We start from the raw sequence: 54754 nt of genomic DNA, 5'->3' as shown, positions 1-54754 counted from the left end.
ACGGCGACCACCGAGATCTACACCAGTAGTTGTTCGTCGGCAGCGTCAGATGTGGAGAAGAGACAGCCGTTGCGTCCGCGTGCCCGGCGGCGCCGGCCGGCGCCTGGGCGGCGCGCGCGGCGCGCGGCGGCTCGATGGCGTGGATGGCGCTCAGCGCGGCGTCCAGCTGCGCCGTCAGCGTCAGCTGCAGCTGCGCCAGCTCGGCCGGCAGCGTGGCCGCGCCGGCCCCGCGCTGCGGCGAGCCGCACAATTTTTCAGCCTGCGCCAGCGTGGCCGCCAGCTGCTCCAGTCCCAGGTTGGCGGCCACGCCGCGCACCTTGTGGCAGCAGGCCTGGGCGTCGGCCAGGCGGGTCGCGCTGTCGCTGGCGAACAGCCGCGCCAGCGCGGTGGCGGCGCTGCCGTAGTCGGCGGCGAAGCGGTGCAGCGCCTGGTGGTACGCGGCCTCGTCGCCGGACCAGCGCAGCAGCCCGGTCTTCTGGTTCAGCACGCGGGCCCGGGCCGGCGCCCCGGCCGCGGCCGGCGCGTGCTCCAGCGGCGGCAGCGCCAGCACGCGGGCGATCTCGTGCGACAGCGCGTACCAGTCCACCGGCTTGGCCGCGAAGCCGTTCATGCCGGCCGTGGCCGCCGCCTCGCGGTGCGCCGCCAGCACGCTGGCCGTCATCGCGACGATGGGCACGGCCGGCGCGCCGGCCGCCCGCTCGCGTGCGCGGATCGCGCGCGTCGCCTCCAGCCCGTCCATCACCGGCATCTGCATGTCCATCAGGATCAGGTCGTAGTGCCGCTCGCCCGACAGGCGCAGCGCGGCGGCGCCGTCGCCGGCCCGCTCCAGCGTGTGGCCGCGCTTGGTCAGCAGCAGCGTCAACAGCTCCAGGTTCTGCGGCACGTCGTCGGCCGCCAGCACCCGCAGCGGCGGCAGCGGATAGGGGCTGCGCTCGGCGCTCTGGCTGCTGTCGTTGCGGGCCGGCTCGAGCGGCAGGGTCAGGTGGAAGGTGGTGCCCTGGCCGGGCGTGCTCTCGGCCCACAGCTTGCCGCCCATCAGCGCCACCAGCTGGCGGCTGATGGTGGTGCCCAGGCCGGTGCCGCCGAAGCGCCGCGTCATCGAGGCGTCGGCCTGGGTGAACGGGTCGAAGATCGCCTCCAGCCGCTCGGGCGCGATGCCGATGCCGGTGTCCCGCACCGCGATGGCCAGCTGGCCGTTGGCCGCGCTGGCATGCAGGCTGACGCTGCCGGCCGCGGTGAACTTGATGGCGTTGTCGAGCAGGTTGCCGAGGATCTGGCGCATGCGCAGCTCGTCGCCGTGCAGCCAGGCCGGCAGCGACGGGTCGTACGCGATGTCGATGGACAGCCCCTTGCTGCGGGCGTTGCTGCCGAAGGTCGAGGCCAGCTCGTCGATCAGGCCCAGCAGGCTGTAGTCGTCCGGCTCCAGCTCCACCGCGCCCTTGTCCAGCTTGGCCGTGTCGAGGATTTCGTTGAGCAGGCGCAGCAGCGAGCGGCCCTCCTTGCGCACCGTGTCCAGGTGGCGCCGCTGGCTCTCGTCGAGCTCGGTGTCCAGCAGCACGTCGGTGAAGCCGAGGATGGCGTTCATCGGCGTGCGGATCTCGTGGCTCATGTTGGCCACGAAGCTGGCGCGCGCGGCGGCCGCCTGCTCGGCCGTCTCCTTGGCCTTGCGCAGCTCCTGCTCCATCTGGCGCCGCTCGTCGATGTCGAGGATGACGCCGTCGATCCAGCGCAGTTCGGGGTCGCTCTCGTCCTGGGTGACGGCGCCGTGCTCCCACATCCAGCTGCAGTGGCCGTCCGCGTGGCGCAGCCGGTATTCGACCTGGTAGGCGCTCAGCTCGGCGACCGCGCGGTTGATCTCGGCCTCGACGCCGGGCCGGTCTTCCGCCACGATCAGGCTGCTCAGCGTGCGGCTGCGGCCCTCGCCGACGAAGTCGCTGGCCGGATAGCCGGCCAGGCGCTCGATGCCGTCGCTGACGAACACCGGCGGCGCGTCGAAGCGCATGCTGCTGCGGAAGGAGATGCCGGGGATGTTGCCGATCAGCGAGCGGAACTGCTGCTCGCTGTCGCGCAGCGCCTGCATGATGGCGCGCCGTTCGCTGATGTCGGTGATGAACAGCACGAACAGGTCGCGGTCGGCCAGCCGCGCGTGGCCCAGCGCGCGCCGGATCGGCACCTTGCCGCCGTCCTTGCGCACGGCGATCACCTCGCTGCCCTTGCCGGGGATGGCCGCGTTCTCGGTGCGCAGGTAGGCCAGCAGGCCGTCCTGTTCCGAGCGCCGGGTGTCGTCCATCAGCAGGCGGATGTTGCGGCCGACGATCTCGTCGCGGCGCCAGCCGAAGATGCGCTCGGCCGAGGCGTTGAACTCGAGGATCACGCCCTGGCGGTCGACGGTGACCACGCCGTCCACGGTGGTGGTGAGCAGGGCGCGCATCCAGGCCTCGCTCTCGCTCTTCTGGCGGAACAGTTCGCGGTAGCGCAGCAGGCCGTTGGCCGAGACGATGAAGATGGTGATGGCCACCGTGATCAGGGTGATGGCCAGCGCCAGGAAGGTGCTGTTCTGCTCGGGCGCGGCGCCGGCCTGGGGCTGGCCGGCGAAGCGCGCGGCGGCCATGCCGGTGTAGTGCATGCCGGCGATGGCGCAGCCCATGACGGTGGCGCTGGCCAGGCCCAGCACGTTGGGCGGCAGCGGCCGGCGCAGGCTGCGCAGGCCGAAGCGTATCCACAGCGCCAGCGTGGCCAGCACCACGGCCACTACGATGGACAGGCCGAACATCAGCGGATCGTAGCGCAGCTCAAAGCTCATGCGCAGCGCGGCCATGCCGGTGTAGTGCATGGCGCCGATGCCCGCGCCCACCAGCACGCCGCCGCTCAGCAGCGAGCCGGTGCCGAGCCGGCGGCGGCTGATGATGGACAGGGCGATGGCCGACGCGGCCAGGCTGGGCAGCAGGGACAGCAGGGTGATGCCGTGGTCGTAGTCGACCGCCGTGCACAGGTTGAAGGCCAGCATGCCGATGAAGTGCATGGCCCACACGCCGCAGCCCAGCGCCAGGCTGCCGGTCGACAGCATGATGGCGCGCAGGCCGGGCGTGCGGCTGGACTGGGCCTGGGCCGCCACTTGCAGGCCCATCCAGGAGGAAAAGATGGCGACCAGCACCGACAGCAGCACCAGCGAGGGCGTGTAGCTGCCGTACTGGATCAGGGAGGGATGGGCCGGCGGCGCAAACAGCTGCAGGAGTGATTCGATATTCATAAGGTTTCCGCTGTGGCGAACTGGCACAGCAGAAACCTTATCACATAACGCGGCGCTGCTGGATCAGGACCGGGCGAAGGCCAGGAAGTCGGCGTTGAACTTGTCCTTGTGGGTGTCGGTCAGGCCGTGCGGCGCGCCCGGATAGGTGATCAGCTTGGCGTGCTTGACGATGGCGGCCGAGGCGCGGCCGGCGGCGTCGATCGGCACGATCTGGTCGTCCTCGCCGTGGATGACCAGGGTCGGCTTGTCGAACTTCTTCAGGTCGTCGCGGAAGTCGGTTTCGGAAAACGCCTTGATCGAGTCGTAGGTGTTCTTGTGGCCGGCCTGCATGCCCTGCGCGTACCAGGCGTCGATGATGCCCTGCGACGGCTTGGCGCCCGGACGGTTGTAGTTGTAGAACGGGCCGGAGGCCAGGTCCAGGTACAGCTGCGCGCGGTTGGCGACCGAGGCGGCGCGCAGGCCGTCGAACACCTCCATCGGCAGGCCGCCCGGATTGGTGGCGGTCTTGAGCATCAGCGGCGGCACCGCCGAGATCAGGCCCAGCTTGGCGATGCGCCCGGTGCCGTGGCGGCCGACGTAGCGCGCCACCTCGCCGCCGCCGGTCGAGAAGCCGGCCAGGATGATGTGCTTCAGGTCCAGCGCCTCGATCAGCTGGGCCAGATCGTCGGCGTAGTGGTCCATGTCGTTGCCGTCCCACGGCTGGCTGGAGCGGCCGTGGCCGCGGCGGTCGTGGGTGATCACGCGGAAGCCGTTGTTGGCCAGGTGGAAGGCGGCCGATTCCCAGCTGTCGGCGTTCAATGGCCAGCCGTGGCTCAGGACCACCGGCTGGCCGCCGCGCGGACCCCAGTCCTTGTAGTAGATTTCCACGCCGTCGCGGGTGGTGATGGTGCTGACCGACTTCTGCACCTTGGCGGTGGCGGCGGCCTGGCTGTCGCCGCTGACGGCGGCCAATGGCAGGGCGCCGGCGACCGCTGCGGCTGCTGCGACGGCGCCGCCGACCATGGCCGAACGGCGGGAGGTATCGAGGGTTTTGCTGGACATGATGTGCTTCCTTTTTGAGTGGTGGTGAGCCTCATGGTAGGCAGGTCCGGCCCGCTTGGGAACGCCCATACGTGCAAGATGGGACTGCAACTTTGCACATACCCCGATCTGGTGGCCGGGGCCTCCGCCCTTGGATGGAGGCGGCCAAACCTTGCCATGTTGCATTCCTTGCAAAACGCCATATACTTGGCGGGCTGATCCGCATACCGACGGATCTCACCTATGGGATGTGTAGAGACGATGGCTTTCCTGACCAAGAAGAAAATAGCGCTGGCCGTGGGCCTGCTGGTGATCGGCGGCGCCAGCGCCGCCTGGTATTCCAAGGGCAAGGCCCCGGTGGTGGAGCCGCCGCGCTTCCGCGTGGCCGCCGCCGACACCGGCAACATCACGCAGACGGTGACGGCCACCGGCACCATCAACCCGGTGGCGCTGATCAACATCGGCTCGCAGGTGTCGGGCACGGTGAGCGAGCTGAAGGCGGACTTCAACGACCACGTGCAGAAGGGCCAGGTGCTGCTCAAGCTCGACCCGACAATCTTCAACGCCCAGATCCGCCAGGTGGAGGCGCAACTGGCGTCGGCGCGGGCCAGCCTGCGGCTGGCGCAGGCCACCCACCAGCGCAACCAGACGCTGGTGACGCAGAGCTTCATCTCGCCGCTGGCGCTGGACCAGTCCAAGCGCGAGGTGGAGGTGGCGCAGGCCAACATCCAGCTGGCGCAGGCGCAGCTGGCGCGCGCCCAGGCCGACCTGGACAACAGCGTGATCCGCTCGCCGATCGACGGCGTGGTCATCAAGCGCACCGTGGACCTGGGCCAGACCGTGGCGGCCTCGTTCACCACGCCGACGCTGTTCCAGATCGCCCGCGACCTGACCAAGATGCAGATCGACACCAGCGTCTCCGAGGCCGACGTCGGCGCGCTGAAGGAGGGGCAGGCGGCCCGCTTCGTGGTGGACGCCTATCCCGACAAGGAATTCGAGGCGCGCATGCGCCAGTTCCGGCTGGCCGCCAACGTGGTGCAGAACGTGGTCACCTACAACGTGGTGCTGGACGTGGACAACAAGGAGGAGCTGCTCAAGCCGGGCATGACGGCGCAGGTGCGCCTGCTGGTGGGCAATCGCCAGCAGGTGCTGCGCATCCCCACCGCCGCGCTGCGCTTCCGCCTGAGCGACGAGGAGCTCGAGAAGCAGGCCAAGAAGGACAAGGCGGCCGCCGCCAAGGCCGGCGCCAGCGCCTCGGCCAGCGCGTCCGCCGTGGCCGAGGCGCAGCCGGAGGACGACGCCGCCTTCCGCAGCAAGAGCGAGCTGGCGCGCTCGTTCAAGATCTACACCATGGACGACAAGAACAATCCGGTGGCCAGGGACATCAAGATCGGCCTGTCCAACTTCCGCTACACCGAGGTGGTGGGCGGCGAGCTGAAAAAGGGCGACAAGGTGATCACGCGCGCCATCAACGAAAAGCAGGGGGAGCTGTGACGGCGCCGCAACCGCTGATCGACATCCGCCAGGTCACCAAGAGCTACTTCTCCGGCAACGTCGAGACCCAGGTGCTGTTCGGCATCGACCTGGCCGTGCCGCGCGGCGACTTCCTGGCGGTGATGGGGCAGTCCGGCTCGGGCAAGTCGACGCTGATGAACATCTTCGGCTGCCTGGACCAGGCCAGCGGCGGCAGCTACCACCTCAACGGCGTCGACACGCTGACCCTGTCGCGCGCCGAGCTGGCGACCATCCGCAACCGCACCATCGGCTTCGTGTTCCAGAGCTTTAACCTGATCAAGCGCATGAGCGTGGCCGAGAACGTGGCGCTGCCGCTGATCTACGCCGGCGTGTCGCGCTCGAAGGCGCACGCCAAGGCGCTGGTGGAGCTGGAGCGGGTCGGCCTGAAGGACTACGCCAGGCGCACGCCGAACCAGCTGTCCGGCGGCCAGCAGCAGCGGGTGGCGATCGCCCGCGCGCTGGTGGGCGATCCGCCGCTGATCCTGGCCGACGAGCCGACCGGCAACCTCGACACGCAGACCAGCGTCGAGATCATGCGCTCCTTCCAGCAGCTCAACGAGGAGCGCGGCATCACCATCCTGCTGGTCACGCACGAGCCCGACATCGCGGCCTACAGCAAGCGGCTGATGCGCCTCAAGGACGGCCACGTGCTGTACGACGGCCCGGCCGCCGAGGGCCTGCGCTTGATGTCGCAGAGCCACGAAACCATAACCGTATAAACGATATGAATCCTTTACAGATCGTAGTCGAGGCGTTCCGCTCGATGATGGCGAACCGCCTGCGCACGCTGCTGACCATGCTGGGCATCATCATCGGCATCACCTCGGTGGTGCTGCTGCTGGCGGTGGGCGACAGCATGAAGCGCTTCATCGCCAAGGAGCTCGAACAGCTGGGCACCAACATGCTGTTCGTCTCGCCCGGCGGCGACCGCGCGCAGCAGCAGCGCATGCGCACCGGCGCGGCCCCGGCCCTGACCATGGCCGACGCGGCCGCGCTGAACGCGCTGCCGTCGCTGGCCGGCGCGGCCGGCGTGCTGCAGGGCGGCTTCAACCTGGCGGTCGGCAACGAGAATGCCTCGAAGACGGTGCACGGCGTGACGCCGGCCATGTTCAAGATCCGCGGCTGGAAGATCGACAAGGGCAGCGCCTTCAGCGACGCCGACGTGCGCGCCGCCTCGCGCATGGTGGTGATCGGCAGGAAGATCGCCGACCAGTTCTTCTACAAGGTCGACCCGCTGGGCAAGTACATCCGCATCGAGAACGTCTCGTTCCAGGTGGTGGGCGTGCTGTACGGCGAGGGCAAGCAGGTGGACGGCGGCGACCTGGCCGACTACGTGCTGGTGCCGATCACGGCCTCGGCGGCCAACCTGGTGCGCCTGCCCTTCCCCGGCAACGTGCATTACGTGGTGGCGCAGGGCAAGTCCGGCGGCAACCTGCAGGACGCCATCGCCGACATCAATGAAACGCTGCGCGACCGCCACCACATCAAGTTCGAGCAGCCGGACGACTTCCGCATCGACAATCTGGCCTCGTTCGCCGAGACCGCGCAGAAGATCAGCGCCGGCCTGGCCGCGCTGCTGGGGCTGATCGGCGCGATCTCGCTGGTGGTGGGCGGCATCGGCATCATGAACATCATGCTGGTGTCGGTGACCGAGCGCACCCGCGAGATCGGCATCCGCATGGCGATCGGCGCCAAGCCGCGCGACGTGCTGCTGCAGTTCCTGACCGAGGCGGTGGTGATCTGCCTGGTGGGCGGCGTGTTCGGCATCATGCTGGCGACCGGCGCGGCGGCGGCCATCACGTCCACCGGCAAGTTCGACGTGTTCATCACGCTGCAGGCGGTGGTGGTGGCGTGCGGCTTCTCCAGCCTGGTGGGGGTGTTCTTCGGCTTCTACCCGGCGCGCCGGGCCTCGAAGCTGCTGCCGGTCGACTGCCTGCGCTACGAGTAGCTCAGTAGTCGAACTTGGTGCTGCGGGGGGAGGTCTTGAAGAAGGACGGAGCGGCCTCGCGCTCCTGCTGTTCCTGCTCGCGGCGCTGCCTGGCCTCGAGTTTTTTCTGGGCGATGCGCTCGTTGTGCTCGTCGATGCGGCGCTGCATGTCGCGCCCCTGCTTGCTGTTGCGCAGCAGGCTGAACTTCTGCAACATGGCGGCGGACCAGATCAGGAACACCACCACCAGCGCCAGCAGGTAGCCGGCCTGCCACATGCCGTAGTTCTGGCTGATGATGGGGAACAGCGGGCTGGCGTCCTCCAGCCAGCCCTGGCCCAGCACGCCGCACACGGCCGCCAGCACGCCCAGCACCAGCGTCTTGAGGATCAGCCACCGGCTGGCCTTGACGCGCTGGTCCCAGAATTGCCGCAGTTCTTCGTATTGGTCGGTAGCAGTGGTCATGACGTTGGGGATGCGTGGCGGTAGAGCAGCGAGCATTATGTCATATTTTCCACTGGGAAACTAACCTTCAGATTTGATCCGGCCCAAACAAAGCGGCCCGGTCCCCTGTGCGGGGGCCGGGCCGTTGCTTGCCGTGGGCGGGCTTAGTTCTTCTTGGCGATCTCGTTGCCGACGTAGGCGCCGCCGACCGCGCCGGCGATGGTGGCCGCCGTCTTGCCCTTGCCGCCGCCGACCTGGTTGCCGATCAAGCCGCCGACCACCGCGCCTATGCCCATGCCGAGCGGGCTGTTCTGCGCCACCGGTGCCGGGGCTGGCGCCTGAGGCTGCGGTTGGGCGGCAGGCGCCTGGGCGACGTAGTCGTCATTGTTCACATGGCGCACTTGCGGGGTCACATGGTGCACGGTGCGGTGCTCGACCACGGCGGGACGGCTTTCCGGCATCGGCTGGTTGGCCGCCTGCTGGCCGGCCTGCGGCGCGGCGTTGGCGACCACCGGCGTGGTGTCGGGCGTGGCGTGCGAGCTGGGCAGCAGGCCGGCGATCGATGCGGCGCCGACCAGGCTTACCAGCGTCAGCGATACGGCCGCTACGGCCATCAGAGGGTGGATACGGGTGGTTGGGGTGGTCGTCATTTTATTCTCCTGTGTTGCGCCACGGTGGCGCTTGCTCATATAACGAGCCGGAGGATAAAACCGGTGACGCAGAAAGTGTTTCCAGAGTAAGCAGATGTTACGGCGCGCTCTTGGCGGCGTGGCGCCGTTCCAGCCATTCGTGGCCGCCGCTGGCCAGCGCCTTGGCGATCACGGCCGGCGGCAGGCTGTACACGGTGGCCCAGCTGGCGCGGCCGTCGCCGGTGTTGGACGGGAAGCTGTCGATCTCGACCGGCCAGTGGTATTTGCGCTTGAGCGTCTTGACGATGGCGGCCAGCGAGGTGCGGCCCTGCAGCGGCGGCGCGCCGGTCTGGTCGGTGTTGGACAGCAGGACGGCCAGCACGGCGCCGCGCGCGGTCAGCGGGCCGGGAAATTTGGGAAGTTTGGCGGGAGGCATCGCGCCATTCTAGCGGACTGCGGCGCCGGCCGGGGCCGCAGCCGTCCGCCGGGCCGGCGGACGGTGGCCAAGGCGCTCAGCCAGCCTTGGCTTGACGCTTGCGCGCCAAGCCGACCAGGGCCAGGCCGGCGCCCAGCATCAGGTAGGTGCCCGGTTCCGGCACGGCGGTGATCGACAGGGTGTCGATGCCGATGTAGTTGGAGCGGCTGCCGGCCGGGCCGCCGTCCTCGACCGCGTAGCGGAAGGCGAAGGCGCCGTTGGTGGCGCCGGACAGGCCGCTCAGCGTCACGCTGTACTGGGTCCAGGCTTCCGGATAGCCGGACTTGTCCTGGTTGGGATTGACCGACAGCAGCAGCGTGCTGAACGAGCCGACGCTGTCGGCCGTGTGGCCGACGTCGGCGCCGCCGCCATTGCTGAAGCGCACTTCCAGGCGGTCGGGGAAGATGGATTGGTCGGCGGTGCGGGTGAAGAAGGACAGGGTGTCGCCGTTGCGGTAGGTCGCGGTGGGCAGTATCAGCCAGGTGCTGATGGCGGCCACGTCGGCGCCGCTGTTGTAGTCGGCGCCGAGGTAGGAGCCGGCCGCGCCCTGGTGCGCGCCGAAAGCGGCCGGGCTGCCCTGGAACCACCCTTGCGTGCCCAGCGGGGCGCTGTTGTTGACCACGGTCCAGCCGTGCGGCACGCCGCCGTCGAAGTTCTCGTTGAGCGCGTCGGCCGAGGCGGCGCCGAAGCTTAAGGACAAGGCCAGGAACAGGGTGGACATCACAGCGGGTTTAAACGATACAGCCATCTCTACACCTCCATCTAACTATCTGGGAAATACCGGCGAAGCTCCCGCCACGCCGGGCAATGCAATCCCGCACAGACCAGATTGCAGGAAACGACGATAGCATGTGGATAATAGAACGATGACAATCTGAACAAGCTTGTGCTGATTTACAGGGTTTCCGGCGAGGCAGACGCAAGGCGGGGCAACAGCCGTTGCGCGGGCGCATCGGGCGACTGCGCTGTGCCGGCGTACGAGCGATCGAAAGAGCTGGACGGCCTCGACGCGCCCCTTGATCCCCCGCAAATGCGGACTGCCGCTCGACGGATAAATTTCAGTCCTGCGGCTTTAATGGATACGTCCGAGTGGCACGGAATGGGTGAAGCGCGACGTCAGCGAGAGGCTGGCGTTGGACTTGATTGAGCAAGGAAAGACAGGACCGACCAGCCCAAACCGGCGCGGCTGGTGCTGCCGAACCTGTTGCGCAAGGAAGTGCGCGCGCCGAAGGTCAGCCTGCATTATGGCTCGAAAGATGGCGAGCCGCGCCTGACTGGCTGGGCCGCTGAGCAATGGCTCAAGCGCTTCGACATTGAGGAAGTTGAGCTGATGGCCTACAAAGCCAAGCTGCTGAACGAACCGAAGCTCACCGAGGCTACAACCCTATCCGATCGACTATGTTTCGCCGCGCCTATGTCGACCTCCAGCCGCCGGGCTTGCTGAGCGCGCGCAAAACAAAACACCCGCGTGCGGCGGGTGTTTTGACTTGTGGCCAGGATCTGATCAAGACTGCTTGCGGCGCAACGCGGCGCCCATCAGGCAAAGACCAGCTAACAGCATGGCGTAGTGTTCCGGCTCCGGTACGGGCGCGAGGGGATTGGCCGTCAGCGAGACTTTGTCATAATTCACTTGTACGCCTCCCGTGACGAATTCGATGCCCAGTTCTTGGCCGGCAAACGGATCGTTGATACCCGACGTGTAATTCAGGTTGACCGTACTGAAGGCTCCCTGCGTCAATACCACTGGATCGGTCACGGATGCGACTACGTGTCCGCCGGCCAGCAATTCAATTGTGTAGTCCGCAGCTGGGACGTCGGTGCGACGTCCTACGGCAACGGACAGGGCATAGGCCGTGTTATTGCTCAACTTGGAGGCCAGGGTCTGGGAAATGACGCCACCATTGCTGTACGCGACGTTGACGCCGTCAGGTGCGCCGCCAGGATAGTAGGCCGGGTCCCGGACATTCCACACGCCGCCGGAGCCGGTCACGGTCCAACCGGACAGTATTCCGGGACTCCAGGCGGTGTTGGGCCAATTATTCGTAAAGGTAGTGTCCGCTTCGAACGACGAATTGACGATCGCAACCGGGGTCGGTGCGGCAATGGCCCCTGCGGCACTGAACGCGCAAGCTACAAGGGCCGATTTGATAAGACTGAATTTCATCGAGATATCCTTATTAAACAAATGCGGAAATTGAGCATTTCGGGTTCGCTTTTTGACCAAATGGTTGCCCAAAAGGCAATTTCAATATTGTAGCATTGGTCAACCGAAAAATTTAACTTGTTAAATAAATATTTAAAGTCTCTTTTGGGGGAAATAAGCGGAATCTGCCCGAGTTAGCCCTGCGATGGGATGATGTTGGCTGAGATTGCATCAGGCAACAAAAAACCCGCGAAGCTTGTAGGCATGCGGGTTTTGAGATTTTATGAGACGGAGTAATACATGTTCATGGTGCCTCGGGCCGGAATCGAACCGGCACGCCTTGCGGCGGGGGATTTTGAGTCCCCTGCGTCTACCAATTTCACCACCGAGGCAGGTGTGTCGTCGCCAACTGCAACGCGACCCGCATTATCACTGATTTGCCTGCATGCCGCAACCCATGATGCGGAATTTATATGCCGGTCGCGCCGCCTCAGATGACGAAGCCGATGCCGTCCCTGGCCAGCACGCGCTGCATGTGGGCCTTCTGGTCGGCGCCGACCGCCTGGCGCAGCGTGTATTCCTCGCCGAAGGTGTTCTCCGCCGTCATGCGCGCCTTTTCCTTGGCCAGGTAGGCGTCCATGCCGCAGATGAACTTGGCCGGGTTGCCGGCGTAGACCGCGTTCGGCTGCACGTCGCGCGTCACCACCGAGCCGGCGCCGATGATGACGTTGTCGCCGATGCGCACGCCCGGCATGACGATGCTGCCGGCGCCGATGAAGACCTTGTTGCCGATCGAGACGTTTTTGATCTTAGTGTAGTTCAGGTGCATCTTGGTGCTGGCGTCGTGCGCCAGCACGTGCACCCGCGGCGCCAGCGTGACGTTGTCGCCGATGTCGATCAGCCAGTAGTGCGAGTCGTCGATGATGCAGCCTTCCAGCATGTGGAAGTTGGCGCCCACCTTCATGCCGTTCTTGCGGAAGTGCTCGATGGGATCGGGCTTGTCCTTGGGCCAGCCGATGGTGGCCTTGAGGCATTTCTTGATCACGCGCTTCAATGTCTGTTTCATGTCCATCCTTGTAGGTATGCGGGGGCGGGCTTGCCTGCTCGGCAACGCCGTCATCTTACACCGCCGCGCCGCCGCCGTTCATCCCGTTTTTTTGCCATTGGCGCACGCGGATTGACCGCCCGTCGCAATCGCCGGATCTTGCGCGCGGTCTTTGCTAATCTGCATCCGTCTACCGCTGATTTGAAAATGCAGCGGTGGCTCCCCGGCAGTTTGCAGCACTCGATAATCTTACGGAGCACACCATGAAAACCACTCTCTTCGGCGTAGTCGCCGCCTTGGCTTTTGCCGCCATCCCCGCCGCCCACGCCGACGATGCCAGCGTGCACATCAAAGGCGGCGTCAGCCGCATCCATCTGTTACAGGGCGACTTCGCCGACTACAGAAATGCGTATCAGTTGACCAACGGCCAGGTCTTGACCTTCAGCCAGCGCATGACCCGCTACTACGCCCAGCTCGACGACAGCCAGCGCGTGGAAATCTTCCCGATCGCCAAGGACAAGTTCGTCACCGCCACCGGCACCCGCTTCGAATTCAGCGACGCCGAGAACGTCGGCGTGGCCAACTTCGCCCGCCTGCCGCAGGCCAAAGCCATCGGCGAGACCATCGTCGTCGCCCGCCGCTAAACCATCCTTCCACCTATCGGAGCAAGACCATGAAAACCACTCTGTTGAGCTTGGCTGTAGCCGCTGCCTTGTCCGTCGCCGCCGTCGCCAGTGCGGCGCCCGATGCCGTCCCCGCCAACGCCGCCGGCGAGAGCGTCAAGATCAGCGCGAACCGTTATCACATGGAGCCGCAGGAATTCCAGGAATACCAATCCTCGTACCATCTCAGCAATGGCGACACCATGCGTTTCACGCGCCAGGTCGGCCGCTTCTACAGCGAGGTCAAGGGCCAGCGGGTGGAGATCTACGCGGTGGGGCCGGCGGAATTCATCACCCGCACCGGCGCGCGCATGAGCTTTGCCGATGACGGCGACACCCTCACCGTCAGCAACTACGAGCGCCTGCCGATGATGGCCAGGCTGCCGGCCAACACCACCGTCATGGCCAAGCGCTGATGGCGCGCGGGGCGCGGCCCCGCAAGCTGTCCACGGCCCCGTCGATCGGGGCCGTTGCTTTTTGCATGGTCAGTCGGCGCGGCGGTACAGGCGGAAGCGCTCGTCGCGGTCGGCCGGGCGGCGGCCTTCCCACAGCAGCTTCCATTGCTGGTCGCGGTAGCGTGACGGGATCTCGCGCTCGTCGCGCAGCTTGATGCTGTCCTGCAGCAGCAGCAGGTCGCACGGGGCGCCTTCGACGCCGGCGAACGGCAGCTGGGCGTAGTAGGCGAACGAGGCGCGCTGGGCCGGGCCGACGTTGGTCTCGATGCAGCGGCTGCCGGCCGGCAGCTTGTCGGCGATCTGGCGCGCGACGATGGCGTAGCTCTTGCTGTAGTTGACGTCCGGCAGGAACAAGGTCATCAGCAGGATCCAGATCAGGATCAGGCCGCCGGACGACAGCACCACGGCGCGCCACAGCACGGCAGGCTGGCGCGAGATGCGCCAGTGGACCAAGGCGAACCAGCCGGCGGTGGCGGCCAGCGCCACCAGCAGGGCGATCCAGCCCAGCTCGGGGTGGAAGCCCGGCACCAGCTTGAGCGCGTTCTTGGCGGCCTTGGGCGGCCAGCCGGTCAGCTTGGCGATCCAGAACACCCAGATCACGGCCGCGCACAAGGTCAGCGCCATCACCGAGAACCAGTCGATGGCGTTGATGGCGCCGCGCTTCATGGTCAGCAGGCCGAAGGCGGCCATGATGGCCAGCGGCGGCAGCAGCACCAGCAGCTGGCCTTGTTCGGGCTGGCCGTTGAACAGCGTCAGCAGCGCGCCCATGGTGACGAAGGCCAGCGGCACCACGATGTGCAGCGCGCGGTGCTGGCGGCGCCAGGCCCACACGGCCCAGCCGGCGAACGGCCACGCCGGCCAGAAGAACCAGACGCCGACGCGGAAGAAGAATTTGAGCGAGAGCATGCTGGCCATGCCGAACTGGCCCCAGTTCCAGTCCAGCCAGGCGTTCAGCGGCAGCTGGTGGTAGGGTTGCAGCGCCTGCGCCGGCAGCAGCCACAGCGCGGCCACGGCGCCGCCCACGGCGATGGTGGCGCCCAGGTCGCGCATCGCGCGGATGGCGGGCTGGTCGAGGAAGCGGGTGCAGGCGAACAGGGCCAGCATCAGGCACACCGGCGTGACCCAGCCGCGCGTCAGGGTCAGCAGGCCGACCGCCAGGCCGCTCAGCGCGGCGTTGCGCAGCGACGGGCCTTCCACGTAGCGCACGGTGCGGTACAGCAGCAGCGCCACCAGCGACACCTGCAGCGCTTCCGAGGTGGTCTCGTGGCTGTGCAGCAGCAGGCCCAGGCAGCCGAGGTAGATCAGCACGGCGGCGTCGGCCAGGGTGCGGCCGAAGTCGTCCGGCTCGGGCTGGCCGCCGAAGGCCAGGCGCAGCGGCTGCGCGTCCTGCCGACGCCCTAAATTAAAGGTGGCGTACCACAGCGACAGCACGCCCAGCAGGAACACGCCGACCGTGCCCACGCGGGCCGCCAGCACGTCGCCCATCAGCCAGCCGAACAGCTTGATGCCGAGCGCGCCCAGCCAGAACGCCAGCGGGCCCTCGTCCGGCATCGACAGGCCGGCGATGTTGGGCCACAGCCAGTCCTGCCAGGTGCCGTGGGCCATGGTCCACATGATGCCGAAGCTGGCGGCGTCGTCGTTCTTCCACGGGTCGCGGCCGATCAGTCCGGGCAGGATGTACAGCAGGCCCAGGGCGAACAGGGCCCAGCGCGGCAATGCCAGGGTAGCGGCGGCGGGAAGACGGACTGGCTTCATCGATCGGTGTGCAAGTGAGAGGTGAACGGGAGTATGAAGGAAAACGGGCAGGGCCAACAAACAAAAAAAGCAGCCAGAGGCTGCTTTTTTGTTCATCGCGGCGAAAATCAGCCTTGTGCGACTTGGGTCTTCGAGCCAACGGCGCCGAACTTCTGGCGGAATTTCTCAACGCGGCCAGCGGTGTCGACGATCTTGTGCTTGCCGGTGTAGAACGGGTGCGATTCAGCCGACACCTCGATCTTGACCAGTGGGTATTCCTTGCCGTTGTGTTCGATCTTTTCACGGGTCTGGATGGTCGAGCGGGTGATGAATTTGAAGTCGCACGACAGGTCGTGGAACACCACTTCGCGGTAATCTGGATGGATTTCTGGTTTCATTTTGAAGCCTTCGGTTAGTTAGGTAGCCAAACAGCACTTCGTCGGTCGGTCCTGCTTCTTGACCCGATTGCCGCTCACTTGCCAGAGTTAAAATTGATGCGATCGGGGATTATACCGGCGTTAACGCAAACAGGCAACCGCATGGGTTGCCTGTTTTTCATGATTGCTAGCCTGACTAATTAGCCGCGGCGGTGGAGCAGGGGTTTCGTGCGGCGCAGCCGCGCGCCTGCGGAACGGCTGGGCCTTGCAAGGCCCAGCTCCCCTGAGGCACTGCGGCTTTAGCCGCCTCGCCTCATCATGTCGAAGAACTCACCGTTGTTCTTGGTGGCCTTCATCTTGTCGAGGATGAACTCCATCGCCTCGATCTCGTCCATCGAGTACAGCAGCTTGCGCAGGATCCAGATCTTCTGCAGCTGGTCCGGCTTGATCAGCAGTTCCTCGCGGCGGGTGCCCGATTTGTTCAGGTTGATCGCCGGGTAGACGCGCTTCTCGGCCAGGCGGCGCTCCAGGTGCACCTCCATGTTGCCGGTGCCCTTGAATTCCTCGTAGATCACGTCGTCCATGCGCGAGCCGGTTTCGATCAGCGCGGTGGCGATGATGGTCAGCGAGCCGCCTTCCTCGATGTTGCGGGCGGCGCCGAAGAAGCGCTTGGGGCGCTGCAGCGCGTTGGCGTCCACACCGCCGGTCAGCACCTTGCCGGAGGCAGGGATCACGGTGTTGTAGGCGCGCGCCAGGCGGGTGATCGAATCCAGCAGGATGATCACGTCCTTCTTCATCTCGACCAGGCGCTTGGCTTTTTCCAGCACCATCTCGGCGACCTGCACGTGGCGGGTGGCCGGTTCGTCGAAGGTCGAGGCGACCACTTCGCCGCGCACCGAACGCTGCATCTCGGTCACTTCCTCGGGACGTTCGTCGATCAGCAGCACGATCAGCGTGCAGTCCGGATGGTTGGCGGTGATCGCGTGCGCGATGTGCTGCAGGATCACCGACTTGCCGGACTTGGGCGATGCCACCAGCAGGCCGCGCTGGCCCTTGCCGATCGGCGCGATCAGGTCGATGATGCGGCCGGTGATGTTCTCGGTGCCGTTGATGTCACGTTCCAGGCGCAGCGGCTCGTTCGGGTGCAGCGGCGTCAGGTTCTCAAACAATATGCGGTGCTTCGACGCCTCCGGCGATTCGCCGTTGACCTTGTCGACCTTGACCAGCGCGAAGTAGCGCTCGCCATCCTTCGGGGTGCGCACTTCGCCCTCGATCGAATCGCCGGTGTGCAGGTTGAAGCGGCGGATCTGCGACGGCGAGATGTAGATGTCGTCGGTGGAGGCCATGTAGCTGGCGTCCGGCGAGCGCAGGAAGCCGAAGCCGTCCGGCAGCACTTCCAGGGCGCCGTCGCCGAAGATTTGTTCACCGGATTTCGCGCGCTTTTTCAGGATCGCGAACATCAGCTCCTGTTTGCGCAGACGCGCCGCGTTGTCGATGTCAAGACCGATGGCCATCTCCAGCAATGCCGAGACGTGTAGGGCCTTTAATTCAGATAGATGCATATGTGTTGAGTGTCCCGTGACGGGAAAGTAAAGGTAGGGGAGGGAACTGCGTGGTTGTCTCTAAGTTATTAAACGGCGCCACGGGCGCGGCGCCGTTTTTTGCAGCGTCATACTATCTTACTTAGATATTGCTGTCGATGAAAGAAGTCAGCTGGCCTTTTGCCATTGCGCCAACCTTTTGCGCGGCTGCCACGCCGTTCTTGAACAGGATCAGGGTCGGGATGCCGCGGATGCCGAACTTGGCAGGCACGGCCTGGTTCGCGTCCACGTCCATCTTGGCGATCAGGATCTTGCCGTCGTATTCCTTGGCCACTTCTTCCAGGATCGGGGCGATGCTCTTGCAGGGGCCGCACCATTCGGCCCAGAAATCGACCAGCACCGGGCGGTCGGATTTCAGCACGTCGGCGTCAAAAGAAGTATCGGTGATGTGTTTGATATTTTCGCTCATATATTCCTCAATCGAGGTCTGTGGGGTCAATAACGCCTGTGACATGCCGTGTTGTTCGCGTGCCTTCAACGTTGCCGGTTACAGGCAGCAGATGGTGGCCAATTGCGCGAATTCAATGTCTTGGAAGGGATGGCAACAAGGTCGGCAGGCGGGGATGGCGTAAATAATAACCCATTTTTTAAAAATGTGCGGCAGATTGTAGAAACCATCTAAACTATTTGCCCGGCCGGCCCGGCGGCGGCCCGGCGGCGGGGCCGGCGGGCGGCCCGCAGCGGGTGGCGGCGCGGGCCATCAGGGCGGCCAGCGTCTCGCTGGCCAGCGGCTTGGAGCAGGCGTCCAGGATGGCCAGCCCCTGCGCCTCGGCCAGCCGGGCGGCGGTGCGCAGCACGGCGCCGTCCACGCCCGACAACAGCACCACGCAGCCGCCGTACTGCTGGGCCGCGGCGGCGCGCAGGAAGTCGATGCCGTCCATGGCCGGCATGCTCAGGTCGCAAATCAGCAACTCGGGCGGGCGCAGGCGCAACTCCACCAGCGCGCGCCGGCCGTCGGTCTCGCGCAGCACCTCGTGCTGGCCGAGCTCGGCGATCATGTCGGCCAGCAGTTCCAGCATGAACTTGTCGTCATCCAGCAGCAGTACCCGCATGGCGTGTCACCTAGTTGTCGTCGGCGAAAGTGGTGTTGGTCATGATTTGTTCGGTGATCTGTTCCAGCAGCACCCACAGCTGCGCCAGGATGGCCGCCGCCGCGCGTTCCGGCATGCCCTCGGCCGGCAGCTGCTCCAGCTGCAGCATCAGCTCGCCCATGCCCAGCGCGCCGACGGTGCGCGCGGGCGACTTCAGGCGGTGGCCCAGCTCGCGCACCCGCACCAGGTCGCCCTTCTGCAGCGCCCGTTCCATCTGGGCCAGGCCGTCCTGGGTGTTGTGCAGGAACTTGAAGGCGAACTTGCGCACCTTGTTCGGATGATAGCCCAACAGCTTGGCCAGGATCGACAAATCGATCACCGCCGGATCGCCGCCCAGCGTGGCCTTGAAGGCCGGGCGGGCCGGCGCGGGCGGCGCCTCGCGCTGGGCCTCGCCGCTGCGCAGCGGCAGCCAGTTGGCGATGGTCTGGTACATCAGCGACGGCTGGATCGGCTTGGAGATGAAGTCGTCCATGCCGGCCTCGATGCAGCGCACCCGGTCCTCGTTGGTGGCGGTGGCGGTCATGGCCAGCACCCGCATGTCGGCCAGGCTGGGGTCGGCGCGGATGCGGCGGGTGGTCTCCAGGCCGTCCATCAGCGGCATCTGCACGTCCATCAGCACGCAGTCGAACACGGTCTGGCGCAGCAGCTCGAGCGCCTCCATGCCGTTGGCGGCCAGGCACACCGAGGAGCCGACCTCCTCCAGCATCTCCAGCGCGATCTGCTGGTTGAAGGTGTTGTCCTCGACCAGCAGGATGCGGGCGTTCTTGAGCGCCGCCATCACCGCCGCGCTGCGCGAGGAGGCCAGCAGCTCGGCGGCGGCGTCCTTGACGCGGTCGATCAGCGCCGGCAGCGTCGCGCTGGAGATGCCCAGGCGCGCGGTGAACCAGAAGGTGCTGCCCTGGCCCGGCCGGCTGCGCACGCCCACCTCGCCGCCCATCAGCTGCGCCAGCTGCTTGCAGATAGCCAGGCCCAGGCCGGTGCCGCCGTATTCGCGCGTGGTCGAGGTGTCGGCCTGCTGGAATGACTGAAACAGCTTGCCGATCTCGCTCTCGGACAGGCCGATGCCGCAGTCGCTGACTTCGAAGCGCAGCAGGCAGCCGTTGGCGTCGCCCACCACCTGGCGCACCCGCACCTCGATGCGGCCCTTCTCGCTGAACTTGATGGCGTTGTTGGTGTAGTTGATCAGCACCTGGCCCAGCCGCAGCGGATCGCCGCGCAGCACCCTGGGCAGGTTGGGGTCGAGGTCGAACACCAGCTCCAGCTCGCGGCCGGCGGCCTTGGGCGCGACCACCGTGGTCAGGGTCTGGATCACGTGGTCGAGCGAGAAGTCGACCTGCTCGATCTCCAGCTTGCCCGCCTCGATCTTGGAGATGTCGAGGATGTCGTCGATGATGCCCAGCAGGTGCTCGCCGGCGAAGCGGATCTTCTCCAGGTAGTCGCGCTGGCGCGGATCGAGGTCGGTCTTGAGCGCCAGGTAGGCCATGCCGATCACGCCGTTCATCGGCGTGCGGATCTCGTGGCTCATGTTGGCCAGGAACTGGCCCTTGGTCTGGCTGGCCTCCTCGGCCAGCATGCGCGCCTGGTTCAGCTCCTCGGTGCGGATCGCCACCCGCTCCTCCAGGTGCTCGTTCAGTTCGCGCAGCTGGTCCTCGCCGCGCTTGCGGTCGGTGATGTCGGTCAGGCTGGCCACCACCAGCGGCACCACGCCACGCTCGTCGGGGATGGGCTCGGCGTTGACCGACAGCCAGTGCACCTCGCCGTTGGCCTGGCGCACGCCCATCACCACGTCGCGCACCGACACGCCGGTGACGATGGCCAGCTGCACCGGATGGCTGGCGGCGTCGAACGGCGTGCCGTCCTCGCGCACGCCGCGCCACAGCATGCCGCCGTCGACCGCCAGCGAGTGCGCCAGCATGCGCGCGGCGGCGGCGTTGCTCTCCAGGATGCGGCCGTCGCCGTCGACCATCACCAGGCCGTTGGTGACGGCGTTGAAGATCGACGCCAGCCGCTGGCTGGAGCTGCGCAGCGCGCTGTCGGCGTGGCGGCGCGCGGTGATGTCGGTGAGCATGGCCAGCGTGCCGGCGTAGTGGCCGGCGTCGGAATTGATGACGGTGGTCGACAGCAGGCACCACACCACGCTGCCGTCGCGCCGGCGGAAGCAGACGTCGCCCTGGCAGGCCTCGCCGGCCAGGCGGCGCTGCAGATGCTGCTTGAGCAGGGCGTGGCCGTCGTCGTCCATGAAGTCGGTCATGGCGCGGCCCATCATCTGCTCGATCTCGTAGTCCAGCATGCGCGCCATGGTGGGGTTGACGAAGCTGGTGCGGTCGTCGGCGCCGGTCATCCAGATGCCCTCGGCGGCGGTCTGCACGATCAGGCGGTAGCGCTCGGAGCTGGCGTGCAGCGCCTCCTCGGCGCGCTGGCGCTGGGTCATGTCGCGCAGCGCCATCACCACCAGCTCCTGCCCGGCCAGCATCACCGGGGCGATGTGCACCATGGCCGGGAAGCTGCCGCCGTCGGCGCGGATCGCGCTCAGCACCCGGCCCGGCAGGTTGGGGCGCGAGAACAGCTCGCGCGTGCGGCCGTTGCTGCGCATCGCCTCCGGCGCCAGCTGCTCGACCGAGCATCCGGCCATCGTGCCCTCGTAGCCGAAGCTGCGCGCGCAGGCCGGATTGGCGTAGCGTACCCGCCCGCTCTTGTCGGCGATCAGCATGGCGCCCGGCGTGGCGTCGATGATGGCGCACATGCGCGCCTCCTCGGCGGCGGCGCGCTCGCTGATGTCGGCCATGGTGCCGGTGGCGCGCAGCGGCCGGCCGGCGGCGTCGCGCTCGACGATCATGCCGCGCGCCAGCACCCAGATCCAGCCGCCGTCCCGGGTGCGCATGCGGTGCTCGCTGAAGATCTGGTTGTTCAGGTCCGAGGCGCTGGCCTGGTGCTCCTGGATGCTGCGCTCGACGCGCGCCTGGTCGTCCGGATGCACGTGCGACAGCCACTGTTCCAGCGTCGGCGCGAACTCGCCGGCGTCGTAGCCCAGCAGCGCGCCGTAGCGCGGCGACAGCGTCAGCGTGCCGGTGTCGAGGCGCCATTCCCACATGCCCTCGCCGGTGCTCTCCAGCGCGAAGCTGGCGAGGCGCTCGGCGTCGCCCAGTTCCGCGCGCGCCGCCCGCAGCGCGGCCGCCTGCCGCCGCAGGCGCCACAGGCCGGCCGCCGTCAGCAGCAGCACCAGCGCGGCCGCCAGCGCGCCGGCGTAGCGCAGCAGGCGGTCGCTGGCCTGCGGCTGGTACAGGAAGCCGTCCAGCTTGAAATCGGCCGGCAGCATGCCCTGCTCGATGTAGGTGCGGGCGATGGCCTGCCAGCGTTCGGGATTGCTGTAACCGAGTTCGATCAGGCCCTGCTCCAGCAGCGGCGCGATGTGCTGGGCCTCGTACATCAGGTGCTCGCGGCTGTGGCGCTCGGGATAGCGGGCCCGTATCAGGTCGGCGATCTCGCCCGGATGCGCCATCGCGTAGCGCCAGCCGCGCAGCGTGGCCTCGCGCAGCGCCTGCGCGCGCATCGGATGTTCGCGCAGCTCGCTCTCGGTGGTGTACAGCGTGTCGCCGTAAAAATCGTCGCCCAGCATGCGCGCCGACAGCAGCTCGTAGCCGACGTTGCCGCGTTCGAGCAGGTAGGGCGCCTCGGTCAGGTAGACCGACATGGCGTCGACCCGGCCCTCGACCAGGTCGTCGGTGTTGTAGCTGTGCGGGATCTGCGTCAGGCTGTCGGGCCGCACGCCATACTTCTTGAGCAGGATGAGCAGCTCCTCGTTGTTCGGCGCCAGCATCACGCGCGAGCCGGCCCAGGGGCGGGCCTTGCCGCCGGCGTCGTGGCGCACCAGCAGCGCGCTGGCCGAGTGCTGGAAGATCGAGGCCAGCGCCACCACCGGCTGGCCGCGTCCGCGCGCCACCAGCAGCGAGGTGTTGCCGACGCCGTACTGGGCGCGGCCCTCCAGCACCGACAGGGTGGGATCGACGCCGGGGCGCGCCTCGATCAGCGTGACGTCGAGGCCGACGTCGCGGTAATAGCCCTGGTCCTGGGCCGCGTAGTAGCCGGCGAACTGGAACTGGTGCATCCACTTGAGCTGGATGCTGACCTTCTCGGCCGCCAGCGCGCCGCCGCACGCCAGCACGAGCGCAGCCGCCGTCAGGCTGCGGGGCAGACGGCGCCAGAAGAGGGTCCGGCCGGACCTGGGGCGGCGGTGCAACAAGAGCTTCCCTTTCAATCCGCAAGGCATTGCTGGTATTTATGCTGTGGCCGGGCAACTATAGCATCGAAGGTTGGGCCCCGGTCGGGAAAGTTGTAAGAACTGTACCGCAGCCCCGTGCCCTACTGCGCGAAGCTGCCGGCGAACTGGTAGCGGTGGCCGGGATGCCACATGGTGGCGATGGAGGCGACCTGGCCGTTGGAGCGGGTCTGGCGCTTGAGCACCAGGCAGGCCTGTTTGGTGTCGATGGCCAGCATCTCGGCGATGTCGCGCGGCGCGGCCAGCGCCTCGATGCTGTAGGTGGCGCCCTGCAGCGGCGCGGCCTTCATCAGGTATTCGTTGGGGGTGATGGCGGCGTAGTCCTGCTCCATGTAGTCCGGCGCGCACAGCGGATTGGCCCAGCGGTCCTCGACCTGGATCGGCACGCCGTTCTCGAAGTGCACGATCACCGAGTGGAACAGCGGATGGCCGGCCGGCAGGTCGAACTGCTTGGCCATCAACTCGCTGGCCTTGACGCGCTCGAGCTGCTGCAGGCTGCTGCGGTGGGCGTGGCCGCGCGCGCGGATCTCGTCGGCGATGGATTTGATCTCCAGCAGCGTGGCCTGGTACTTCTGCTGCGCGACGTAGGTGCCGGAGCCCTGGCGGCGCGTGAGGATCTGGTCGGCGGTGAGCTCGCGCACGGCGCGGTTGACGGTCATGCGGGAGACGCCGAACTGTTTGACCAGCGCCTGTTCGGACGGGATCACGTCGCCTTCCTTCCAGGTGCCGGCGGCGATCTGCGCCACCAGATAGTCCTTGATGCGCTGGAATATGGGGGTGCTGTCTTGCAGGGTTGGTTCGTCGTCCAAACGGTTTCTCCGAGGGCGCGCCTCATTGGCGGCAAGCGGACATTTTAGCATCGCGTGCTGCTCCGACGTACAATCTGCAATTCAAAAGCAAGAGCCGGAGTGCGTCGCCGCGCGGCGCTGGATAGGATGGTGGCATTCCTTATCCGATCATGGAGTCTGAGATGGGCAAGACCGCAAACAAAGAGCTTACACAGGCCGCCTACCGGGGCGACGAGCAGCGCTGGGCCGCCGTGACGCAGCGCGACGGCGGCGCCGACGGCGTGTTCTGGTACTCGGTGCGCAGCACCGGGGTGTACTGCCGTCCGTCGTGCGGCGCGCGGCCGGCGCTGCGCAAGAACGTGGCCTTCCACGACAGCCGCGAGGCGGCCGAGCAGGCGGGCTTCCGTCCCTGCCTGCGCTGCAAGCCGGACCAGCCGCCGCTGGCCGAGCGCCAGGCCGCCATCGTGGCGCAGGCCTGCCGCCTGATCGACGAGGCGGCCGCCGACGACGGCACCGCGCCGGACCTCGACAGCCTGGCGGCGGCGGTGGGCGTGAGCCGCTTCCACTTCCACCGCATGTTCAAGGCGGTGACGGGGATCACGCCCAAGGCCTACGCCAACGCGCGGCGCGCGCGCCGCGTGCAGGCCGGGCTGGCGGGGCAGGCCTCGGTGACGGACGCGATGTACGCGGCCGGCTTCAATTCCAGCGGACGGTTTTATGCGCAGTCGCCGGCGGTGCTGGGCATGACGCCGAGCGCCTTCCGCGCCGGTGGACGCGGCGCGCAGATCCGCTTCGCCATCGGCGCCTGCTCGCTGGGCGCGATCCTGGTGGCCAGCACGGAGCAGGGCATCTGCGCGATTCTGATGGACGACGATCCCGATGTGCTGGTGCGCGATCTGCAGGACCGCTTCCCCAAGGCGGAGCTGATCGGCGCGGAGCCGGAGTATGAGCAGGTGGTGTCGCGCGTGGTGGGCATGGTGGAGCGGCCGGAGCTCGGCCTCGACCTGCCGCTCGACGTGCGCGGCACGGCCTTCCAGCAGCGTGTGTGGCAGGTGCTGCGCGGGATACCGGCCGGGCGCACCGTCAGCTATGCGGAATTGGCGGAGCTGGTCGGTTCGCCCAAGGGCGCGCGGGCGGTGGCGGGGGCGTGCGCGGCCAACGCGCTGGCGGTGGCGATCCCTTGCCATCGCGTGGTGCGCAACGACGGTTCGATCTCCGGCTACCGCTGGGGTGTGGACCGCAAGGCCGCGCTGCTGGACCGGGAGGCGGGCAAATGAAGAACGGCGAGTTCGATTTCGGCGGCGGCGCGGCCGAGCGCAAGCCGCGCAAGACGCCGCCGGTGAGCGTGGCGCCGGCCGCACCGGCCGCGCCGCCGGCTGGCAGCGCTGTCCCGGCGGGCGCGGACTCCGCCGCCAACGCGCTGGCGCTGGCCAACGCCCGCAAGGCGGTCGGCGCGGCGGCGGGCATCGCGGTGCACGTGGCGGGGCTGGACTGGCAGGGCATCGCCGATGAGCTCAACGCGCACGGCTACGCCATCGTCCCCGGCATGCTGACCGCCGACGAATGCGTCGTCATGGCCGCGCAGTACCAACAGGCGTCGCTGTTCCGCAGCCGGGTGGTGATGTCGCAGCACGGCTTCGGCAGCGGCGAGTACCAGTACTTCCGCTATCCGCTGCCGTCGATGATCTCGGCGTTGCGCCAGGCGCTGTATGGTCCGCTGGCCGACATCGCCAACCGCTGGCACGAACTGATGGAGATGGATGCGCGCTTCCCGCCCGACCACGCCGACTTCCTGGCGCGCTGCCACGCCGCCGGCCAGCAGCGTCCCACGCCGCTGATGCTGCAATACGGCCCCGGCGACTACAACTGCCTGCACCAGGACCTGTACGGCGAACACGTGTTCCCGCTGCAGGCCGCGATTTTGCTCAGCCAACCGGGCAAGGACTTCGAAGGCGGGGAGTTCGTGCTGACCGAGCAGCGTCCGCGCATGCAGTCGCGGGTGGAGGTGGTGCCGCTCAAGCGCGGCGACATGGTGATCTTCCCGGTCAACCACCGGCCGGCGCAGGGCGCGCGCGGCGTCTACCGGGTGGCGATGCGGCACGGCGTGAGCCGGATACGCTCAGGCTCGCGCCACACGCTGGGACTGATTTTTCACGACGCGACCTGAGGCGCTTCAGTCATGCGTGACGATGTTTTTCGGACACTGACAGCACGGTTAGTATGTGGTTGACAGTGCTGACAATATCCTTCAAACTACCGTCACCACTCATCTCTTGAGGTGTCATTAAGTTGGCTCCTCTTGAGACGGAAAAGCCGCTCTTATGGGCGGCTTTTTCACATTTGGAGAGATGAACTCAGTGGTATCAACTATTCCGAAGCCCCCTCTACGGATCGCCGTCTACATCGATGGCTATAACCTCTACTATGGACGGTTAAGGGGGACTAATACAGTTGCCGGACGTAGTACCCACAAACAAGAAGCCAATTCATAAGCCACCGCACTGGTGAGACCAGGCAGCGAAGTATCGACGGCGTTGAGGGCCAGTGCTTGGCTAACTCAGGCGACGGATTGCACGCTTTTCTGCGTCTGGTACAGGCGCGCGTAGATGCCGTGCTGCGCCAGCAGCGCATCGTGGCTGCCGATTTCCGCGATGCGGCCGCCGTCCAGCACCACGATGCGGTCGGCGTTTTCGATGGTCGACAGGCGGTGCGCGATGACCACCGTGGTGCGGCCCTGCATCAGCACCTCCAGCGCCGCCTGCACCAGCCGTTCGGATTCCGTGTCCAGCGCGCTGGTGGCCTCGTCCAGGATCAGGATGGGCGCGTTCTTGTACAACGCGCGGGCGATGGCCAGCCGCTGGCGCTGGCCGCCCGACAGCCGCAAACCATTCTCGCCGACCGAAGTCTGATAGCCGTTGGGCTGGCGCTCGATGAACTCGTGCGCATGGGCCGCGCGCGCGGCCGCCTCGATGCGCTGCATCGACGGCTCCGGATCGCCGTAGGCGATGTTGTTGGCCAGCGTGTCGTTGAACAGCACCACGTCCTGGCTGACCAGTGCGATCTGCCTGCGCAGCGAGGCCATGGTGTAGTCGCGCAGGTCGACGTCATCGAGCTTGATGCTGCCGGCGCAGACGTCGTAGAAGCGCGGCAGCAGGCCGGCCAGCGTGGTCTTGCCGCTGCCCGAGCTGCCCACCAGCGCCACCGTCTCGCCGGCGGCGATGTCGAGCGAGACCCGGTCCAGCGCCGGCTTGGCGTCCGGGTCGGCGCTGTAGCGGAAGCTCACTTCCTCCAGCGCCAGGCGGCCCACGGCGCGCTCCACCGTTTTGGTGCCGGTGTCGGTTTCGGATTCGGTGTCGATCAGGCCGAACACGGATTCGGCGGCGGCCAGGCCGCGCTGCAACGGTTCGTTAATCTTGGTCAGGTTCTTGATCGGCGACTGCATCGCCATCAGCGACGACATGAAGGCCACGAAGGCGCCCGGCGTCAGCGCGCCGGCATGCGCGCGCAGCAGCGCGAAGTAGATCACCGACGACAGCGTGATCCCGATCAGCAGCATGATGATGCCGGAGTTGAGCGCCGAGGTGGCCGCATGCTTGACCGCCAGCTGGCGATTGATCTTGACCACGCCGTCGAAGCGGGCCTGCTCGTAGCGCTGGCCGCCGAAGATCTTCACCACGCGCTGGCCGCTGATGCTTTCGTCGAGCACATTGGTCAGGTCGCCCATGGCGGCCTGCGCGCTCTTGCTCAGGTGGCGCATGCGGCGGCCGGCGAAGGTGACGATGATGGCCACCAGCGGCAGCAGCCCAAGGCAGAACAGGGCCAGTTGCCAGTCGACGATGAACAGCGTGGCCAGGTAGCCGACGGCGGCGACCGAATCGCGCACGGCCACGTTGAACACGGTGAGCACGGCCTGCGCCACTTGGGCGGCGTCGAAGGCCACGCGCGAGAGCGTGGTGCCGGTGGACGATTGGTCGAAATAGCCGTTCGGCAGGCGCATGACGCGGGCGAACATCAACTCGCGCAGATTGGCCTGCACCCGGCTGCTGAGCCACGCGGCGCCGTATTCGGCCACGAAGCTGGAGCACATGCGCATCACGGCCAGGCCCAGGATCACCGCCGGAATCGACCACAGCGCCGCGTTGGCCGGATCGTTGGGCAGCAGGCGGCCCAGCCATTGCTGCACCTCGGCCAGCAGCCCGGCCGCCGGACGGGGCGCCAAGCTGTGCGTGGGAGCGAGCGCGTCGACCACGTTTTGCAATTGGCGGATCAGCAACACGTCGGCGGCGGCGGCCATGCCGACCGCGAACAGGGTGAGGGCGCCGAGCCACATGTAGGGACGGAACTGCTGGAGCAGGCGTAGGTAGAGTAATCGGCTGGACACGTGAGGTGATTATCGGGCGGCAAAGACTGCATTGTAACCGGCTTGCCCAGCCGCGAACGCAAGGCGTCGCGTTGCGCAATCGAAACACCCCCGGCGAGGAAAACCTTTACCTGGCCAGAAATTACTTTAATGCAAAAAACCGTGGGCTAGAATGAATTCGCACAGCGATAGTTTCCTTCTGTACTTAGCCAGAGAGGTGATATGGATCTGCAATTGCTCTTTACGCGACGGCGCCTGGCGCTGTTGCTTGCCGCGGCGGCGCTGGGCGGCGCCACGCTGACGGCGCGGGCCGAACTGGCCATCATCGTCAATCCGCAAAATCCGGCCACCCGCATGTTCCCCTCGCAGGCCGCGCAATTCTTCCTTGGCGGCTCGGTGCTGTTCACGCCGGTGGAGCAGGCGGAAAGCTCGCCGCTGCGCGCCGAGTTCTGCAAGAAGGTGCTGGAGAAGTCGCCGGCCCAGGTCGAGGCGATCTGGTCCAAGATCGTCTTCACCGGCAAGGGCAAGCCCCCCAAGGAATACAAGAACAGTGCCGAAGTCAAGAAGGCCGTGGCCGAGAACGTCAGCGCCATCGGCTACATCGAAAAATCGGCGGTGGACGACACCGTCAAGGTCGTCGCGATCGTCCCTTGACCCGCGTGTTCCCTTTACTGGAGTCTGCTCGATGAAAAAAACACTGATAGCGATGGCATTGGCCGCGCTGGCCGGCGCGGCCGGCGCCACCGACCTGACCGACGACGGCACGCTCAAGCTGACCGGCTTCTACAACCTGACCGGCGCGCGCGTGCTCAGCGGCAAGGCGCAGGGCAGCGGCGCGCCGTGGGACTACATGCAGTGGAAATGTCCCTGCACGGTGCAGAACTGGGAGTATGCGGCCGTCTACGAACGCAGCGAGGGCTGGCAATTCAACCAGGAGTCGCTGGTCGGCTTCCAGCTGAAGAAGGAATTCTCGCCGACGCTGTCGGCCACGGCCCAGGTGCTGGTGCGCGCGCACAATCCCGGCCACGGCCTGACGCCGACGCTGGACTGGGCCTACCTGACCTGGCAGCCGTCCGCCGATTCGGCCTGGACCTTCCAGGCCGGCCAGTTCCGCATCCCGCTGTACTACTACAGCGACTACCTGTACATCGGCTACGCCTACCCGTGGGTGCGGCCGGCGCCGGACGTCTACGGCTGGCCGATCTACGCCTACCAGGGCGCCAACGCCAGCTACCGCACGCAGCTGGGCCAGTCCGACTGGGCCGCCACCTTCCATATGTGGGCCGGCGGCTACACCCAGCACAACGACACCTACGACACCAAGATCTACTACGCCACGCCGACCCATGAATCGTGGAAGAGCATGGTGGGCGGCTATGTGTCGGCCAACAACGGCATCTTCGACGTGCGCGCCATGCTGATGCACTACAAGGACACCACCTGGCAGGACAGCCCGGCCGGCAAGGTGTACTTCGTGGACGGCCAGAGCACGCGCATCGCCGGCCTGTCGGCCAACGTCGACTACAAGAACTGGCTGGTCAAGTCGGAGCTGGACCGCTACGAGCAGGTCGACGCCGGCAAGGGGCTTAACAACGTCTACAAGTACGCGCTGGTCGGCGTGGGCTACCAGTACGAGGCGTGGACGCCGATGTACACCTTCTCGCGCTACACCACCGTCAACGAGCCTATCGAGGCGCGCAACACGCAGTACCTGTCGCTGCGCTGGGACTTCCGCAAGAACACCGCGTTCAAGGTGCAGTACGACGTGAGCAAGGACAAGTCGCACTACAGCTACCCGTTCTTCGGCGATTCGCGCCTGTTGTCGGTCTCGCTGCAAGGCACCTTCTAGACGTTGCGTTTGGCGGGTTGTGCGCTACACTCTGTTCTTGCTTCCGAATGGAGAGTATCGATGCGCACAATCCCGTTTTCGCCCGCCCCGCTGGCCGCCGCCGTCAGCCTGGCCTTGTCCGCCGCCCTGCCGCTGGCGCAGGCCGACACCATCATCGACCACGCCAACGGCTACACGCTGAACGCGGCCGGCACCCTGCAGCGATTCAGTTCGCTCGCCTTCGATGACCTGGGCCGCATCGTCGCGGTGGGCAGCGAGCGCGAGACGGCGATCCGGCTGCCGAAGGCCGAGCACATCGACGCGCAGGGCAGGACCCTGCTGCCGGGCCTGATCGACGCCCACGGCCATGTGTTCGAGCTGGGCGAGATCGCCTCCGGCGTGGAACTGTTCAGCGCCACCTCGCTGGGCGGCGCGGTGCGGACGGTGGCGGAGTTCAGCCGCACGCATCCCAAGCACGCGTGGCTGGTGGGCTTCGGCTGGAACCAGGAAATATGGAAGCTGGGCCGCTTTCCCACCGCCGCCGAGCTGGACGCGGTGGTGAACGACCGTCCTGTGCTGCTGCGCCGTGTCGACGGCCATGCCGTGTGGGTCAACACCAAGGCGCTGGAGATGGCCGGCGTCACGAAGGACACGCCGGACCCGAAAGGCGGGCGGATCGAACGCGACGCCTCCGGCAAGCCTAGCGGCGTGCTGGTGGACGCGGCCATGGAGCTGGTCGACAAGGTGGTGCCGCTGCCCACGCCGGTGGAGGCGCGCGCGCGGCTCGATGGCGCGCTGGCCGCGCTGGCCAAGGTCGGCCTGACCAGCGTGCACGACGCCGGCATCCGCGTGGTGCAGGACGACCTGTATCGCGACTATGCGGACCACGGCAAGCTGACCACGCGCGTGTACGCGATGATCGGCGACACCACGGCCGATTTCGACGAGCTGTCCAAGGAGGGGCCGCTAAAATCCTACGGCAACGACGTGTACGCGCTGGCGGCGGTCAAGCTGTACGCGGACGGCGCGCTGGGCAGCCGCGGCGCGGCCATGCTGGCGCCGTACAGCGACATGCCGTCGACCAGCGGCCTGCTGTTCTATCCGAACGCGGAGATGCTGGCCAAGATGAACAAGGCCATGAAGGCGGGCTATCAGGTCAATATCCACGCCATCGGCGACGCCGGCAACCGCCAGATCCTCGACGCCTACGCGCAGCTGATCCCGAAATACAACAACGTCGAACTGCGCCACCGCGTCGAGCATGCGCAGGTGGTGGCGCTGGAGGACATCCCGCGCTTCAAGGCGCTGGGCATCATCCCGTCGATGCAGCCGACGCATGCGACCTCGGACCAGAACATGGCCGAGCAGCGCGTGGGGCATGAGCGCATCAAAGGCGCGTATGCGTGGCGCACTTTCCTCGACCAGGGTTCGCGGATCGCCTGCGGATCGGACTTCCCGGTGGAGTCGCCGAATCCGTTCGAGGGGCTGCACGCGGCGGTGACGCGGCAGAACAACGCCGGCGTGCCGGCGGGCGGCTGGTACAAGAACCAGGCGATGACGCTGACCGAAGCGTTCCGCTGCTTCACGCTGGACGCGGCCTACGCGGCGCACCAGGAAAACGTCATCGGCACGCTGGAGCCGGGCAAGTGGGCCGATTTCATCCTGATCGACCGCGACCTGTTCAAGGTGCCGGCCGAGCAGATCGGCAAGACGCAGGTGCTGCAGACCTGGATGGGCGGCAAGCGGGTGTACAAGAAGCGGGCGGATTAATCGTCGGCGTGCTGCTTCAGCCATTGCTGGCCTTCCGAAGTCAAGCGGTAACGCTGCTTACTGCTGCGGGGTTTGTCCGGGAACTTCATCTGTACGAGTCCCGCTTGAATGGCCGGTAGTAGATAGGCCAAGCGGAAATGGTCGTCATCCTTCAGCCCTAGCGCTTGCTGAAGTTCCTGGCGTGGGCACTCACCGACCAGCAGCTTGATCAGGCGTTCGACTTCCGGGGTAACTTCGGGGGTAACTTCCGGGGTGACTTCCGGGGTGCTGGACTGATCAATGGGCCACTGAGCCAGTTTGTGCACCGGTAGCCTGACCAGGCAGCCGCTCCGATCGTCGTCGGTGTCGAACTGCGGCGGTGGCGAACCATTCGCTGCCATCGCCTTAAAGATTTTGGGGACGCCGGTGGAGCGCCCCTCGGTCAGGCCGAGTTCCTTCAGGAATTCTCCGATGCGCCGGTTCCGGTAGCGATGGCAGGTGGCATGTCCGGCGATCCAGTCCGGCAGTTTTATCGACCTGTCCGGCCCCGGATAGCTCAGTATCATTATTTCGTCGCGCATGATGCGCACTTCGATCGGCTCCCGTTCTTGATACGAGCGATGATAGACCGCGTTGACCACCGCTTCTTCTATGGCAGGGTAGGGGAAATTCCATACCCGCGTCGCCTCGGCGCGATCGGGATGCTTCAGGATGGTCTGGTGAAGGTAGTTGCGCTCGATGTAGCCCAGGGCCTCGCGGGTAGTCCGAGCCAGAGGGCCCTTGAATATCTTTTCATCAAAGTGGTCGCCGCCTGGGCCTTCCGGGAACCAGACCACGTCGATCTGCGTGTACGGAAAGAACCGGTCTGGCGTCTCGCTAAAGAACATGAGGCCGACATTCTTGGGACAGGGACATTCGCTGGGGCCGTCTACCACGTTCATCTGGCGGCCCAGCTCTTCGATCGAAAGCGCGTTCGCGTAGTCCGCCAATGCGCTGCCCACCTCTTGAAGATAGGCCAACATCAGCGGCTTGGAGAGATCGCTTAGCTGCGCCTGTCGTGCCATCCGGTCGTCGAACGGCACGTTGGCGGTCAGGCTCAACAGCTCCTGCTTGCAATCGCCCCGCGCTTCAACGGTGCTGCTGTAGCGCCGAATGTAGTAGTGCCAGCTCTTATGCCGGGATGACACTGAAGACGGCGCCTTGTACGGACGATGCATGCCGCCCGGCGCATGCAATACGAGCAGCTTGCGGTCATCCACGTCGCAGATCGCCAGGCTGGGGAAGTAGGGCGGGCGTATCTGCTGGCATGCGGCCAGCAATTCCCGCTGGATTTTGTCGATCTGGCTCTCCGCCAGTCCTGCAGGCGGCGCGACCGGCCGGCCGCTGGCATCGCAGTCCTGGCCGATGATGACGTAGCCGCCGCCGAGATTTTCAAAGTCGTTGGCGAAGGCGCAGAGGGTGCGGATGATCGCGTCGGGATTCCATGCGGCGTTGTATTCAATGCGTTCGCTTTCCACTGTGCGATGGCGCAACAGATTCTGTACGTTGATTGGCAGGGCAACCATATTGAGGCTCCGGGTGAGCGTGCGCCGGCGAATGCTGGCAAGATATCGAGAGCAGATGATCTATTTGACAAGCTCAAGAAGCATTCGTTCCCCAGCAACCGCCTAAAAATCGGTTGACTTGGTTGTATATACAACTTATCCTTTGAGGATGCGCTGGCTGCGCGCGCGTTGTTGCGCCCGCCGCCGGTCCCACTCACTCAGGAGCAGGAGCCACCATGACGACCCATTTAGACAGCGATCCACGTTTCGACGCCAGCCGCGAAATCCGCGCCCCACGCGGACCAGAACGCACCTGTAAAAACTGGGGCGCCGAGGCGGCCTACCGCATGATCCAGAATAATCTGGACAAGGAAGTGGCGGAGAACCCGAAGCATCTGGTGGTCTACGGCGGCATCGGCCGCGCGGCCCGCAACTGGGAGTGCTACGATCAGATCCTGGCTTCGCTGCGCGAGCTGGAAGACAATCAAACCCTGCTGATCCAGTCCGGCAAACCGGTGGGCGTGTTCGAAACCCACGCGGACGCGCCGCGCGTGCTGATCGCGAACTCCAACCTGGTGCCGAAGTGGGCCAACTGGGAACACTTCAATGAACTGGACCGCAAAGGCCTGTTCATGTACGGCCAGATGACGGCCGGCTCGTGGATCTACATCGGCACTCAGGGCATCGTGCAGGGCACCTTCGAGACCTTCGCCGAAGCGGGCCGCCAGCACTTCGGCGGCGACCTCAAAGGCCGCTGGGTGCTGACCGCGGGCCTGGGCGGCATGGGCGGCGCGCAGCCGCTGGCCGCGACCATGGCCGGCGCCGTGTCGCTGACCATCGAGTGCCAGCAGAGCAGCATCGACTTCCGCCTGCGCACCCGCTACCTCGACAAGCAGGCCGCCAGCATCGACGAGGCGCTGGAGATGATCAAGCTGCACAAGGCCAATGGCGACGCCATCTCCATCGGCCTGCTGGGCAACGCGGCCGACGTGCTGCCGGAGCTGGTGCGCCGCGCGAAGGCCGGCGGCATCGTGCCGGACGTGGTCACCGACCAGACCTCGGCCCATGACCTGATCAACGGCTACCTGCCGCAGGGCTGGACCGTCGAGCAGTGGAAGGCCGCGCAGCACGACGCCGCCCGCCACGAGGAACTGAAGGCCGCCGCCACCGCCTCCTGCGCGGTGCATGTGCAGGCGATGCTGGACTTCCAGGCGCTGGGCGCGAAGGTGGTCGACTACGGCAACAACATCCGCCAGGTGGCGTTCGACCACGGCGTCAAGAACGCCTTCGACTTCCCCGGCTTCGTGCCGGCCTATATCCGTCCGCAGTTCTGCGAAGGACGCGGCCCGTTCCGCTGGGTGGCGCTGTCCGGCGACCCGGAGGACATCTACAAGACCGACGCCAAGATCAAGGAGCTGTTCCCGCACCACGCCAACGTGCACCGCTGGCTGGACATGGCGCGCGAGCGCATCGCCTTCCAGGGCCTGCCGGCGCGCATCTGCTGGCTGGGACTGGGCGAGCGCCACATCGCCGGCCTGGCCTTCAACGAGATGGTGCGCAACGGCGAGCTGAAAGCGCCTATCGTCATCGGCCGCGACCACCTCGACACCGGCTCCGTCGCCAGCCCCAACCGCGAAACCGAAAGCATGAAGGACGGCACCGACGCCGTCTCCGACTGGCCGCTGCTGAACGCATTGCTCAACACCGCCGGCGGCGCGACCTGGGTGTCGCTGCACCACGGCGGCGGCGTGGGCATGGGCTATTCGCAGCACTCCGGCGTGGTGATCGTGGCCGACGGCACCGACGCCGCCGCCAAGCGCCTGGCGCGCGTGCTGGTCAACGACAGCGGTTCGGGCGTGATGCGCCACGCCGATGCGGGATACGAGACGGCCATCGCCTGCGCCAAGCGCAACGGCCTCAATCTGCCTATGGTCCTATAGGGCGGGAAGCCGCCCTTGCAGGGGCGGCCCGTTCCGCAGGCGGGCGGCATGCCGCCCGAATTCCCTGCTACACCAATGATCAAATAATTCGAGAACCCCTATGAAAAATGCACTGACCCTGAAACCAGGCGCGATGACCCTGACCGAACTGCGCGCCGTATGGACCGCCGCCGGCCCGCTGGCGCTGGCCACCGAAGCCTATCCCGTCATCGAAGCCTCCGCCGCCGCCGTGCGCGCCATCGTCGCCAAGGGTGACGCGGCCTATGGTATCAACACCGGCTTCGGCCTGCTGGCCAAGACCCGCATCCCGGACGACAAGCTGGAACAGCTGCAGCGCAACCTGATCCTGTCGCATTCGGTCGGCACCGGCGAGCTGCTGTCGGACGCGGTCTGCCGCCTGATCCTGCTGATGAAGATCGGCAGCCTGGCGCGCGGCTACTCGGGCGTGCGCCCGCTGATTATCGACACGCTGATCGCGCTGTACAACGCCGGCATCATGCCGGCCATTCCGGCCAAGGGTTCGGTCGGCGCCTCGGGCGACCTGGCGCCGCTGTCGCACATGACGCTGGCGATGCTGGGCGTGGGCGACGTGCGCGTCCACGGCGAAATCATGCCTGCCGCCGACGCGCTCAAAGCCGCCAACATCGCGCCGGTGGTGCTGGCCGCGAAAGAGGGCCTGGCGCTGATCAACGGCACCCAGGTCTCGACCGCGCTGGCGCTGCATGGCCTGTTCATGGCCGAGCGTTTGCTGGAAGCGGGCATGGTGTCCGGCGCGCTGTCGCTGGACGCGGCCAAGGGTTCCGATTCGCCGTTCGACGCCCGCGTGCACGAGGTGCGCGGGCAGCCGGGCCAGATCGCCGCCGCGTCGATCTACCGTCAACTGGTGAGCAACAGCGCGATCCGCGCCTCGCACCTGGTCGGCGACGAGCGCGTGCAAGACCCGTACTGCCTGCGCTGCCAGCCGCAGGTGATGGGCGCCTGCTGGGACATCATCGGCAACGCCGCCCGCACGCTGCTGATCGAAGCCAACGCTGTCACCGACAATCCGCTATTGTTCAAGGACGGCGAGCTGTCGGTGGTGGTCTCGGGCGGTAACTTCCACGCCGAGCCGGTGGCCTTCGCGGCCGACACGCTGGCGCTGGCCATCGCCGAAATCGGCGCGATCTCCGAGCGCCGCATCGCGCTGCTGATCGACGCCACCTTGTCCGGCCTGCCGCCGTTCCTGGTGCGCGATCCGGGCGTGAACTCCGGCTTCATGATCGCCCACGTCACCGCCGCCGCGCTGGCGTCGGAGAACAAGTCGCTGGCCCATCCGGGCAGCGTCGATTCGATCCCGACCTCGGCCAACCAGGAAGACCACGTCAGCATGGCGACCTACGCGGCGCGCCGCCTGGACGACATGGCGCACAATACCGCTGTGATCATCGGCATCGAGCTGCTGGCGGCCGCGCAGGGCATCGACTTCCACCGTCCGCTGAAAACCTCGCCGCATCTGGAGCACGTGCATGCGCAGCTGCGCCAGAAGGTGCCGTTCTTCGACGCCGACCGCTTCTTCGCGCCGGACATCGAGGCGGCCAAGGGCATGGTCATGCGCGGCGAGTTGAGCGCGTCGTGCAAGGGTTTGTTCACGTCCCTGCATCCATAAGAGGAGGCGTCATGGACTATCAGTTCAAAGCAGGCAGTATTCCCTTGCTGGTGTCCATGCCGCACGTGGGCACCGATATCCCCGACGATGTGGCGGCGGCGATGACGCCGTTCGCCGCCGACAAGCAGGATACCGACTGGCACCTGGTGCGGCTGTACGAGTTCCTTGGCGAGATGGGCGCGTCGACGCTGTCGGCGCGCTGGTCGCGCTACGTCATCGATTTGAACCGGCCGCCGGAAAACACCAACCTGTATCCGGGCCAGGACACGACCGGCCTGTGCCCGGTCGACACCTTCCATCGCGAGCCGCTGTACCGCGAAGGCCACACGCCGAATGAGGCCGAGGTGCGGCGCCGCCTGGCCGCCTACTGGAAGCCGTATCACGATCAACTGCGCGCCGAGCTGGATCGCCTGCTGGCGCTGCACGGCCACGTGGTGCTGTGGGACGCGCATTCGATCGCCTCGGTGGTGCCGCGCTTCTTCGAGGGCAAGCTGCCGGACCTGAACTTCGGCACCGCCGACGGCAAGAGCTGCGCGCCGGGCCTGAGCGACGCCATCGTGGCGCGCGCGCTGGCGCAGGACCGGTTCAGCGTGGCCGTCAACGGCCGCTTCAAGGGCGGGCATATCACCCGCCATTACGGCCAGCCGGCCAACAACGTGCACGCGATCCAGCTGGAGATGTGCCAGTCCACGTACATGGATGAGGAAGCGCCCTACGGCTACCGCGCCGACCTGGCGCAGCAGGTGCAAGGCCTGCTGCGGCAGATGACGCAGGCCGCCGCCGACTGGGGCCGCGCATGAACCGGCTCTACGCGCGCAACGCGCTGCTGCCGGAGGGCTGGCGCAAGGACGTGCTGGTCGAGTGGGATGCGGATGGCGCCATCGTCCGCGTGGACACCGGCGTGGCCGTGCCGGCCGGCGCGCAGCTGATCGCGCCGGTGGTCGAATACGCGCTGCCGGGCATGATCAACCTGCATTCGCACAGCTTCCAGCGGGCGCTGGGCGGCCGCACGGAAAAGGCCGGCGAAACCAAGGACAGCTTCTGGACCTGGCGCGACCTGATGTACCGCTTCGCGCGCAACATCACGCCTGAGCACATCGAGGCCATCGCGGCCCAGCTGTTCTCGGAGTGCCTGCGCCACGGCTACACGTCGATGTGCGAGTTCCATTACGTGCAGCGCGCGCCGGACGGCGCCATGTATCCGCGTCCGGCCGAAACGGCGGAGCGTGTCGTTGCCGCCGCACGTTTGGCGGGAATCGGCATCACCATGCTGCCAGTGTTGTATAGTTATTCCGGCTTTGGCGAAAGCGCCTTGAAGCCGGAGCAACAGCGCTTCAGGACCGATCCGCAGGATGTGCTGCGCATCGTCGAGGCGCTGGAGCCGCTGCGCGATGCGCAGACCGAGGTGGGCGTGGCGCCGCATTCGCTGCGCGCGGCGTCGGTGGCGCAGATTAACGAGGTGCTGACGGCGCTGCCGGACGAGCGTCCGGTGCACATCCACATCGCGGAGCAGAAGCAGGAAGTGCAGCAATCGCTGGACTGGAGCGGACGCCGCCCGGTGCAGTGGCTGCTGGACCAGGTGGACGTGAACGAACGCTGGTGCCTGATCCACGCCACCCATTTGATGCGCGACGAGGTGGAGCGGATGGCACAGAGCGGCGCGGTGGCGGGCCTGTGCCCGACCACGGAGGCCAATCTGGGCGACGGCCTGTTCCCGCTGGAGGACTTCCTGGCGGCGGGCGGCCGGTTCGGGATCGGCAGCGACAGCCATATTTCGCAGAGCGCGGTGGAAGAACTGCGCTGGCTGGAATACGGCCAGCGCCTGCAGCATCAGCGCCGCAATATCGCGGTGTCGGCCGGGGAGCGCAACGTCGGCGACTTCCTCTGGCAGGGCGCCTTGCACGGCGGGGCGCAGGCCAGCGGCAGGCCGGTGGGCGCGCTGGCGCCGGGGCGCCGCGCCGATATGATCGTGCTGGATGATCAGCACCCGAATCTGTACGGATTGGCGCTGGACGAGGTACTCGGCAGCTTCGTCTTCTGCGGCAATGACAACCTGGTCAAGGACGTGATGGTCGGCGGCCAGTGGGTAGTTCGCAATCAGCAGCACGTTGCGCAGCAGGCGATCGCTGCGCGCTTCAAGCAGACCTTGGCCGAACTGAGGGAGTTCCGATGACCCAGCTGATCCAGTATGCAAGCCTGCGGCCCGCGCCGTGGAAGAACGGCGGCGGCAGCACGACGGAAATCGCCGTCTTTCCCGCCGGCGCCGGCTTCGATGATTTCGACTGGCGCGTCAGCCTGGCGACCATCTCGCAAAGCGGCCCCTTTTCCTGCTTCCCCGGCATAGACCGTTCGCTGGCGCTGGTCGACGGCGACGGCGTGCTGCTGGACTTCGGCGACGAGCGCTACGTGCTCAGCCCCAGCGAGCCGCTGATCGAATTCGACGGCGAGGCGGCGGTGCACGCCACCGTCACCGGCAGCCTGACCACCGATTTCAATGTGATGACGCGGCGCGGCCGCTGCCGCCACCGGCTGGAGCCGCGCGTGGTGCGTGGCGTCGAGCCGCTGCTGCGCCGCAGCGCCACCACGCTGCTGTTCCTGGCCGACGGCGAGAGCCTGACCGTGAGCAGCGCGCGCGAGCGCATCGCCATGGTGCGCTACGACGTGCTGGTGATGGAGGCGGAGGAGGCGTGGTCGATGGAGGCCCAGCTGGCGACGGTGTTCGTGGTCGACATCATCAACAATTAAAGAAAGTACCAAGCATGTGGGATGTGTTGTTTACGAACGTGCACCTGGCCACGATGGCGACGAAGGCCGATGGCTACGGTGAAATCCGCGACGCGGCCATCGCCGTCAAGGATGGCAGGATCGCGTGGCTGGGGCCACGGGACCAGATGCCGCAAGGCGCGCTGGCCGTCACGGTGCACGATGGCGGCGGCTGCTGGCTCACGCCCGGCCTGATCGACTGCCACACCCACATCGTCCACGCGGGCAACCGCAGCGACGAATTCGAAGCACGATTGAACGGCGCCACCTACGAGGACATCGCGCGCGCCGGCGGCGGCATCATGTCCACCGTGCACGCCACCCGCGCCGCGTCGGAGGACGAGCTGCTGCGGCAAAGCCTGCCGCGCGTGTGCAGCCTGCTGGCCGAGGGCGTGACCACACTGGAGATCAAATCCGGCTACGGCCTGACCTTGGAGTCGGAGGCGAACATGCTGCGCGTGGCGCGCCGCATCGGCCGCGAGCTGCCGGTCAGCGTGGCCGCCACCTTCCTCGGCGCGCATGCCCTGCCGCCGGAGTTCGCGGGCCGCGCCGACGACTACATCGCCGAAGTGTGCGCGATGATCGCGCCGCTGGCGGCCGAAGGGCTGGTCGACGCGGTGGACGCCTTCTGCGAACGGATCGGCTTCTCGCACGAGCAGACGGAGCGCGTGTTCCAGGCGGCGCGCGCGCAGGGGCTGCCGGTCAAGCTGCATGCGGAGCAGTTGTCCGACCAGCGCGGCGCGGAGCTGGTGGCGCGCTACCACGGCCTGTCCGCCGACCATCTCGAACACCTGACCGAGGCCGGCATCGCGGCGATGGCCGCCGCCGGCACCGTGGCGGTGCTTCTGCCCGGCGCCTACTACTTCCTGCGCGATACCACGCCGCCGCCGGTGGCCGCGTTGCGCGCGGCCGGCGTGCCGATGGCGGTGTCCACCGACTGCAACCCCGGCACCTCGCCGATGACGTCCCTGCTGCTGGCGATGAACATGGTCTGCACCCTGTGGCGATTGACGCCGCTGGAGGCGCTGGCCGGCTGCACGCTGCATGCCGCGCGCGCGCTTGGCCGCGCGCAGCAGATCGGCAGCCTGGAAGTGGGCAAGCGCGCCGATTTCGCGCTGTGGCGCATCGCCCGTCCGGCCGATCTGTCGTACGCCATCGGCCTCAATCCCTGCCGGGGCGTGGTCAATGGCGGCGTGTTGCGTTCACCGCAGGTTTAGAGGGCGGCCTCGGGAAATTCTGTTTCGTTAGTTGTTGTTTCGGTTACAGTACCGGGATGCCTCTTCTAACGTAACAGGATATCCATGTTTGCCTTGAAATCTCTCCGCGCCGCCGTCCTGCTGACGCTCGGCGCGCAGGCGCTGGCCCAGGAGCCGGTGCCTCCCACTCCCGTTCCCCACGCGCCAGAAGTCCCTGCTGCCGCCGCCGTGCCTGCGCAGCCGGCCACCGCGCCGGCGTTGGCTGCCGCCGCCGCCGCGCCCAAGCCGTTCGCGGAGCTGGTGCGCGGCGCCGCCCATCTGCAGGGCTTTTTGAACCTGTACCAGAAGGAGGAGAAGGTCTGGATCGAGCTGCGGCCCGACCAGTTCGACCGTCCGATCTTCATGACCGTGAACATGCCGAACGGGATAGGCGAGCGCGGTATCTACGGCAGCCAGATGGGGCATAGCCAGGTGGTGGTGTTCCACCGCATCGGCAATCTGGTGCAGATGATCGCCAAGAACACCGAGTACGGCGCCAAGGCCGGCACGCCGCAGGCGCTGGCGGTGTCGCAGGCGTTCTCCGACAGCCTGCTGGCGATCGCGCCGGTGGCCAGCAGCCCGAATCCGCAGAACCGCGCCATTCTGGTCGAGGCGAACATCCTGCTGTTCGGCGATATCCCGAGCTTCACCACGCGGCTGGAGGCGGCCTTCCGCATGCCGTATGCGATGGACGCGCGCAACAGCAGCTTCCTGACCATCCGCTCCGACGAGGCGATGACCGGCTTCCAGGTCAACGCGCACTTCTTCGTGCCGCGCATTGCGGCGCCGCCGCTGGTGATGCCGACCACGCCGACGCCGGTCCCCATGCCGCCGACCACGCTGCCGGACCCGCGCAGCATGTTCCTGGGCTTCTACTACAGCTTCATGCCGCTGCCGGCGCAGCCCATGCATGGCCGCGTCGCGGACGACCGCATCGGCCATTTCGTCAGCACCATGCAGGACTACTCCGACGACGTGACGCCGACGACGGCTGTGCATCTGATCAACCGCTGGCGCCTGGAGAAGCAGGACCCGGCGCAGGCGCTGTCGGAACCCAAGCAGCCCATCGTCTACTGGATTGACGCGAACGTGCCGGAGAAGTACCGCGAGTCGGTCAAGCAGGGCATCCTGGCCTGGAACGAGGCGTTTGAACGCATCGGCTTCAAGAACGCCATCGTGGTCAGGCAGCAGACCGAGAAGGACCGCTTCGATACGATGGATGCGCGGCACGCGTCGGTGCGCTGGTTCGTCGGCAGCGATGTCGGCTTCGCCATCGGGCCGCACCAGGTCGATCCGCGCAGCGGCGAGATCCTCGACGCGGACATCGGCATGTCCGACATCTTCGCGCGCGGCGCGCGCCGCATGATCGGCGAGGACAGCATGCCCTTGCAGCAGCCGTTGGCCATGCCGGGGCAGGAGGAGCGCTGCGACTACATGCAGGAGTCGGCATCCGAAATGGGCTTCGCTATGGGCCTGCTGGAGGCGCGCGGCGAACTGGAAATGGGCAGCCCCGAGGCGGACGCTGTGGCGCAAGCCTATGTGCGCTCGGTGGTGATGCACGAGATCGGGCACACGCTGGGCCTGCGCCACAACTTCCGCTCGTCGACCATCTACAGTTTGAAGCAGTTGCAGGACCCGGAGTTCACCAAGAAGAACGGCCTGGCCGGATCGGTGATGGACTACACGCCGTTCAACCTGTCGCTGAAGGGCGAGAAGCAGGGCGAGTATGTGGCGTCGACGCTGGGGCCTTACGATTACTGGGCCATCGAGTACGCCTACAAGCCGATCGAGCCGGCGCAGGAGAAGGAGGAGCTGGCGAAGATCGCCGCGCGCTCCAACGAGCCGCTGCTGGCCTTCGGCACCGACCAGGATGCGGGCGGCTTCAACTCCGATCCGGACGTGAACGTGTTCGACCTGGGCAGCGATCCGCTGGCCTACTTCCAGCGCCGCCTGACGATCTCGCGCGAGCTGTGGGACCGTCTGCAAACCCGCACGCTGAAGCCGGGCGAGAGCTATGAAACGCTGCGCCGCAGTTTCGACTACGGCTTCCAGCAGTTTGCGCGCACCATGCCGGTGGTGGTGAAGTACGTGGGCGGCGTGACCTATCTGCGCGACCACGCCGGCACGGGCCGCGCCACCTTTACGCCGGTGCCGCTGCCGCGCCAGCGGGCCGCCTTGCAGATGCTGACCTCCAGCCTGTTCAAGTCGGACAGTTTCCAGTTCTCGCCGGCGATGATCAGCCGCCTGGGCCCCGACCATTTCGAATCGCGCGGACGGGCCGACGTGTCGGTCAGCGGCCGCGTGCTGTCGCTGCAGGCCGGCGCGCTCGATCAGCTGATGTCGGACGCGGTGGCGGTGCGCCTGCTCGATTCGCAGGAAAAGCTGGACGACCGCAAACAGGCGCTCAGCCTCGACGAGTTGTACACCACCGTGCAGGACGCGGTGTGGAGCGAGCTGAAAACCGGCAAGGACATCAACGGCATGCGCCGCAACCTGCAGCGCGAGCATCTGAAGCGGGTGACGACGATACTGCTGCGGGCATCGCCGCTCACGCCGGCCGACGCGCGCAGCCTGCAGCGCGAGAACGCGCTGGCGCTGCAACGCGATATCCGTGCCGCGATGGCCAAGCCGATGAGTCGCGAGGCCAAGGCGCACCTGTCGGAATCGTACGAGACGCTGAGCCAGGCCTTGAAGGCGGCCATGTTGCGCGCGGGCGCTTGATGGTAAGCTCTCTGGATTGACTATCATTTCGGAGAGCGTGTGCAAGGACGATTGCTTGTTTGGCTGGCCCTGTTGTTCGGCGGCGCGGCGTGCGCCGCGCCGGGCGATACGCTGCACGTGGGCTCGAAGCGTTTCACCGAGTCCTACATCCTGGGCGAGGTGCTGACGCAGACCGCCGCGCCGCACGCCAAGGTCGAGCACCTGCAGGGCATGGGCAATACCGCCATCGTCCTGGCGGCCCTGCAGGCCGGCCGCATCGACGTCTATCCCGAATACCTCGGCACCATCGACCTGGAAATCCTCAAGCACGCGCAGGCCGCACCGCTGGAGCAGATCCGCCGCGAGCTGGCGGCGATGGGACTGGGCGTGGCGGTGCCGCTGGGCTTCAACAACACCTACGCGCTGGCGGTGCGCGGCGGCGCCGACGGCCCGGCTAAACTCAGCGAGCTGGCGGCGTTGCCGGCGCTGCGCTTCGGGCTGTCGCATGAATTCATCGGCCGCGCGGATGGCTGGCCGGGACTGTCCAGGCGCTACGGCCTGCCGCAGAGGCCGGAGGGACTGGACCACGGCATCGCCTACGAGGCCCTGATGCAGCGCCAGGTCGACGTGATCGACATCTACTCCACCGACGCCAAGATCCGCCAGTACGGCCTGCGCGTGCTGGACGACGACCGCGCCTACTTCCCGCGCTACGACGCGATGCTGCTGTACCGGCTCGACGCGCCGGCGCGCTTCCCTGCCGCGTGGAAGGCGATCGCGCAGCTGGAGGGCCGCATCGGCGCCACCGACATGATCGCGATGAACGCCGCCGCCGAAATCGACGGCCAGAGTTTCGCCAACGTGGCGCGCGGCTGGCTGGCCGCGCACATGCCGCAGGCCGGGGCGGCCGCCGCGCCGGCATCGGCACCGGTACGCGACGGCCTGCTGGCCAAGATTTTCGACAAGAACCTGTGGCCGCTGACGCGCCAGCATCTGACGCTGGTGCTGGCGGCGGTGCTGCTGGCGTGCGTGGTCGGCATTCCGCTGGGTGTGCTGGCGGCGGAGTTTCCGCGCCTGCGGCAGGTGGTGCTGGGCTTGACGGGCGTGCTGCAGACGGTGCCCTCGCTGGCCTTGCTGGCGCTGCTGATTCCCTTGCTGGGCATGATAGGCACGGTGCCGGCGCTGGCGGCGCTGGTGGTGTACGCGCTGCTGCCCATCGTGCGCAACACTTGCACCGGCTTGCTGCAGGTGCCGGCCGGCCTGCGGCTGGCGGCGCAGGCGCTGGGCCTGCGGCCGATGCAGCGGCTGGTGCATATCGAATTGCCGCTGGCCTTGCCGGTGATTTTGGCAGGCGTGAAGACGGCGGCGGTGATGAGCGTGGGGACGGCGACCATCGCCGCCTTCATCGGCGCCGGCGGCTACGGTGAGCGCATCACCATCGGCCTGGCGCTGAACGATAACGATATGCTGCTGGCCGGCGCGATCCCGGCGGCGCTGCTGGCGTTGCTGACGCAGGCCGCGTTCGAGCTGCTGGAGCGGCTGGCCAGCCGCGCGCCGTCACAGCGAGTGTAGCTTGGAGCGCAGCAGCACCATCTCCTTGTGCAGCAGGCGTTCGGCGTGGAAATCATTCTCGCGCTGGGCGGCGATGGCCTCCAGCGCGCGCGTGTAGCGCTCCAGCCGGGCGCGCAGCCAGGCTTTGTAGACGGTGTTGAGTATCGGCGGCAATTTCGGCATGGCGGTCTCCTGCGAATGAATATCGACATTCATTCTGCAAGCTTGATGCCGCCAGGCCTTGTGCGATATCAAGCGCTCTGAGACATGTGCGTCAGCGCCTCGCCGGTGACGCGGCAGATGCGCCACTCCGGCAGCAGCGAGGCGCCCATGCTTTCGTACAGCTTGATGGCGTTGCTGTTCCAGTCCAGCACCGACCATTCGAAGCGGCCGCAGTCGCGCTCCACCGCCAGCTGCGCCAGCGCCACCAGCATCTGCTTGCCGTAGCCTCTGCCGCGGTGGCTCTGCTTGACGTACAGGTCTTCCAGGTACAGGCCCTTCTTGCACAGGAAGGTGGAGAAGTTGTGGAAGAACAGCGCGAAGGTGACGACTTCGCCGCCGGCCTCGCCGACCAGCGCTTCGCACACCGGCTTGTCGCAGAACAGGCTGTCGTGCAGCATGGTTTCGTTGGCGACGACCATGTGTTCCAGTTTTTCAAACACGGCCAGTTCGTAAATCATGCCGAAAATGGCGGCGACGTCTGCCGGCTGGGCCGGGCGTATGGTCAGGTCGGAGGTAGTCATCAGGCTTCCACGGTGCTTTCTTTGAGGATGGGGGTATCGGGTTGCAGCGCCCAGGCGACGCTGGACAGGCACAGTACCATGCCGGCCCATTCCAGTGCGCCGGGACGGAAGTGTTCCAGCTGGATCGACAGCAGCACGGAAATGACGGGCGTGACTACGCCGATGTACACGGCCTTGTGCGAGCCGATGCGGTGGATCAGCGTGAAGTAGGCGGCGAAGGCGATCACCGAGCCGAACAGCGACAGGTACAGCAGTCCGCCCCAGTAGGGCAGGCCGGACGGCATGCTGAACGACTGGCCGCTGACGACCACCCACAGTGCCACCAGCAGGCTGCCCCACAGCATCGACCAGGCCATGGTCAGCAGCACGTTGGACGATTGCTCGCGCACCTTGATCACCACCACGTTGCCGACCGAGCTGGCGATGGTGGCGGTCAGCGCCAGGCCCAGGCCCAGCAGAAAATGCCCGTTGCCGCCGGACAGGATCTCGCTCCAGGCGCCGCGGATCGACTGGAAGAACAGCAGCGACACGCCGCAGATGGCGACCGCGCCGGCGGTCCAGGTGCGCCAGCGCAGCGGCGTGCCGAAGGCCAGGTGGTTGAGGATGGGGTTCCAGAACACCATCAGCGCGAACAGCACGGCGACCAGGCCGGAGACCAGGTATTGCTCGGAGGTGTAGGTGCAGATGTAGCTCAGGCCGAAGGTGGCGCAGCCCTGCAGGAACATCCAGCGCTGGGTGCGCCAAGGCATCAGCAGCTTGTCGCCGCGCGCCAGGCACCAGGCGAACAGCACCGCCGCCGACAGCGCGAAGCGGTACACGACGGACACGGCGGGAGCGACCTCGCCCAGCTGCAGCGTGATGGCGAAGAAAGTGGAGCCCCAGATCAGGCAGGCGATGACGAACAGGAGTGGAGAGGACATCGGACGAGTATAGCCGCCCGGGCCGATCCTTGCCTAGCGGCCACGTTTTTGTTGCGGCGCAACAGAGTGGGCGCTAATTTGTTTCTGCTGTGTAAATTTTGAGCACTTTGTTGAAAGTGCAAGTATGATGGAATCACACACCACACACGGGAGAGCGGCATGAGCACCGCGCTGCAAATCAAAGTTGTCGGCTTGCTGGGCTATGTCGCGGTCAGCACCGCGCTGGTGCTGATGCTGGCCGACGACGAGGTGCAGAGCGCCGCCCAGACCCTGTTCGCCTACGCCGGATTCCACTAGTACGCCAGCTTCAGCCGGCGGTACAAGAAGCCCAGCACAAACAGCGGCCCGATCAGCAGGAAGCGCAGGTCGTCGAAGAACGACGGTTTCTTGCCTTCGATCTTGTGGCCGATGAACTGGCCTATCCATGCCAGCACGAAGATCGCCAGCGACAGCGGCAGGATGGCCTTGTCCGGCAGGGCGGCCAGCAGGGCCAGCATCAGCGTGGTCATCATCAGCATGCCCACCGCGAACGGCTTGGACAGCTTGAAGTAGTAGACCAGCGAGGCCAGCGTGACCGCCACCGCCAGCAGCGGATGCGCAGCCCACAGCAGGCCCAGCAGCGTGAAGACGATGATGGGCACGCAGATGAAGTGGATCACCTCGTTGGTGGGGTTGAGATGGCTTTCGCTGTACTTGGCCAGCAGGGTATCGATGGTGCGCGCTTGCGACATGGGTGTCTCCCGGTTTTTTTAGTACGGTCGTGCCGTCGGCAGATTCTACACCCGAATCGCGGCGTGGCAACGCTTAGGTACAATGCGGCCATGACCTGCGATACCGATCATCCCCTTCCCGCATTGACCGGCCTGGCGCCGGTGATCGACGCGCGCACGCGCATCCTGGTGCTGGGCAGTTTTCCCGGCGCCGCCTCGCTGGCGGCGCAGCAGTACTATGCGCATCCGCGCAATCTGCTGTGGCCGATTTTGTCGGCGCTGACGGGGGAGGACTTGGCCGGGATGTCCTACGCCGAGCGCCTGCCGCGCCTGCTGGCGCACGGTTTCGGCCTGTGGGATGTGCTGGGCGCGTGCGAGCGTGCGGGCAGTCTCGATTCGGCCATCCGCAAGCCGGCCGCCAACGACTTCGCGCGCCTGCGCGAGCTGTGCCCGCTGCTGGAGACGGTGGGCTTCAACGGCCAGACTTCCGGAAAATTCGCACCGCAGTTCGCGGCCGAGGGTTACCGCACGCTGGTGCTGCCATCCACCTCTCCCGCTCATGCTTCACTTACACTGGCACAAAAATTAGGGCACTGGAAAATGCTGCTCTAGACTGTCAAGGTTCTATCGGCGACGATGCCAGACTGGTAGCATTGTGCTAGTTAATTTTTTTAATATATGGTTACTTCGCCTATGAATTCTAGAACAGTTATCTACAAGCATTTGCCGTCGACATCAGAATTGGCACAGTGTTTGAACCCTCCTAAAATAATCACTCGTGCGGACAGGTTGAATCGTATCTTGCTGGCGGTGATGATTTTGGCTACGACGGTGGCGGTCGGGTGCGGCCTGTTGATCAAAGGGGCGTGGTTGCCAAAGCAAGGGACTGGTCTGGTTGGCCTCATTTTTTTGAGTATAGCGCTACTTGCCTGGATAGTCTCCGTTGTGATGGACATTGTTCAAGGTGCCGGTACTCTTTTAAATCCAGCAAAAGAATTGGCAGAGCAATTTGATCGTGAAGCTGCGATGGAGCGACAGTTGTTACCGTGCTTGGAGGCTATCCCGGCTGCGATTTTAATGGCGCGCCATCAGAAGCTTGAATTGCAGTTGTTTGCATGGGAGAAGTGGCTGGACATCGCCCGACTTATGGGATTGCTGGGGCCTCCTTTGATTTTTATTGGCAAGGCGACGTTTGGGGATCTTATTTCATCAGGTAATGTATGGAACATTGAGATTATTGTGTCCGCATGCTTGACTGGTGTGCTGATAGGGTCAATCTCATTTCGTTCAGGAATGAAGCGTCTACATCGCGTTTCATCATTGCTAAAACGCGCTGGGGAACAGCGTCAGGCTATAGTGCGGAAGCGTCGGATGGCAAAGCGTCGCTAATTGAAGGCTGTTGCAGCCAAATTTAGGCGAGCCCGCTCGATTCAGCTGATGGGGTGAACCGCCAAGCGCAAACCCATGACGTTCAACACTGCACGCAAGGTTTTAAGTGAGGGATTTCCTTGTTTCGACAGAGTGCGATACATCGTATTGGGATTTGAATCGGCCTGCCGTGCCACTTCTTGTATCCCTCCAAACGCCTTGCTGAGGGCTCTGAGCGCCAGCATCAGGTCCACTTCGTCTCCATTTGCGAGTACATCGTTGAGATATTCAGCGGCGAGCGCCGGGTCGTTCCGGAACATGGCGGAGGTCGCTTCGTCATGAGAACGGTGTGCTTTTGTCATTTCTTTCCTTCCAATCACGCAACATTTCGATGGCCGAGGCGATATCACGATCTTGCGATTGTTTGCTTCCGCCGCAGGTCAAAAGAATGATGGTTCGACCAACGAAGGCGTGATAAACCCTGTATCCGGCGCCGACATCGATTCGTAGCTCTTGTATGCCGCCATGAACTGATTTGCGATCGCCAGCCAAACCGGTTTCCAGGCGAGCGGCGCGGCGAATGATCGCTATTTTTGCCTGACGATCACGCAATGAATCCAGCCAAGCTTGATAGTGATCTTTTCCATGAAGATCAAGATAGTGGATTATGCGATACATATTAGCTTATAAGCGAATATTTGCAAGTTGCCCGAGGTATGCAATTCAATGTCCGACTGGCGTGCATCGGCATCGCATGAAGTCGCAGGAGAGAAGTTGAGTTGGATCTGTTTGTCACCGAGTTTTGGTAGGATGTTGATTTGCAGCGAAATCTGACCCACTTTGCCGCATAATTTGCAAACGAATCTGACCCACGTTTAAGACACAATCCTGCTCATGACATTGAGCGGGGAATTGGAGTGATCGACGTGGCATTACTAGGCATTATTCGACGCTGGCACATTCGCGAGCACATTCCATTGAGAGAGATAGCCAGGCGGTTGGGCATTTCCAGAAACACCGTCCGACGCTACCTGCGCTCGGAAACCATAGAGCCAGCCTACGCTGAGCGGCGCTCCACCCGCGCCATCGACAAATACGCGTTCCAGCTTTCTACGCTCCTCAAGACCGAGGCGGCCAAGTCGCGCAAACAGCGGCGCACGCTCAAACAAATCCATGAGGACCTAAAGGAATTAGGGTTTGAGGGCACTTACGACCGGGTCGCGGCGTTCGCGAGAACCTGGAGGGAGGGTCAAACTGACCAAAACATCAATCTGCTGTGGCGGATTCTGTCCTCACTGATGGGCAAACCGCTGCCGCAGCCGCAGTATGACGCGCGCTCGCCGGCACATGCATCGATGTCGCTCAATGACAAGTTGGTGGCATGGCGCCACCCCATCTCTTAAAGATTGTTGGAGGCGGCCCGCCCGGTCATGTGGCCGGGCGCGCGACGTAGCCGGTCATCAGCGCGACGGCCCAGTCTTCGCGGCCGTTGGCGCAGGCCAGTTCGGCCATGCTGCCGTGGTCGTAGGGGACGCTGAGCAGTTGCGCGTGCCAGCGCTGCTCGCGCAGCTCGACGATGGCGTAGCGCGCGTCCGGCGAACCGGTTTCGATGGCGTGCGGATGGGGATGGTCGTCGGCGTAGGCAGGCTGGCCGACGCTGCCGGGGTTGACGATCAATTGTCCGCGCGCGCTGCGCACGCTGCGCGGCACGTGCGTGTGGCCGCAGGCGATCACGCTGGCCTCGACCCGGCCCAGGCGCTGTTCGATGTCGGCCGCGCCGGCGTGGCGCTCGGCCGTTTCCAGCAGGCCGGTGACATCGCTGGCCGGCGTGCCGTGGCATAGGAACACGTCCTCGTTCCATTGCAGGGCCGGCTTGAGCGTGGCGATCCAGGCCAGCTCGCGCGAGCCCAGCTGTGCGCGGGCGTAGGCATCGGCCGCGCCGGAGCCGGGGTGCAGTTCGAGGATTTGCCGCTCGTGGTTGCCGGCCAGGTGGGTCCAGTCCTGCAGCATCAGGAAGTGCGCCGTCTCCAGCGGCAGCAGCGGCCCGGACAGGCTGTCGCCCAGGTTGACCACCGCGTCCACGCCCTGGCGGCGGATGTCGGCCACCACCGCTTCCAGCGCGGCCAGGTTGCCGTGGATGTCGGAGACGATGGCGATGCGCATGATTATTTATCCTTAAACGTGGCCAGCAAGGAGGCGGTGTCGACGATGGCGGCGTATTCGCCATCGAGGTTGGACAGCGCCATGTAGTGTACATCGTCCGCGCTGCGGGGCGCGCCCGCGTAGTCGGTCTTGGCGTAGGCGTAGCAGGCGTCGGCCACCACCTGCGTGGCGAAGCCGAGATTGCCCGCGCTGCGGGCGCTGGCCTCCACCGAGTTGTTGGTGCTTACGCCCGCCAGCACCACCGCCCCGATGCCGCGCACCCGCAGCCAGCGCTCCAGCCCGCTGTGGACGAAGCAGTCCGGCACGTTCTTCTCCACCACGTGCTCGTGCGCCAGCGGCGCCAGGCGCGGCTGGAATTCGGCGCCCGGCTGGCCCGGCCAGAACGGCGAACCCTGCGTGCGCGAGATGTGGCGCACATGGACCACGGGCGCGCCGGCCGCGCGCCAGGCGTCCAGCAGCGCGGCGATGTGGCGTTCGGCGTCCGGGTTGTTGCGCTGGCCGGCGGCGGGGCCGGCCATTCCTTGTTGCATGTCAATGATGATCAATGCCTGCATGAGGTTTCCTTGTGTAAAAACATGCGCCGGCCGGGGCCGGCGTGCTATGCGGCTTGCCTTGTCGGGGGAGCGTGGTTATGCTTGCCTTAAATATACTTTCTTTTTAACACGGATTTGACAGGGGTATCGATCGCAGTTCAACTCAGCTGGGGATAACATGGACAATCAGAAAATCGCCATCATCGGACTGGGCCGCATTGGCTCGGCGTTCTTGCGCAATATGCTGGGCCGCCGCGAGCGCGGCGTGCAGTTGGTGGCGGTGGCCGAAAGCGGCGACACGCCGGGCCGGCAGATGGCGCTCGACGCCGGCCTGGCGGTGGTCACGCTGGACCAGATCGTCGCCCTGGGCGACCGCGTCGACATTCTGTTCGACCTGACCGGCATCCCGGCCGTGCGGCGCGAGATCCGCGAAAAACTGATGGCGCAGGGCAACCACCACACGGTGATCGCCTCGGAAACCATCGCCCGCCTGATCTGGGCCATGACCAGCGACGACGACCTGCCGGTCATCGCCGGCCGCAGCACCGGCTACTGAGGCGTCACGGCCCCACCGGCACGATGGTGGCCGCGCCATCGTCGGTGATGCCGATCATCATCAAGCCGTCGCCCGACACCGCCAGCTGGCGCGGCAGCAGCAGCTTGCCGCTGCCGGCCAGCTTGAACTGGCCCAGCAGCTTGCCGCTGGTGTCGTACATCCACACATCGCTGACGGCGGCCTTGACCGCCGCGCCGCAATAGATGCGGCCGTCGCTGCCCAGCTCGACGTTGTTGGGCGCGCCGTCGCCGGCCGCCAGGTAGCCCAGCACCCCGAGGTCGACCGGATTGAGGATGCTGCACAGCTTGGGCGTGTTGCTGGCGGTGTAGATGCGCGTGCCGTCCTGGCTGACCGCAATGTCCTGGCCCAGCGTGCCGGTGTTGGCGTGGCTGGCGGCCGGTATCCTGGCCGCGAACAGGGCGCCGCCGTTGAGCGCGGCATAGTCGACGCTGAGCGTGGTGATCTGCACGCTGTTGCTGTTTTCCTGTTGCTGCAGCAGGCTCTTGCCGTCGCCGCTGGCGGTCAGCGTGCCGGCGCCGCCCAGCGGCAGCGTCATGCGGGCGCCGTTGGAGGTCAGGTAGGCCGCGCCGGTGCTCATGACCAGCATTTCCACGCCGTTCGGCCGGATCACCTTGAGGCGGGTGGCGGCGTCGGCCTCGACCGGCATCTGCGACAGCACCGCCTGGGTGTTGAGGTCGATGGTGGTGAGCGAGCGGTTGCTCAGGTTCAGCAGGTACAGGAAGTCGCCGTTGGCGCTGGTGACCATGTCGCCCAGGCTGGCGCCCAGGCCGGTGATCGAGCCTATCTTCTGGCCGCTGTAGAGGTTGTAGATGTCGACGTAGGCGCCGCCGTTGTGCACGTAGGCGTAGGGCCGGATCGGGTCGGTGATCACATTGCTGTAGGTGAGCACGGTGCTGACGTTGGCCTGCGGCGTGCGCGTGCCCTTCCACAGGGCCACGCGGATCGGCTCCGGCGCGCTGGCGTCGGCGTCGAACGGGGTCAGCGTGACGGTGGCGATGCTCAGGGTGTCCGAGCCCAGCGGCGTCGGGTCGGCCGTCAGGATCAGCTTGTTGGCGTTGACGCCGGCCACCAGCCACGGCTGGCTGGAGGCGGCGCTCATGCCGGCGAAGTTGCCGTAGTTGTCGCGCACGGTCAGGGTGCGCGTCAGGCGGGTCCAGCCGGGCGTGCCGCTGAAGGCCACCGCGGTTTCCGACGGCAGCAGCTTGTGCTTGTCCTTGTTGATGTTCAGCAGCACCGGCGCCACCACCAGGTCGCCGTTGACGCGGGCGGTGGCGTTGACCAGCTGCGAGCTGGCGCCGACGGCGGCGTTGGCCGGCAGCGCCGTGAAGGCGGTCTTGCTGCCGCTCTGGTTGACGCTGCCGCTGGCGACGCTGGCGCTGGCCCAGGCCGGCAGCGTGCCGAACGACCACGGCCAGGCATTGGTGACGGTGTTCAGGCTCAGCGTCACGCCCGGGCTGGCGCTGAAGTCGCGGCCGTAGGTGCCGCCCAGGGTGATGCTGTTGACCGAAGCGCTCAGCGTGGCCGGCGTCAGGTTGAGCGTGACCGGCAGGCTGCGGCTGGCCAGTCCGGCCGCGCTCAGCGTGACGCTGCTGCTGTAGCTGGCGCTGGCCAGCGTGCCGACGGTGGGATCGACCGTCAGCACGGCGGTGGCCGGAGTCGTGCCGCTGGTGGGCGAGACGCGCAGCCAGGCGGCGTTGGCGAGCGCGCTCCAGCTGGCGCTGCTGTGGTCGTCGGTGTCGAGCGGGATCACCTGGGTCGCGATCGGCGCGCCGTTGATGGCGCTGAAGGCCACGCTGCCGGACGACACCAGGCCGCTCGGCTGCACCGACAGCGTGGCCCTCAGCGTGGCGTTCTGGCCGTCGCTGGCGCTGACGGTCAGCGTGGTGCTGTACACGCCCACGTCCAGGCCGCTCGGGTCGAAGGCGACGCTGAGCGTGCCGCTGCCGCTGCCGCTGGCGGGGCTGGGCTTGAGCCAGGCGGCGCCGCTGCTGGCGCTCCAGCTGCGGCCCTCGCTGCTGACGGCGACAGCGACCGGGGCCGGCGCGGCGCCGCCCAGGTGGCTGGTGGCGTTGAGGGCGACGGCCGGCGTGGCGCTGAAGACCTGCTGGCCGGCCGGCACCACCTGCAGGCTGTAGGGCAGCAGCATGGGTGAGCCGGGGAACTGGCTGGCGCAGCCGCTGTCGCGGCACAGGCGCACGCTGAAGTTGCCGCTGTAGGCGCCGGCCGCCAGCGACGGCGCCGTCTGCAGCACGGCGTGGTACTGGGTGTCGCTGTCGCGCACCAGCTGGGCGTTGGGCAGCAGCACGCCGTTGCTGTCGACCACGCTGGCGACCACGGTGGCGGCGTTGGCGAAGTCGGCCGGCCTGGCCACGGTGGCGATGACGTTGAGGGTAAGCGAGGTGCCGGCGCTGACGGTGCCGTTGACGGTGGTGGGGTTGAAGCTGAGGGCGGGCGAGGCGGCGGGCGTGCCGGGATCGGGCGCGGCGCTACTGCCGCCGCCACCGCCGCCGCATCCGGTCAGCAGGGCGGCCAGCAGCAGCGGGAGGGCATAGACAGACCGGGGTCTCAGCATGGCGGTATCCTTGGGGTAAGCACAGCTTGATTTACACATTTTACAATTGTTGCGTAGTTGCAACTATGTGTCAAGCTCCAAGGCGCGCGCGGGGCGGCGCCGCAGCCAGAATACCACCAGTCCGTCCTTATTTGCCCGCCGCGTGCGCCTCGTACGCGCGGATGCGGTCGAGCTTGGCCGAATACAGGTCGTGGTCGCCGCGCGTGGTGCTGTTGGCCAGCGCCGTGGCCATGTGGGCGTCCGCCTCGCGCAGATTGCCCAGCTGGTAATTGGCCAGCGCCAGCCAGAAGTGGAACTCGTGGTAGTCCGGCACCCGCGCCACCTCGCGCGCGAACAGGTCGCGGGCGCGGCGGTAGTCGCCGGCGCGCATGGCTTCCTGGCCCAGGTTGAAGAAGTGGAAGGGCGGGTCGGGCTCCAGCTGGG

General features: G+C 66.3%; 50 protein-coding genes, 1 tRNA gene and 1 pseudogene (1 of these 52 running past the window's edge). 24 read left to right on the top strand and 28 right to left on the bottom strand.

The annotated features are described in order from the left end of the window. Together AC07WS_RS10195 and AC07WS_RS10190 are read right to left on the bottom strand one after the other, a co-directional pair. Positions 1-3250: MHYT domain-containing protein (locus AC07WS_RS10195; RefSeq protein ID WP_494728921.1), on the bottom strand; the 3250-nt coding region annotated here is incomplete at its 3' end. Between the two features lie 63 nt (positions 3251-3313). Beyond that, a complete protein-coding gene (locus AC07WS_RS10190) occupies positions 3314-4291 on the bottom strand; it encodes an alpha/beta fold hydrolase (protein ID WP_494728920.1) in 978 nt (325 codons plus the stop codon). A 240-nt stretch (positions 4292-4531) separates the two neighbouring features. Here AC07WS_RS10190 and AC07WS_RS10185 point away from each other — a divergent pair, with 240 nt between their 5' ends. Genes AC07WS_RS10185 through AC07WS_RS10175 form a run of 3 tightly spaced genes read left to right on the top strand, consistent with a single transcriptional unit; the run spans position 4532 to position 7733 of the window. Then, positions 4532-5764: an efflux RND transporter periplasmic adaptor subunit gene (locus AC07WS_RS10185; RefSeq protein ID WP_494728919.1), complete on the top strand. Its 1233-nt coding sequence runs from the start codon at positions 4532-4534 to the stop codon at positions 5762-5764. Then, entirely contained in the window at positions 5761-6504 is a 744-nt protein-coding gene (locus AC07WS_RS10180) for an ABC transporter ATP-binding protein (protein WP_494728918.1), read from the top strand. The genes AC07WS_RS10185 and AC07WS_RS10180 overlap by 4 nt, the downstream gene beginning before the upstream one ends. A 5-nt stretch (positions 6505-6509) precedes the next feature. Next, the gene (locus AC07WS_RS10175; RefSeq protein WP_494728917.1) at positions 6510-7733 is read left to right on the top strand and encodes an ABC transporter permease; all 1224 of its coding nucleotides are present in this window, start codon (positions 6510-6512) and stop codon (positions 7731-7733) included. A 1-nt stretch (position 7734) separates the two neighbouring features. Here the strand turns inward: AC07WS_RS10175 and AC07WS_RS10170 are convergent, their stop codons facing one another. From AC07WS_RS10170 to AC07WS_RS10155, 4 genes are all read right to left on the bottom strand, one after another. Beyond that, entirely contained in the window at positions 7735-8175 is a 441-nt protein-coding gene (locus tag AC07WS_RS10170) for a hypothetical protein (RefSeq protein WP_494728916.1), read from the bottom strand. Between the two features lie 143 nt (positions 8176-8318). Further along, positions 8319-8804 (bottom strand): glycine zipper 2TM domain-containing protein, encoded by a 486-nt coding sequence (locus AC07WS_RS10165; RefSeq protein WP_494728915.1) that lies wholly within the window; start codon positions 8802-8804, stop codon positions 8319-8321. Positions 8805-8901: 97 nt separating this feature from the next. Then, positions 8902-9219, bottom strand: a complete 318-nt coding sequence (locus AC07WS_RS10160; protein ID WP_494728914.1) for a hypothetical protein — start codon at positions 9217-9219, stop codon at positions 8902-8904. Positions 9220-9295: 76 nt separating this feature from the next. Beyond that, positions 9296-10006: a choice-of-anchor J domain-containing protein gene (locus AC07WS_RS10155; protein ID WP_494728913.1), complete on the bottom strand. Its 711-nt coding sequence runs from the start codon at positions 10004-10006 to the stop codon at positions 9296-9298. A gap of 441 nt (positions 10007-10447) precedes the next feature. Here AC07WS_RS10155 and AC07WS_RS10150 point away from each other — a divergent pair, with 441 nt between their 5' ends. Beyond that, a complete protein-coding gene (locus AC07WS_RS10150; protein ID WP_494728912.1) occupies positions 10448-10702 on the top strand; it encodes a hypothetical protein in 255 nt (84 codons plus the stop codon). 60 nt (positions 10703-10762) lie between these two features. Here the strand turns inward: AC07WS_RS10150 and AC07WS_RS10145 are convergent, their stop codons facing one another. The 3 genes from AC07WS_RS10145 to AC07WS_RS10135 all read right to left on the bottom strand — a co-directional run bounded on the left by AC07WS_RS10145 (position 10763) and on the right by AC07WS_RS10135 (position 12467). Beyond that, positions 10763-11422, bottom strand: a complete 660-nt coding sequence (locus AC07WS_RS10145) for a PEP-CTERM sorting domain-containing protein (protein ID WP_494728911.1) — start codon at positions 11420-11422, stop codon at positions 10763-10765. Between the two features lie 286 nt (positions 11423-11708). Then, positions 11709-11793 (bottom strand) — tRNA-Leu (locus tag AC07WS_RS10140). A 98-nt stretch (positions 11794-11891) separates the two neighbouring features. Next, positions 11892-12467: an acyltransferase gene (locus AC07WS_RS10135; RefSeq protein ID WP_494728910.1), complete on the bottom strand. Its 576-nt coding sequence runs from the start codon at positions 12465-12467 to the stop codon at positions 11892-11894. A 242-nt stretch (positions 12468-12709) separates the two neighbouring features. Here AC07WS_RS10135 and AC07WS_RS10130 point away from each other — a divergent pair, with 242 nt between their 5' ends. Next, positions 12710-13090, top strand: coding sequence for a gel scht (locus AC07WS_RS10130; RefSeq protein ID WP_494728909.1), 381 nt, complete (start codon positions 12710-12712; stop codon positions 13088-13090). 29 nt (positions 13091-13119) lie between these two features. Then, complete coding sequence (locus tag AC07WS_RS10125) at positions 13120-13524, top strand: hypothetical protein (protein ID WP_494728908.1); 405 nt, start codon at positions 13120-13122, stop codon at positions 13522-13524. Positions 13525-13593: 69 nt separating this feature from the next. Here the strand turns inward: AC07WS_RS10125 and AC07WS_RS10120 are convergent, their stop codons facing one another. The 7 genes from AC07WS_RS10120 to hutC all read right to left on the bottom strand — a co-directional run bounded on the left by AC07WS_RS10120 (position 13594) and on the right by hutC (position 23502). Next, positions 13594-15318 (bottom strand): ArnT family glycosyltransferase, encoded by a 1725-nt coding sequence (locus AC07WS_RS10120; protein ID WP_494728907.1) that lies wholly within the window; start codon positions 15316-15318, stop codon positions 13594-13596. 107 nt (positions 15319-15425) lie between these two features. Then, positions 15426-15695, bottom strand: coding sequence for a type B 50S ribosomal protein L31 (locus tag AC07WS_RS10115; RefSeq protein ID WP_117013937.1), 270 nt, complete (start codon positions 15693-15695; stop codon positions 15426-15428). Between the two features lie 278 nt (positions 15696-15973). Further along, complete coding sequence (gene rho, locus AC07WS_RS10110) at positions 15974-17236, bottom strand: transcription termination factor Rho (protein WP_116991848.1); 1263 nt, start codon at positions 17234-17236, stop codon at positions 15974-15976. A 121-nt stretch (positions 17237-17357) separates the two neighbouring features. Further along, positions 17358-17684 carry a thioredoxin TrxA gene (trxA, locus tag AC07WS_RS10105; RefSeq protein ID WP_008452390.1) on the bottom strand — a complete coding sequence of 109 codons (327 nt, stop codon included), beginning with the start codon at positions 17682-17684 and terminating at the stop codon, positions 17358-17360. 214 nt (positions 17685-17898) lie between these two features. After that, a complete protein-coding gene (locus tag AC07WS_RS10100; RefSeq protein WP_494728906.1) occupies positions 17899-18327 on the bottom strand; it encodes a response regulator in 429 nt (142 codons plus the stop codon). Positions 18328-18337: 10 nt separating this feature from the next. Further along, on the bottom strand, positions 18338-22606 hold the full coding sequence (locus AC07WS_RS10095; RefSeq protein ID WP_494728905.1) for a PAS domain S-box protein: 4269 nt from the start codon (positions 22604-22606) through the stop codon (positions 18338-18340). A gap of 119 nt (positions 22607-22725) precedes the next feature. Then, on the bottom strand, positions 22726-23502 hold the full coding sequence (gene hutC, locus AC07WS_RS10090; RefSeq protein ID WP_494728904.1) for a histidine utilization transcriptional repressor HutC: 777 nt from the start codon (positions 23500-23502) through the stop codon (positions 22726-22728). Positions 23503-23600: 98 nt separating this feature from the next. On the opposite strand from hutC, the gene ada reads away from it, so the two are divergent. Together ada and AC07WS_RS10080 are read left to right on the top strand one after the other, a co-directional pair. Then, entirely contained in the window at positions 23601-24707 is a 1107-nt protein-coding gene (gene ada / locus AC07WS_RS10085; protein WP_494728903.1) for a bifunctional DNA-binding transcriptional regulator/O6-methylguanine-DNA methyltransferase Ada, read from the top strand. Then, positions 24704-25597, top strand: a complete 894-nt coding sequence (locus AC07WS_RS10080; RefSeq protein WP_494728902.1) for a 2OG-Fe(II) oxygenase — start codon at positions 24704-24706, stop codon at positions 25595-25597. The genes ada and AC07WS_RS10080 overlap by 4 nt, the downstream gene beginning before the upstream one ends. Before the next feature lie 390 nt (positions 25598-25987). Here AC07WS_RS10080 and msbA read toward each other — a convergent pair whose 3' ends face one another. Further along, on the bottom strand, positions 25988-27811 hold the full coding sequence (gene msbA, locus AC07WS_RS10075; protein WP_494728901.1) for a lipid A export permease/ATP-binding protein MsbA: 1824 nt from the start codon (positions 27809-27811) through the stop codon (positions 25988-25990). Between the two features lie 201 nt (positions 27812-28012). Between msbA and AC07WS_RS10070 the strand changes: the two genes are divergently transcribed. Genes AC07WS_RS10070 through AC07WS_RS10060 form a run of 3 tightly spaced genes read left to right on the top strand, consistent with a single transcriptional unit; the run spans position 28013 to position 31388 of the window. After that, positions 28013-28444 carry a type 2 periplasmic-binding domain-containing protein gene (locus AC07WS_RS10070; protein ID WP_494728900.1) on the top strand — a complete coding sequence of 144 codons (432 nt, stop codon included), beginning with the start codon at positions 28013-28015 and terminating at the stop codon, positions 28442-28444. A 31-nt stretch (positions 28445-28475) separates the two neighbouring features. Then, the gene (locus AC07WS_RS10065; RefSeq protein WP_494728899.1) at positions 28476-29639 is read left to right on the top strand and encodes a hypothetical protein; all 1164 of its coding nucleotides are present in this window, start codon (positions 28476-28478) and stop codon (positions 29637-29639) included. Positions 29640-29699: 60 nt separating this feature from the next. Continuing rightward, entirely contained in the window at positions 29700-31388 is a 1689-nt protein-coding gene (locus AC07WS_RS10060) for an amidohydrolase (RefSeq protein ID WP_494728898.1), read from the top strand. Here AC07WS_RS10060 and AC07WS_RS10055 read toward each other — a convergent pair. Then, entirely contained in the window at positions 31385-32932 is a 1548-nt protein-coding gene (locus AC07WS_RS10055) for an RNA/DNA-binding domain-containing protein (RefSeq protein WP_494728897.1), read from the bottom strand. The genes AC07WS_RS10060 and AC07WS_RS10055 overlap by 4 nt on opposite strands. A gap of 215 nt (positions 32933-33147) precedes the next feature. On the opposite strand from AC07WS_RS10055, the gene hutU reads away from it, so the two are divergent. The 8 genes from hutU (at position 33148) to AC07WS_RS10015 (ending at position 44766) form a co-directional block, all read left to right on the top strand. Further along, the gene (gene hutU / locus AC07WS_RS10050) at positions 33148-34851 is read left to right on the top strand and encodes a urocanate hydratase (protein WP_494728896.1); all 1704 of its coding nucleotides are present in this window, start codon (positions 33148-33150) and stop codon (positions 34849-34851) included. A gap of 100 nt (positions 34852-34951) precedes the next feature. Further along, positions 34952-36496: a histidine ammonia-lyase gene (gene hutH / locus AC07WS_RS10045; protein WP_494728895.1), complete on the top strand. Its 1545-nt coding sequence runs from the start codon at positions 34952-34954 to the stop codon at positions 36494-36496. Positions 36497-36507: 11 nt separating this feature from the next. Further along, complete coding sequence (gene hutG / locus AC07WS_RS10040; RefSeq protein ID WP_494728894.1) at positions 36508-37296, top strand: N-formylglutamate deformylase; 789 nt, start codon at positions 36508-36510, stop codon at positions 37294-37296. Continuing rightward, a complete protein-coding gene (locus AC07WS_RS10035) occupies positions 37293-38669 on the top strand; it encodes a formimidoylglutamate deiminase (RefSeq protein WP_494728893.1) in 1377 nt (458 codons plus the stop codon). Before hutG ends, AC07WS_RS10035 begins: the two co-directional genes overlap by 4 nt. Beyond that, the gene (locus tag AC07WS_RS10030; RefSeq protein ID WP_494728892.1) at positions 38666-39241 is read left to right on the top strand and encodes a HutD/Ves family protein; all 576 of its coding nucleotides are present in this window, start codon (positions 38666-38668) and stop codon (positions 39239-39241) included. Before AC07WS_RS10035 ends, AC07WS_RS10030 begins: the two co-directional genes overlap by 4 nt. 14 nt (positions 39242-39255) lie before the next feature. Then, the gene (gene hutI, locus AC07WS_RS10025) at positions 39256-40476 is read left to right on the top strand and encodes an imidazolonepropionase (RefSeq protein ID WP_494728891.1); all 1221 of its coding nucleotides are present in this window, start codon (positions 39256-39258) and stop codon (positions 40474-40476) included. Between the two features lie 84 nt (positions 40477-40560). Then, positions 40561-43215: a zinc-dependent metalloprotease gene (locus tag AC07WS_RS10020; RefSeq protein WP_494728890.1), complete on the top strand. Its 2655-nt coding sequence runs from the start codon at positions 40561-40563 to the stop codon at positions 43213-43215. A 39-nt stretch (positions 43216-43254) separates the two neighbouring features. Then, complete coding sequence (locus AC07WS_RS10015; protein ID WP_494728889.1) at positions 43255-44766, top strand: glycine betaine ABC transporter substrate-binding protein; 1512 nt, start codon at positions 43255-43257, stop codon at positions 44764-44766. Here the strand turns inward: AC07WS_RS10015 and AC07WS_RS10010 are convergent. The 3 genes from AC07WS_RS10010 to AC07WS_RS10000 form a co-directional block, all read right to left on the bottom strand. Next, a complete protein-coding gene (locus AC07WS_RS10010) occupies positions 44752-44928 on the bottom strand; it encodes a hypothetical protein (RefSeq protein WP_494728888.1) in 177 nt (58 codons plus the stop codon). The two genes, AC07WS_RS10015 and AC07WS_RS10010, sit on opposite strands and share 15 nt — an antisense overlap. 68 nt (positions 44929-44996) lie before the next feature. Further along, on the bottom strand, positions 44997-45488 hold the full coding sequence (locus AC07WS_RS10005; RefSeq protein ID WP_494728887.1) for a GNAT family N-acetyltransferase: 492 nt from the start codon (positions 45486-45488) through the stop codon (positions 44997-44999). Beyond that, positions 45488-46408 (bottom strand): DMT family transporter, encoded by a 921-nt coding sequence (locus AC07WS_RS10000; protein ID WP_494728886.1) that lies wholly within the window; start codon positions 46406-46408, stop codon positions 45488-45490. Before AC07WS_RS10000 ends, AC07WS_RS10005 begins: the two co-directional genes overlap by 1 nt. A 159-nt stretch (positions 46409-46567) precedes the next feature. Here AC07WS_RS10000 and AC07WS_RS09995 point away from each other — a divergent pair, with 159 nt between their 5' ends. Further along, on the top strand, positions 46568-46705 hold the full coding sequence (locus tag AC07WS_RS09995; protein WP_494728885.1) for a hypothetical protein: 138 nt from the start codon (positions 46568-46570) through the stop codon (positions 46703-46705). Here AC07WS_RS09995 and AC07WS_RS09990 read toward each other — a convergent pair. Beyond that, the gene (locus tag AC07WS_RS09990; protein ID WP_494728884.1) at positions 46702-47139 is read right to left on the bottom strand and encodes an Mpo1 family 2-hydroxy fatty acid dioxygenase; all 438 of its coding nucleotides are present in this window, start codon (positions 47137-47139) and stop codon (positions 46702-46704) included. The two genes, AC07WS_RS09995 and AC07WS_RS09990, sit on opposite strands and share 4 nt — an antisense overlap. Positions 47140-47229: 90 nt before the next feature. Here AC07WS_RS09990 and AC07WS_RS09985 point away from each other — a divergent pair, with 90 nt between their 5' ends. Together AC07WS_RS09985 and AC07WS_RS09980 are read left to right on the top strand one after the other, a co-directional pair. Beyond that, complete coding sequence (locus AC07WS_RS09985) at positions 47230-47730, top strand: DNA-deoxyinosine glycosylase (RefSeq protein ID WP_494728883.1); 501 nt, start codon at positions 47230-47232, stop codon at positions 47728-47730. A 141-nt stretch (positions 47731-47871) separates the two neighbouring features. Then, positions 47872-48507: a hypothetical protein gene (locus tag AC07WS_RS09980; protein ID WP_494728882.1), complete on the top strand. Its 636-nt coding sequence runs from the start codon at positions 47872-47874 to the stop codon at positions 48505-48507. Positions 48508-48548: 41 nt separating this feature from the next. Here the strand turns inward: AC07WS_RS09980 and AC07WS_RS09975 are convergent, their stop codons facing one another. Both AC07WS_RS09975 and AC07WS_RS09970 read right to left on the bottom strand, forming a co-directional pair. Beyond that, positions 48549-48848: a helix-turn-helix domain-containing transcriptional regulator gene (locus AC07WS_RS09975; RefSeq protein ID WP_494728881.1), complete on the bottom strand. Its 300-nt coding sequence runs from the start codon at positions 48846-48848 to the stop codon at positions 48549-48551. Then, positions 48823-49164, bottom strand: a complete 342-nt coding sequence (locus AC07WS_RS09970; protein ID WP_494728880.1) for a type II toxin-antitoxin system RelE/ParE family toxin — start codon at positions 49162-49164, stop codon at positions 48823-48825. Before AC07WS_RS09970 ends, AC07WS_RS09975 begins: the two co-directional genes overlap by 26 nt. A gap of 239 nt (positions 49165-49403) precedes the next feature. On the opposite strand from AC07WS_RS09970, the pseudogene AC07WS_RS09965 reads away from it, so the two are divergent. After that, positions 49404-49727, top strand: a pseudogene (locus tag AC07WS_RS09965) (helix-turn-helix domain-containing protein); the annotation flags it as partial. A 187-nt stretch (positions 49728-49914) separates the two neighbouring features. Here the strand turns inward: AC07WS_RS09965 and AC07WS_RS09960 are convergent. Together AC07WS_RS09960 and AC07WS_RS09955 are read right to left on the bottom strand one after the other, a co-directional pair. Further along, complete coding sequence (locus AC07WS_RS09960) at positions 49915-50649, bottom strand: metallophosphoesterase family protein (RefSeq protein WP_494728879.1); 735 nt, start codon at positions 50647-50649, stop codon at positions 49915-49917. Positions 50650-50651: 2 nt separating this feature from the next. Next, entirely contained in the window at positions 50652-51203 is a 552-nt protein-coding gene (locus AC07WS_RS09955) for a cysteine hydrolase family protein (RefSeq protein ID WP_494728878.1), read from the bottom strand. A 157-nt stretch (positions 51204-51360) separates the two neighbouring features. On the opposite strand from AC07WS_RS09955, the gene AC07WS_RS09950 reads away from it, so the two are divergent. Further along, positions 51361-51738, top strand: coding sequence for a Rossmann-fold NAD(P)-binding domain-containing protein (locus tag AC07WS_RS09950; protein ID WP_494728877.1), 378 nt, complete (start codon positions 51361-51363; stop codon positions 51736-51738). A gap of 4 nt (positions 51739-51742) precedes the next feature. Here AC07WS_RS09950 and AC07WS_RS09945 read toward each other — a convergent pair whose 3' ends face one another. Together AC07WS_RS09945 and AC07WS_RS09940 are read right to left on the bottom strand one after the other, a co-directional pair. Then, positions 51743-54331, bottom strand: coding sequence for a BACON domain-containing protein (locus AC07WS_RS09945; RefSeq protein ID WP_494728876.1), 2589 nt, complete (start codon positions 54329-54331; stop codon positions 51743-51745). Between the two features lie 127 nt (positions 54332-54458). Further along, positions 54459-54754: the final stretch of a tetratricopeptide repeat protein gene (locus AC07WS_RS09940; protein ID WP_494728875.1), read on the bottom strand. 889 nt of this gene lie beyond the right edge of the window; the window shows 296 of its 1185 coding nt (coding positions 890-1185); its start codon lies beyond the right edge, outside the window — the gene reads right to left on this strand; the stop codon is at positions 54459-54461.

It is taken from the genome of Duganella sp. GW821-FHT01E12 (assembly GCF_059422325.1).
Note: the sequence above shows the minus strand (reverse complement) of the source record. Positions and strands in the feature narration are given on the sequence as shown.

Coding starts and splice junctions, on each gene's coding strand:
- AC07WS_RS10190 (WP_494728920.1), bottom strand. CDS start 4,291: ATGTCCAGCAAAACCCTCGATACCTCCCGCCGTTCGGCCATGGTCGGC.
- AC07WS_RS10185 (WP_494728919.1), top strand. CDS start 4,532: ATGGCTTTCCTGACCAAGAAGAAAATAGCGCTGGCCGTGGGCCTGCTG.
- AC07WS_RS10175 (WP_494728917.1), top strand. CDS start 6,510: ATGAATCCTTTACAGATCGTAGTCGAGGCGTTCCGCTCGATGATGGCG.
- AC07WS_RS10170 (WP_494728916.1), bottom strand. CDS start 8,175: ATGACCACTGCTACCGACCAATACGAAGAACTGCGGCAATTCTGGGAC.
- AC07WS_RS10165 (WP_494728915.1), bottom strand. CDS start 8,804: ATGACGACCACCCCAACCACCCGTATCCACCCTCTGATGGCCGTAGCG.
- AC07WS_RS10160 (WP_494728914.1), bottom strand. CDS start 9,219: ATGCCTCCCGCCAAACTTCCCAAATTTCCCGGCCCGCTGACCGCGCGC.
- AC07WS_RS10155 (WP_494728913.1), bottom strand. CDS start 10,006: ATGGCTGTATCGTTTAAACCCGCTGTGATGTCCACCCTGTTCCTGGCC.
- AC07WS_RS10145 (WP_494728911.1), bottom strand. CDS start 11,422: ATGAAATTCAGTCTTATCAAATCGGCCCTTGTAGCTTGCGCGTTCAGT.
- AC07WS_RS10135 (WP_494728910.1), bottom strand. CDS start 12,467: ATGAAACAGACATTGAAGCGCGTGATCAAGAAATGCCTCAAGGCCACC.
- AC07WS_RS10130 (WP_494728909.1), top strand. CDS start 12,710: ATGAAAACCACTCTCTTCGGCGTAGTCGCCGCCTTGGCTTTTGCCGCC.
- AC07WS_RS10125 (WP_494728908.1), top strand. CDS start 13,120: ATGAAAACCACTCTGTTGAGCTTGGCTGTAGCCGCTGCCTTGTCCGTC.
- AC07WS_RS10120 (WP_494728907.1), bottom strand. CDS start 15,318: ATGAAGCCAGTCCGTCTTCCCGCCGCCGCTACCCTGGCATTGCCGCGC.
- AC07WS_RS10115 (WP_117013937.1), bottom strand. CDS start 15,695: ATGAAACCAGAAATCCATCCAGATTACCGCGAAGTGGTGTTCCACGAC.
- rho (WP_116991848.1), bottom strand. CDS start 17,236: ATGCATCTATCTGAATTAAAGGCCCTACACGTCTCGGCATTGCTGGAG.
- trxA (WP_008452390.1), bottom strand. CDS start 17,684: ATGAGCGAAAATATCAAACACATCACCGATACTTCTTTTGACGCCGAC.
- AC07WS_RS10100 (WP_494728906.1), bottom strand. CDS start 18,327: ATGCGGGTACTGCTGCTGGATGACGACAAGTTCATGCTGGAACTGCTG.
- hutC (WP_494728904.1), bottom strand. CDS start 23,502: ATGCTAAAATGTCCGCTTGCCGCCAATGAGGCGCGCCCTCGGAGAAAC.
- ada (WP_494728903.1), top strand. CDS start 23,601: ATGGAGTCTGAGATGGGCAAGACCGCAAACAAAGAGCTTACACAGGCC.
- AC07WS_RS10080 (WP_494728902.1), top strand. CDS start 24,704: ATGAAGAACGGCGAGTTCGATTTCGGCGGCGGCGCGGCCGAGCGCAAG.
- AC07WS_RS10070 (WP_494728900.1), top strand. CDS start 28,013: ATGGATCTGCAATTGCTCTTTACGCGACGGCGCCTGGCGCTGTTGCTT.
- AC07WS_RS10065 (WP_494728899.1), top strand. CDS start 28,476: ATGAAAAAAACACTGATAGCGATGGCATTGGCCGCGCTGGCCGGCGCG.
- AC07WS_RS10060 (WP_494728898.1), top strand. CDS start 29,700: ATGCGCACAATCCCGTTTTCGCCCGCCCCGCTGGCCGCCGCCGTCAGC.
- AC07WS_RS10055 (WP_494728897.1), bottom strand. CDS start 32,932: ATGGTTGCCCTGCCAATCAACGTACAGAATCTGTTGCGCCATCGCACA.
- hutU (WP_494728896.1), top strand. CDS start 33,148: ATGACGACCCATTTAGACAGCGATCCACGTTTCGACGCCAGCCGCGAA.
- hutH (WP_494728895.1), top strand. CDS start 34,952: ATGAAAAATGCACTGACCCTGAAACCAGGCGCGATGACCCTGACCGAA.
- hutG (WP_494728894.1), top strand. CDS start 36,508: ATGGACTATCAGTTCAAAGCAGGCAGTATTCCCTTGCTGGTGTCCATG.
- AC07WS_RS10035 (WP_494728893.1), top strand. CDS start 37,293: ATGAACCGGCTCTACGCGCGCAACGCGCTGCTGCCGGAGGGCTGGCGC.
- AC07WS_RS10030 (WP_494728892.1), top strand. CDS start 38,666: ATGACCCAGCTGATCCAGTATGCAAGCCTGCGGCCCGCGCCGTGGAAG.
- hutI (WP_494728891.1), top strand. CDS start 39,256: ATGTGGGATGTGTTGTTTACGAACGTGCACCTGGCCACGATGGCGACG.
- AC07WS_RS10020 (WP_494728890.1), top strand. CDS start 40,561: ATGTTTGCCTTGAAATCTCTCCGCGCCGCCGTCCTGCTGACGCTCGGC.
- AC07WS_RS10010 (WP_494728888.1), bottom strand. CDS start 44,928: ATGCCGAAATTGCCGCCGATACTCAACACCGTCTACAAAGCCTGGCTG.
- AC07WS_RS10005 (WP_494728887.1), bottom strand. CDS start 45,488: ATGACTACCTCCGACCTGACCATACGCCCGGCCCAGCCGGCAGACGTC.
- AC07WS_RS10000 (WP_494728886.1), bottom strand. CDS start 46,408: ATGTCCTCTCCACTCCTGTTCGTCATCGCCTGCCTGATCTGGGGCTCC.
- AC07WS_RS09995 (WP_494728885.1), top strand. CDS start 46,568: ATGAGCACCGCGCTGCAAATCAAAGTTGTCGGCTTGCTGGGCTATGTC.
- AC07WS_RS09990 (WP_494728884.1), bottom strand. CDS start 47,139: ATGTCGCAAGCGCGCACCATCGATACCCTGCTGGCCAAGTACAGCGAA.
- AC07WS_RS09985 (WP_494728883.1), top strand. CDS start 47,230: ATGACCTGCGATACCGATCATCCCCTTCCCGCATTGACCGGCCTGGCG.
- AC07WS_RS09975 (WP_494728881.1), bottom strand. CDS start 48,848: ATGACAAAAGCACACCGTTCTCATGACGAAGCGACCTCCGCCATGTTC.
- AC07WS_RS09970 (WP_494728880.1), bottom strand. CDS start 49,164: ATGTATCGCATAATCCACTATCTTGATCTTCATGGAAAAGATCACTAT.
- AC07WS_RS09960 (WP_494728879.1), bottom strand. CDS start 50,649: ATGCGCATCGCCATCGTCTCCGACATCCACGGCAACCTGGCCGCGCTG.
- AC07WS_RS09955 (WP_494728878.1), bottom strand. CDS start 51,203: ATGCAGGCATTGATCATCATTGACATGCAACAAGGAATGGCCGGCCCC.
- AC07WS_RS09950 (WP_494728877.1), top strand. CDS start 51,361: ATGGACAATCAGAAAATCGCCATCATCGGACTGGGCCGCATTGGCTCG.
- AC07WS_RS09945 (WP_494728876.1), bottom strand. CDS start 54,331: ATGCTGAGACCCCGGTCTGTCTATGCCCTCCCGCTGCTGCTGGCCGCC.